51 protein-coding genes and 1 pseudogene (1 of these 52 running past the window's edge) are annotated in these 56,748 nt (G+C 62.6%); 30 read left to right on the forward strand and 22 right to left on the reverse strand.

Going from position 1 to position 56,748, the window contains the following annotated elements:
* Together metK and trmB are read left to right on the forward strand one after the other, a co-directional pair.
* Positions 1 to 1,174, forward strand: partial view of a methionine adenosyltransferase gene (metK, locus tag NMG70_RS10390; protein ID WP_254024393.1) — the 3' portion only. It extends 116 nt beyond the left edge of the window; 1,174 of the gene's 1,290 nt are visible here — the last part of the coding sequence; its start codon lies beyond the left edge, outside the window; the stop codon is at positions 1,172 to 1,174.
* Positions 1,175 to 1,230: 56 nt separating this feature from the next.
* Positions 1,231 to 1,932, forward strand: a complete 702-nt coding sequence (gene trmB / locus NMG70_RS10395; RefSeq protein WP_254024527.1) for a tRNA (guanine(46)-N(7))-methyltransferase TrmB — start codon at positions 1,231 to 1,233, stop codon at positions 1,930 to 1,932.
* Between the two features lie 85 nt (positions 1,933 to 2,017).
* Here the strand turns inward: trmB and NMG70_RS10400 are convergent, their stop codons facing one another.
* A complete protein-coding gene (locus NMG70_RS10400; protein WP_254024394.1) occupies positions 2,018 to 2,182 on the reverse strand; it encodes a hypothetical protein in 165 nt (54 codons plus the stop codon).
* Between the two features lie 297 nt (positions 2,183 to 2,479).
* On the opposite strand from NMG70_RS10400, the gene rimP reads away from it, so the two are divergent.
* The 10 genes from rimP (at position 2,480) to NMG70_RS10450 (ending at position 14,987) form a co-directional block, all read left to right on the forward strand.
* Complete coding sequence (gene rimP / locus NMG70_RS10405; protein WP_254024395.1) at positions 2,480 to 3,136, forward strand: ribosome maturation factor RimP; 657 nt, start codon at positions 2,480 to 2,482, stop codon at positions 3,134 to 3,136.
* Positions 3,137 to 3,184: 48 nt separating this feature from the next.
* Positions 3,185 to 4,780 carry a transcription termination factor NusA gene (nusA, locus tag NMG70_RS10410; RefSeq protein ID WP_254024396.1) on the forward strand — a complete coding sequence of 532 codons (1,596 nt, stop codon included), beginning with the start codon at positions 3,185 to 3,187 and terminating at the stop codon, positions 4,778 to 4,780.
* Positions 4,781 to 4,818: 38 nt separating this feature from the next.
* Entirely contained in the window at positions 4,819 to 5,469 is a 651-nt protein-coding gene (locus NMG70_RS10415; protein WP_254024397.1) for an RNA-binding protein, read from the forward strand.
* The gene (gene infB / locus NMG70_RS10420; RefSeq protein ID WP_254024398.1) at positions 5,466 to 8,033 is read left to right on the forward strand and encodes a translation initiation factor IF-2; all 2,568 of its coding nucleotides are present in this window, start codon (positions 5,466 to 5,468) and stop codon (positions 8,031 to 8,033) included. The genes NMG70_RS10415 and infB overlap by 4 nt, the downstream gene beginning before the upstream one ends.
* 214 nt (positions 8,034 to 8,247) lie before the next feature.
* On the forward strand, positions 8,248 to 8,685 hold the full coding sequence (gene rbfA / locus NMG70_RS10425; RefSeq protein WP_254024399.1) for a 30S ribosome-binding factor RbfA: 438 nt from the start codon (positions 8,248 to 8,250) through the stop codon (positions 8,683 to 8,685).
* On the forward strand, positions 8,685 to 9,653 hold the full coding sequence (gene truB / locus NMG70_RS10430; protein ID WP_254024400.1) for a tRNA pseudouridine(55) synthase TruB: 969 nt from the start codon (positions 8,685 to 8,687) through the stop codon (positions 9,651 to 9,653). The genes rbfA and truB overlap by 1 nt, the downstream gene beginning before the upstream one ends.
* Positions 9,654 to 9,696: 43 nt before the next feature.
* On the forward strand, positions 9,697 to 10,791 hold the full coding sequence (gene corA / locus NMG70_RS10435; RefSeq protein ID WP_254024401.1) for a magnesium/cobalt transporter CorA: 1,095 nt from the start codon (positions 9,697 to 9,699) through the stop codon (positions 10,789 to 10,791).
* 77 nt (positions 10,792 to 10,868) lie between these two features.
* Positions 10,869 to 11,243 carry a 30S ribosomal protein S15 gene (gene rpsO, locus NMG70_RS10440; protein ID WP_292598464.1) on the forward strand — a complete coding sequence of 125 codons (375 nt, stop codon included), beginning with the start codon at positions 10,869 to 10,871 and terminating at the stop codon, positions 11,241 to 11,243.
* 400 nt (positions 11,244 to 11,643) lie between these two features.
* Positions 11,644 to 13,791: a polyribonucleotide nucleotidyltransferase gene (pnp, locus tag NMG70_RS10445; RefSeq protein ID WP_023802123.1), complete on the forward strand. Its 2,148-nt coding sequence runs from the start codon at positions 11,644 to 11,646 to the stop codon at positions 13,789 to 13,791.
* A 182-nt stretch (positions 13,792 to 13,973) separates the two neighbouring features.
* Complete coding sequence (locus NMG70_RS10450) at positions 13,974 to 14,987, forward strand: class I SAM-dependent methyltransferase (protein ID WP_254024402.1); 1,014 nt, start codon at positions 13,974 to 13,976, stop codon at positions 14,985 to 14,987.
* Positions 14,988 to 15,026: 39 nt separating this feature from the next.
* Here the strand turns inward: NMG70_RS10450 and fabI are convergent, their stop codons facing one another.
* The 3 genes from fabI to fabA form a co-directional block, all read right to left on the reverse strand.
* Positions 15,027 to 15,839: an enoyl-ACP reductase FabI gene (gene fabI, locus NMG70_RS10455; RefSeq protein ID WP_254024403.1), complete on the reverse strand. Its 813-nt coding sequence runs from the start codon at positions 15,837 to 15,839 to the stop codon at positions 15,027 to 15,029.
* Positions 15,840 to 15,851: 12 nt separating this feature from the next.
* On the reverse strand, positions 15,852 to 17,072 hold the full coding sequence (gene fabB / locus NMG70_RS10460; RefSeq protein ID WP_254024404.1) for a beta-ketoacyl-ACP synthase I: 1,221 nt from the start codon (positions 17,070 to 17,072) through the stop codon (positions 15,852 to 15,854).
* 113 nt (positions 17,073 to 17,185) lie between these two features.
* Positions 17,186 to 17,704 (reverse strand): 3-hydroxyacyl-[acyl-carrier-protein] dehydratase FabA, encoded by a 519-nt coding sequence (fabA, locus tag NMG70_RS10465; RefSeq protein ID WP_023802127.1) that lies wholly within the window; start codon positions 17,702 to 17,704, stop codon positions 17,186 to 17,188.
* A 240-nt stretch (positions 17,705 to 17,944) separates the two neighbouring features.
* On the opposite strand from fabA, the gene irrA reads away from it, so the two are divergent.
* Complete coding sequence (irrA, locus tag NMG70_RS10470) at positions 17,945 to 18,376, forward strand: iron response transcriptional regulator IrrA (RefSeq protein ID WP_254024405.1); 432 nt, start codon at positions 17,945 to 17,947, stop codon at positions 18,374 to 18,376.
* Between the two features lie 76 nt (positions 18,377 to 18,452).
* Here the strand turns inward: irrA and NMG70_RS10475 are convergent, their stop codons facing one another.
* Complete coding sequence (locus NMG70_RS10475; protein WP_254024406.1) at positions 18,453 to 19,010, reverse strand: SH3 domain-containing protein; 558 nt, start codon at positions 19,008 to 19,010, stop codon at positions 18,453 to 18,455.
* A gap of 157 nt (positions 19,011 to 19,167) precedes the next feature.
* On the opposite strand from NMG70_RS10475, the gene NMG70_RS10480 reads away from it, so the two are divergent.
* Complete coding sequence (locus tag NMG70_RS10480; protein ID WP_254024407.1) at positions 19,168 to 20,169, forward strand: 2-hydroxyacid dehydrogenase; 1,002 nt, start codon at positions 19,168 to 19,170, stop codon at positions 20,167 to 20,169.
* Positions 20,170 to 20,197: 28 nt separating this feature from the next.
* Here the strand turns inward: NMG70_RS10480 and NMG70_RS10485 are convergent, their stop codons facing one another.
* The 12 genes from NMG70_RS10485 to NMG70_RS10540 form a co-directional block, all read right to left on the reverse strand.
* Positions 20,198 to 20,608: a GNAT family N-acetyltransferase gene (locus NMG70_RS10485; RefSeq protein ID WP_254024528.1), complete on the reverse strand. Its 411-nt coding sequence runs from the start codon at positions 20,606 to 20,608 to the stop codon at positions 20,198 to 20,200.
* A gap of 74 nt (positions 20,609 to 20,682) precedes the next feature.
* On the reverse strand, positions 20,683 to 21,438 hold the full coding sequence (locus NMG70_RS10490; protein WP_254024529.1) for a molybdopterin-synthase adenylyltransferase MoeB: 756 nt from the start codon (positions 21,436 to 21,438) through the stop codon (positions 20,683 to 20,685).
* Between the two features lie 304 nt (positions 21,439 to 21,742).
* Complete coding sequence (gene recF / locus NMG70_RS10495) at positions 21,743 to 22,906, reverse strand: DNA replication/repair protein RecF (protein ID WP_254024408.1); 1,164 nt, start codon at positions 22,904 to 22,906, stop codon at positions 21,743 to 21,745.
* 163 nt (positions 22,907 to 23,069) lie between these two features.
* The gene (gene dnaN, locus NMG70_RS10500) at positions 23,070 to 24,188 is read right to left on the reverse strand and encodes a DNA polymerase III subunit beta (protein WP_254024409.1); all 1,119 of its coding nucleotides are present in this window, start codon (positions 24,186 to 24,188) and stop codon (positions 23,070 to 23,072) included.
* Between the two features lie 297 nt (positions 24,189 to 24,485).
* Positions 24,486 to 25,958 carry a chromosomal replication initiator protein DnaA gene (gene dnaA / locus NMG70_RS10505; protein ID WP_254024410.1) on the reverse strand — a complete coding sequence of 491 codons (1,473 nt, stop codon included), beginning with the start codon at positions 25,956 to 25,958 and terminating at the stop codon, positions 24,486 to 24,488.
* A gap of 917 nt (positions 25,959 to 26,875) precedes the next feature.
* A complete protein-coding gene (gene rpsT, locus NMG70_RS10510; protein ID WP_023802137.1) occupies positions 26,876 to 27,142 on the reverse strand; it encodes a 30S ribosomal protein S20 in 267 nt (88 codons plus the stop codon).
* A 183-nt stretch (positions 27,143 to 27,325) separates the two neighbouring features.
* Complete coding sequence (locus NMG70_RS10515; RefSeq protein ID WP_254024411.1) at positions 27,326 to 28,099, reverse strand: enoyl-CoA hydratase; 774 nt, start codon at positions 28,097 to 28,099, stop codon at positions 27,326 to 27,328.
* An 82-nt stretch (positions 28,100 to 28,181) separates the two neighbouring features.
* A complete protein-coding gene (gene mutM, locus NMG70_RS10520) occupies positions 28,182 to 29,090 on the reverse strand; it encodes a bifunctional DNA-formamidopyrimidine glycosylase/DNA-(apurinic or apyrimidinic site) lyase (protein ID WP_254024412.1) in 909 nt (302 codons plus the stop codon).
* Complete coding sequence (locus NMG70_RS10525) at positions 29,083 to 30,321, reverse strand: phosphopentomutase (RefSeq protein WP_254024413.1); 1,239 nt, start codon at positions 30,319 to 30,321, stop codon at positions 29,083 to 29,085. The genes mutM and NMG70_RS10525 overlap by 8 nt, the downstream gene beginning before the upstream one ends.
* Positions 30,322 to 30,540: 219 nt before the next feature.
* Positions 30,541 to 31,161 (reverse strand): TadE/TadG family type IV pilus assembly protein, encoded by a 621-nt coding sequence (locus NMG70_RS10530; protein ID WP_254024414.1) that lies wholly within the window; start codon positions 31,159 to 31,161, stop codon positions 30,541 to 30,543.
* 34 nt (positions 31,162 to 31,195) lie between these two features.
* A complete protein-coding gene (locus tag NMG70_RS10535; protein ID WP_254024415.1) occupies positions 31,196 to 31,756 on the reverse strand; it encodes a TadE/TadG family type IV pilus assembly protein in 561 nt (186 codons plus the stop codon).
* A 151-nt stretch (positions 31,757 to 31,907) separates the two neighbouring features.
* The gene (locus tag NMG70_RS10540; protein ID WP_254024416.1) at positions 31,908 to 32,330 is read right to left on the reverse strand and encodes a pilus assembly protein N-terminal domain-containing protein; all 423 of its coding nucleotides are present in this window, start codon (positions 32,328 to 32,330) and stop codon (positions 31,908 to 31,910) included.
* Between the two features lie 366 nt (positions 32,331 to 32,696).
* Here NMG70_RS10540 and NMG70_RS10545 point away from each other — a divergent pair, with 366 nt between their 5' ends.
* The 10 genes and pseudogenes from NMG70_RS10545 (at position 32,697) to NMG70_RS10590 (ending at position 42,250) form a co-directional block, all read left to right on the forward strand.
* Entirely contained in the window at positions 32,697 to 32,903 is a 207-nt protein-coding gene (locus tag NMG70_RS10545) for a Flp family type IVb pilin (protein ID WP_254024417.1), read from the forward strand.
* 155 nt (positions 32,904 to 33,058) lie between these two features.
* Entirely contained in the window at positions 33,059 to 33,577 is a 519-nt protein-coding gene (locus tag NMG70_RS10550) for an A24 family peptidase (protein WP_254024418.1), read from the forward strand.
* Positions 33,578 to 33,789: 212 nt separating this feature from the next.
* Positions 33,790 to 34,602, forward strand: a complete 813-nt coding sequence (cpaB, locus tag NMG70_RS10555; RefSeq protein ID WP_254024419.1) for a Flp pilus assembly protein CpaB — start codon at positions 33,790 to 33,792, stop codon at positions 34,600 to 34,602.
* Positions 34,599 to 36,116, forward strand: a complete 1,518-nt coding sequence (locus NMG70_RS10560) for a type II and III secretion system protein family protein (protein WP_254024420.1) — start codon at positions 34,599 to 34,601, stop codon at positions 36,114 to 36,116. Before cpaB ends, NMG70_RS10560 begins: the two co-directional genes overlap by 4 nt.
* Positions 36,117 to 36,130: 14 nt before the next feature.
* Complete coding sequence (locus NMG70_RS10565) at positions 36,131 to 36,868, forward strand: CpaD family pilus assembly protein (RefSeq protein ID WP_254024421.1); 738 nt, start codon at positions 36,131 to 36,133, stop codon at positions 36,866 to 36,868.
* A gap of 34 nt (positions 36,869 to 36,902) precedes the next feature.
* A complete protein-coding gene (locus tag NMG70_RS10570; RefSeq protein ID WP_254024422.1) occupies positions 36,903 to 38,186 on the forward strand; it encodes a CpaE/TadZ family protein in 1,284 nt (427 codons plus the stop codon).
* Positions 38,187 to 38,215: 29 nt separating this feature from the next.
* Positions 38,216 to 39,733, forward strand: coding sequence for a TadA family conjugal transfer-associated ATPase (locus NMG70_RS10575; protein ID WP_254024423.1), 1,518 nt, complete (start codon positions 38,216 to 38,218; stop codon positions 39,731 to 39,733).
* 29 nt (positions 39,734 to 39,762) lie between these two features.
* Positions 39,763 to 40,776, forward strand: a complete 1,014-nt coding sequence (locus NMG70_RS10580) for a type II secretion system F family protein (RefSeq protein WP_254024424.1) — start codon at positions 39,763 to 39,765, stop codon at positions 40,774 to 40,776.
* A gap of 12 nt (positions 40,777 to 40,788) precedes the next feature.
* Positions 40,789 to 41,805, forward strand: coding sequence for a type II secretion system F family protein (locus NMG70_RS10585; protein ID WP_254024425.1), 1,017 nt, complete (start codon positions 40,789 to 40,791; stop codon positions 41,803 to 41,805).
* A 176-nt stretch (positions 41,806 to 41,981) separates the two neighbouring features.
* Positions 41,982 to 42,250, forward strand: a pseudogene (locus tag NMG70_RS10590) (GIY-YIG nuclease family protein).
* Positions 42,251 to 42,537: 287 nt separating this feature from the next.
* Here the strand turns inward: NMG70_RS10590 and NMG70_RS10595 are convergent.
* Positions 42,538 to 43,359, reverse strand: a complete 822-nt coding sequence (locus NMG70_RS10595) for a tetratricopeptide repeat protein (RefSeq protein WP_254024530.1) — start codon at positions 43,357 to 43,359, stop codon at positions 42,538 to 42,540.
* Positions 43,360 to 43,479: 120 nt separating this feature from the next.
* Here NMG70_RS10595 and NMG70_RS10600 point away from each other — a divergent pair, with 120 nt between their 5' ends.
* The 5 genes from NMG70_RS10600 (at position 43,480) to pdeM (ending at position 49,602) form a co-directional block, all read left to right on the forward strand.
* On the forward strand, positions 43,480 to 44,844 hold the full coding sequence (locus NMG70_RS10600) for a leucyl aminopeptidase family protein (RefSeq protein ID WP_254024426.1): 1,365 nt from the start codon (positions 43,480 to 43,482) through the stop codon (positions 44,842 to 44,844).
* Between the two features lie 66 nt (positions 44,845 to 44,910).
* A complete protein-coding gene (locus tag NMG70_RS10605; RefSeq protein ID WP_023802155.1) occupies positions 44,911 to 45,261 on the forward strand; it encodes a MarR family winged helix-turn-helix transcriptional regulator in 351 nt (116 codons plus the stop codon).
* A gap of 21 nt (positions 45,262 to 45,282) precedes the next feature.
* Positions 45,283 to 46,143: a C40 family peptidase gene (locus tag NMG70_RS10610; protein ID WP_254024427.1), complete on the forward strand. Its 861-nt coding sequence runs from the start codon at positions 45,283 to 45,285 to the stop codon at positions 46,141 to 46,143.
* A 229-nt stretch (positions 46,144 to 46,372) separates the two neighbouring features.
* On the forward strand, positions 46,373 to 48,895 hold the full coding sequence (locus tag NMG70_RS10615; RefSeq protein ID WP_254024428.1) for a ligase-associated DNA damage response DEXH box helicase: 2,523 nt from the start codon (positions 46,373 to 46,375) through the stop codon (positions 48,893 to 48,895).
* Positions 48,892 to 49,602, forward strand: coding sequence for a ligase-associated DNA damage response endonuclease PdeM (gene pdeM, locus NMG70_RS10620; protein WP_254024429.1), 711 nt, complete (start codon positions 48,892 to 48,894; stop codon positions 49,600 to 49,602). The genes NMG70_RS10615 and pdeM overlap by 4 nt, the downstream gene beginning before the upstream one ends.
* A gap of 6 nt (positions 49,603 to 49,608) precedes the next feature.
* Here pdeM and NMG70_RS10625 read toward each other — a convergent pair whose 3' ends face one another.
* From NMG70_RS10625 to NMG70_RS10635, 3 genes are read right to left on the reverse strand one after another with little or no spacing between them, the layout of a single operon-like run.
* A complete protein-coding gene (locus NMG70_RS10625; protein WP_254024430.1) occupies positions 49,609 to 50,544 on the reverse strand; it encodes a dimethyl sulfoxide reductase anchor subunit family protein in 936 nt (311 codons plus the stop codon).
* A 9-nt stretch (positions 50,545 to 50,553) separates the two neighbouring features.
* Positions 50,554 to 51,288 carry a 4Fe-4S dicluster domain-containing protein gene (locus tag NMG70_RS10630; protein WP_254024431.1) on the reverse strand — a complete coding sequence of 245 codons (735 nt, stop codon included), beginning with the start codon at positions 51,286 to 51,288 and terminating at the stop codon, positions 50,554 to 50,556.
* Positions 51,285 to 54,215 (reverse strand): molybdopterin oxidoreductase family protein, encoded by a 2,931-nt coding sequence (locus NMG70_RS10635; RefSeq protein WP_254024432.1) that lies wholly within the window; start codon positions 54,213 to 54,215, stop codon positions 51,285 to 51,287. Before NMG70_RS10635 ends, NMG70_RS10630 begins: the two co-directional genes overlap by 4 nt.
* A 278-nt stretch (positions 54,216 to 54,493) precedes the next feature.
* Here NMG70_RS10635 and NMG70_RS10640 point away from each other — a divergent pair, with 278 nt between their 5' ends.
* On the forward strand, positions 54,494 to 55,396 hold the full coding sequence (locus NMG70_RS10640) for a LysR substrate-binding domain-containing protein (RefSeq protein WP_254024433.1): 903 nt from the start codon (positions 54,494 to 54,496) through the stop codon (positions 55,394 to 55,396).
* Between the two features lie 6 nt (positions 55,397 to 55,402).
* Here the strand turns inward: NMG70_RS10640 and NMG70_RS10645 are convergent, their stop codons facing one another.
* The gene (locus tag NMG70_RS10645) at positions 55,403 to 56,659 is read right to left on the reverse strand and encodes an Hsp70 family protein (RefSeq protein WP_254024434.1); all 1,257 of its coding nucleotides are present in this window, start codon (positions 56,657 to 56,659) and stop codon (positions 55,403 to 55,405) included.
* Between the last annotated feature and the right edge of the window lie 89 nt (positions 56,660 to 56,748).

Genomic DNA, 56,748 nt, shown 5'->3' on the forward strand with positions numbered 1-56,748 from the left:
GACCGGCATGGACCCTTGGAAGGTCCGCGTCGCCTGCGAAACGCTGGCGACCACGAATCGCGTCGTCATCGCCGGCGAAGTGCGCGTCCCCGAGACCCTGCTCAAGAAGGACAAGGCCGGCAACATCCTGATGGATACCGCCGGTCATCCGCTTGTCAATCCGGCGAAGTTCAAGTCGGCCGCGCGCAAGGCGATCCGCGAAATCGGCTATGAACAGGCCGGGTTCCACTGGAAGACGGCAAAGATCGAGGTTCTGCTGCACGGGCAGTCGCCGGATATCGGCCAGGGCGTCGACAATGCCTCCGACCGGCAAGGCGAGGAAGGGGCCGGCGACCAGGGCATCATGTTCGGCTATGCCTGCCGCGAGACGCCGGATCTGATGCCGGCGCCGATCTACTACAGCCACAAGATCCTCGAATTGCTGGCCGCCGCGCGCCATGAGGGTAATGGCGATGCCGGCCGGCTCGGGCCGGACGCCAAGAGCCAGGTCACCGTCCGCTATGTCGACGGCAAGGCGGCGGAAGTGACGCAAATCGTGCTGTCCACCCAGCACCTCGACGCCAGCTGGGATTCGAAGAAGGTCCGCAACGTCGTCGAACCCTATATTCGCGAGGCGCTAGGCGACCTGAGGATCGCCGACAGCTGCAACTGGTACATCAACCCGACGGGCAAGTTCGTCATCGGCGGGCCCGACGGCGACGCCGGCCTGACCGGGCGCAAGATCATCGTCGACACTTACGGCGGTGCTGCGCCCCATGGCGGCGGTGCTTTTTCCGGCAAGGACACCACCAAGGTCGACCGTTCCGCAGCCTATGCGGCACGCTACCTCGCCAAGAACGTGGTGGCGGCCAAGCTCGCCGATCGCTGCACCATCCAGCTTTCCTATGCCATTGGCGTCGCCCAGCCGCTGTCGGTCTATGTCGACCTGCACGGCACCGGCAAGGTCGATGAGGCAAAGCTCGAGCATGCGCTGCGCACCGTGATGGACCTGTCGCCGTCCGGCATCCGCCGCCATCTCGATCTCAACAAGCCGATTTACGCCAAGACGTCGTCCTACGGCCATTTCGGCCGCAAGGCCGGCCGCGACGGGTCCTTCTCCTGGGAAAAGACCGACCTCGCCAAGGCGCTCAAGGACGCACTCACCGAAGCGCCCGCCGAAGCAGTCGCGGCCTAGCCGCGGCGTCCATAGATCCGGAAGACATGGATCCGAAAGACATGGATCCGAAAGTCATGGATCCGAAAGGCCGGCCAAGCCGTGCGACCGAAGCATTTTTCGGTCGCCGGCGCGGCAAGACCATCCGTCCGCAGCAGGCGGCGGCACTGGAAAGGGGCTTCAGCACCTACCGGCTCGATCTGACGGCTGGACCGCCGGCCGAATTGCGCAGCCTGTTCGAAGCCGATGTCCGCGCCATTCATCTCGAAATTGGTTTTGGTGGCGGCGAACACCTGCTGCATCGGGCGACGGCGGCTCCTGAGACCGGTTTTGTCGGCGTCGAGCCTTTCGTCAACGGCATGGCCAAGATGATGATGGCGGTCAGGGAACAGCCGCTTGCCAATCTTCGGGTCCATGACGACGACGCCACGCGCCTGCTCGACTGGCTCCCGCAAGCCTCGCTCGACGGCATCGACCTTCTCTATCCCGATCCCTGGCCGAAGAAGAAACACTGGAAGCGCCGCTTCGTCAGTCCGGTCAATCTCGACCGTTTCGCTCGCGTCCTGAAGTCAGGCGGAAAATTCCGCTTTACTTCCGATATCGATAGCTATGTGAACTGGACGCTGCTGCATTGCCGCGCACATGATGCGTTTGCGTGGCAGGCTGAAGAGGCAGCCGACTGGCATCGGCCCTATGAGGGTTGGCCGGGTACACGCTACGAGGCGAAAGCCGTTCGCGAAGGCCGTCGGCCGGCCTATCTTACCTTCGTCCGAAGATAGGCATACTTCGTTAAGCATCGCGCATCGCGCATCGCGCTTTGCCGTCGACGAGGACCAAAGATGTCCTCGCCCTGCGTCGCCGGTCTTAGAAGCGGCCGATCTTGTCGAAGGCGACCGGATCCATGCCAAGATTGCGCAGATCGCGCGCGCGCGGCTTGCGGCCGGTTTCGACGGCGTGTGAAGCGGCGACGGCGCTGCCGAACACGGTGAAGAAATCGCCGATGGCCGAGAAAACCTTGCGGTTGGTCATGATTATGCCCTTTCGCCTGCTGCGATGGCTGATTGAATTTGTGCAGCGCAACATAAATAGGCGCGTATTGCCTGATATCACAGGGCCGTTGCCGCATGGCCGCCATGCGCCCTGTGCAACGCTGCCGCCCCCGACACTTTCGCCATACCCTGCATCATACCCTGCATGCGGACTTGAAACGACGGCCGCGATCGTCTATATCAAGCTCAAATTCTTGGTCGGTATGGCGAAGAGTGGGTCCACCCGGTCCCGCTCTTTTTTGTTAGCTTCCGGCCGCCGTGAAGCGACAGGAATAGAATGACGGCAACCGTACCCCACAGCGACGATCGCATCATCCGCGAAAGCGGCATCGATGCGCGCATCGCGCTGATCGTGCAGCCGGTGCTGCGTGCCATCGGCTTCCGACTTGTCAGGGTGCATCTGACGGGCCAGAACGGGCTGACGCTGCAGATCATGGCCGAACGCGAGGATGGCACCATGACCGTCGAGGACTGCGAAGAGGTCAGCCGGGCGGTGTCGCCGGCGCTCGATGTCGATGATCCGATCGAAAAGGCGTATCATCTCGAAGTGTCGTCGCCGGGAATCGACCGGCCACTGGTCCGCAAGTCGGATTTCGCGACCTGGACGGGTCATCTGGTGAAGATGGAAACCTCGGTCCTCGTCGCCGACCGCAAGCGCTTCAAGGGCAAGATCGCCGAGAGCGACGCGGACGGCGTGCTGATCGAGCGCGACAAGGCCGCCTATGGCGAACAGCCGACGGTGCGCGTGCCCTACGATGCGATTGCCGAAGCACGGCTGATCCTGACCGACGACCTTATCCGCGACGCGTTGTCGAAGGACAACAGGGCGCGCAAGGAAGCCAAGAAGCGCCGCGACGAGCCCGAAGACGCGCCAGAGGGCGTAGAAGAGGGTGTAGAAGCGGGCGCGGAAGATGAAACCGAACAGAAAATGTGATTGGGCTGCCGGGCGCAAAGGCTCGGCAACAAGCTCGGGAGAAAAAAGATGGTTGTAAGCGCAAACAGGCTTGAACTGCTGCAGATCGCCGATGCGGTCGCGCGTGAGAAGTCGATCGACAAGTCAATCGTCATCGCGGCTATGGCCGATGCGATCCAGAAGGCGGCGCGCTCGCGCTATGGCCAAGAAACCAACATCCGTGCCGACATCAATCCGAATACCGGCGAGATGAAGCTGCAGCGGCTGATGGAAGTGGTCGAGAAGGTCGACGATTATGCGACGCAGATCGCCATTTCCTCGGCGCGTGAGCGCAATCCCGACGCTCAGCTCGGCGACTTCATTGCCGAACAGCTGCCGCCGATGGATTTCGGCCGCATCGCCGCCCAGTCGGCCAAGCAGGTCATCGTGCAGAAGGTGCGCGAGGCCGAGCGTGACCGCCAGTACGACGAGTACAAGGACCGTATCGGCGAGATCGTCAACGGCACTGTCAAACGTGTCGAATACGGCAACGTCATCGTCGATCTCGGCCGCGGCGAGGCGATCATCCGCCGCGACGAACTGATCCCGCGCGAAAACTACAAATATGGCGATCGCGTCCGCGCCTATGTCTATGATGTGCGCCGCGAGCAGCGCGGTCCGCAGATCTTCCTGTCTCGTACCCATCCGCAGTTCATGGCGAAGCTGTTCACCATGGAAGTGCCGGAAATCTACGACGGGATCATCGAGATCAAGTCGGTCGCCCGCGATCCCGGTTCGCGCGCCAAGATCGCCGTCATCTCGCGTGACAGTTCCATCGATCCGGTCGGCGCCTGCGTCGGCATGCGCGGCAGCCGCGTTCAGGCGGTGGTCGGCGAATTGCAGGGCGAGAAGATCGACATCATTCCGTGGTCGCCTTCGGCCGCTTCCTTCATCGTCAACGCACTGCAGCCGGCGGAAGTCGCCAAGGTCGTGCTCGACGAGGACGCCGAACGCATCGAGGTCGTGGTGCCGGACGACCAGCTGTCGCTGGCCATCGGCCGCCGCGGCCAGAACGTCCGCCTCGCCTCGCAGCTCACCGGCTGGGATATCGACATCCTGACCGAGCAGGAAGAGAGCGAGCGCCGCCAGAAGGAGTTCGTCGAACGCTCGGCGCTGTTCATGGATGCGCTCAACGTCGACGAGATGGTCGGCCAGGTGCTCGCCTCGGAAGGCTTCACCAGCGTCGAGGAAGTCGCCTATGTCGATGCCGACGAGATCGCGTCGATCGACGGCTTCGACGAGGACACCGCGTCGGAAATCCAGGCCCGCGCCCGCGAATATCTGGAGAAGATCGAAGCCGAGCATGACGAGAAACGCAAGGCGTTGGGCGTCAAGGACGAGTTGCGTGATATTCCAGGCGTGACCACCGCCATGATGGTGACGCTCGGCGAAGACGGCGTGAAGACGATCGAGGATTTCGCCGGCTATGCGGCCGATGACCTGACCGGCTGGAAGGAACGCAAGGACGGCGAGACGAAGGTATTCCCGGGTGTGCTCGCCAATCACGGCGTGTCGCGGGCCGATGCCGAGCAGATGGTTCTGGCTGCCCGCCTCAAGGCCGGCTGGATCACCGAAGACGAGCTTGCAGCCGAAGACGTGCCGGCTGACGAAGCCGTTGGTGCGTGAGGTGAAACCGCATCGCACACAAACCGCCCTTGGACGAGATGAACGATCGCACTTGCATCGTCACGCGCAGACAGGCCGAACCGGATGAACTGATCCGTTTCGTCGTCGGCCCGGATTCGGGCGTCGTTCCGGATATTAAGAAAAACCTGCCCGGCCGCGGTTGCTGGGTGACTGCCGACCGCCTACATATCGACAAGGCGGCAGCGAAAAACCTGTTCGCTCGCGCCTTCAAGGCGCAGGTGACCGTGCCGACCGATCTCGGCGGCATGGTCGACGGGCTGCTTTCCAGATACGCTCTGGGCATGCTCGGTCTTGCCCGCAAGGCAGGTGCGATCGCGCTCGGCGCCACTAAGGTCGAGAGCGCGGTGCGTGGTGGGCTGGCGCTTTTCGTGTTGCATGCGACCGAGGCGTCAGATGACGGCGTCCGCAAGATCAGCCAGGCGCGACGGGCAACCGTCCACCTCGGCGGCCCCGCCATCCCTGCCTACAAACTTTTCTCCAAGGCCGAGTTGAGCTTGGCATTGGGGGGTACAAATGTGATACATGCTGCCGTTCTCGCGGGAGACGCGGGCAGGGCGGTCCAGAAGCGCATGGTTGCGCTCGACCGGTATCGGGGCGGTTCCCCGGACGATCTGGCAATGCTTGCGGCCGTTGCTGACGAAGATGATGCCGCAGAGGATGTGGAATGAACGATACGAAATCGGGCGACGACAAGACGCTGAGTGTTACGCCGAAGAAGACCTTGACGCTGAAGCGCCCCGGTACGGAGCAGGGCACCGTGCGCCAGAGCTTCTCGCATGGCCGCACCAAGGCGGTCGTGGTTGAGACCAAGAAGCGCAAGTTCTCGCTGCCCGGCGACAAGCCGGAGCCGGCCGCTGCCCCTGTGTCCGTCTTCACTCCGAAGCCGCAGGTCGCGGCAGCGCCGGTTGTGCAGGAAGCGCCCAAGGCGCCGCCGCCTCCGCCGCCGGTCGAACGCGGCGGCATGGTGCTGAACGAATTGTCGCGCAATGAGATGGAGGCGCGCCGCCGGGCTCTTGAGGGTTCAAAGGTGCGCGATGTCGAAGATCGCCAGCGCGCCATCGAAGAGGCCAAGCGCCGCGCCGAGGATGAAGAGCGCCGCCGTCGCGAGCGCGAGGAATCCGCGCGCCGCCAGGCCGAGGAAGAAGCCCGGCTGCAGGCCGAGGCCGAGTCCCGCCGGCGTGCCGAGGAAGAGGCGCGCCGCCGCGCGCCGCTGGCCGCCGAACTGGCGACAGTCGACGACGAGGACGTCAAGCCGAAGCGGATCGGCGCCGGTGCCCCGGTGCGCCGTCCGGTCACGCCCGAAGTGGCGCGTCCAGCCAAGCCGACCAAGGGCGAGGAAGATCGCCGCCGCGGCAAGCTGACGCTGAATGCCGCACTTTCCGATGAGGATGCGCGTGCGCGTTCGCTGTCGTCGATGCGTCGGCGCCAGGAGAAATTCAAGCGCGCGCTGCATAATGAACCGCGCGAGAAAGTCATGCGCGAAGTGATACTGCCCGAAACCATCACCATCCAGGAACTGGCGCAGCGCATGTCCGAGCGCGCCGTCGATGTGGTCAAGTTCTTCATGAAACAAGGCCAGATCCTGAAGCCGGGCGACGTCATCGACGCCGACACGGCCGAGCTGGTCGCTACCGAATTCGGCCACACAGTTCGCCGCGTCGCCGAGTCCGACATCGAGGAAGGCCTGTTCAACATCGCCGATCGCCCCGAGGATCTCGAGCCGCGTCCGCCGGTGGTGACCATCATGGGCCATGTCGACCACGGCAAGACGTCGCTGCTCGACGCCATCCGCAATGCCAATGTCGTATCCGGCGAAGCCGGCGGCATCACCCAGCATATCGGCGCCTATCAGGTCGAGAAGAACGGTCACAAGATCACCTTCATCGACACGCCCGGCCACGCCGCCTTCACGGCGATGCGCGCCCGTGGCGCTCAGGCGACCGACATCGCCATCCTCGTCGTGGCGGCCGACGACAGCGTGATGCCGCAGACGATCGAATCGATCAGCCATGCCAAGGCGGCTGGCGTTCCGATCATTGTGGCGATCAACAAGATCGACAAGCATGACGCCGATCCGCAGAAGGTACGTTCTGAACTGCTGCGCCATGAAGTCTTCGTCGAATCGATGGGCGGCGAGGTGCTGGACGTCGAAGTCTCGGCGACCAAGGGCATTAATCTCGACAAGCTGCTCGAAGCGATCCTGCTGCAGGCCGAAATCCTCGACCTGAAGGCCAATCCGGACCGCACCGCCGAGGGCGTCGTCATCGAAGCCCAGCTCGACAAGGGCCGCGGCCCCGTCGCCACGGTGCTGGTCCAGACCGGCACGCTGATGCCTGGCGACATCCTCGTTGCCGGCAACGAATGGGGCCGGGTGCGCGCGCTGGTCAACGACCGCGGCGGGCAGATCAAGGAAGCGCCGCCGGCTATGCCGGTGGAAGTGCTCGGTTTGCAGGGAACCCCGCAGGCCGGCGACCGCTTCGCCGTCGTCAACAACGAGGCCCGCGCCCGCGAGATCACCGAATATCGCCAGCGTCTGGCGCGTGAGAAGGCGGTGGCCAAGCATGCCGGCCAGCGCGGCTCGCTCGAACAGATGATGTCGCAACTGCAGACGAGCGGCCTGAAGGAATTCCCGCTGGTCATCAAGGGCGACGTGCAGGGCTCGATCGAGGCAATCAGCGCGGCGCTGGACAAGCTCGGCACCGACGAGGTGCGTGCGCGCATCGTTCATGCCGGCGCCGGCGGCATCACCGAAAGCGATGTGTCGCTGGCGGAAACCTCGGGTGCCGCAATCATCGGCTTCAACGTTCGCGCCAATGTGCAGGCGCGTGCGGCGGCCGCGGCTGCAGGTATCGAGATCCGCTACTACTCGATCATCTACAACCTCGTGGATGACGTGAAGGCGGCGCTGTCCGGCCTGCTGTCGCCGGAGCGTCGCGAGACCTTCATCGGCAATGCCGAGATCCTCGAGATCTTCGACATCACCAAGGTCGGCAAGATCGCCGGCTGCCGTGTCACCGAAGGCAAGGTCGAGCGCGGTGCGGGCGTTCGCCTGATCCGCGACAACGTCGTCATCCACGAAGGCACGCTGAAGACGCTGAAGCGCTTCAAGGACGAAGTTGCGGAGGTTCCGGGTGGCCAGGAATGCGGCATGGCCTTCCAGAACTACGAAGACATGCGCGTCGGCGACGTCATCGAGTGCTTCCGCGTCGAGATGGTGACCAGGACGCTCTGAGTTCGAGTATTCCGGGCCAAACCGGGCGGTGGTCGAAAGGCCGCCGCCTAAACCATGATCCGAAAAGTGGAATCCGGTTTTCGGAGAAGATCATGGTCAATCAAAAAGATAGAGCCTGATCCATCCGATTCATATCGGATGGATCAGGCTCTAAAGCATATGAGACATGCGGCACGGTCCCATCCCGCGCCTCATGATTTCAGGATAGAGAAAAATGCCGCGTTCAACCACGTCAGGTCCATCCCAGCGCATGCTTCGCGTTGGCGAGCAGGTGCGTCATGCGCTGTCGGAAACCTTGCAGCGTGGCGAGATCCTCGATCCGTTGATCGAGAATTCGGTGGTTTCGGTCTCGGAAGTACGCATGTCGCCCGATCTGAAGATCGCCACCGCTTTCGTCTCGCCGCTTGGCGCCAGTGATGCCGATGGGGTGGTCGAGGCGCTCAACAAGCATGCGAAATTCGTGCGCGGCCGCGTTTCCGGCGCGCTCCGGCAGATGAAGTACATGCCGGAATTCCGCTTCCGGCTCGACACCAGCTACGACAATTTCCAGAAGATCAACGAATTGTTGCACTCGCCCGAAGTGGCGCGCGATCTCGGCCCCGACGCCCAGATCGGCGTCCAGAACAAAGACAACGACAAGGACGAAAAATAGTGGCGCGTCGCGGCAAGAAGAAGGGTCGGCCGATCTCCGGCTGGCTGGTGCTGGACAAACCCGTCGGCATGGGTTCGACCGAAGCCGTCTCCAAGATCAAATGGCTGTTCCAGGCGGAAAAGGCCGGCCATGCTGGCACGCTCGATCCGCTCGCTTCCGGCATGCTGCCGATCGCGCTCGGAGAAGCGACCAAGACCGTGCCCTATGTCCAGGATGGCGCCAAGGTCTACCGCTTCACCGTTGCCTGGGGTGAGGAGCGTTCGACCGATGACCTCGAAGGTCCGGTGACGAAAAGCTCCGACCAGCGTCCGGCTGAAGCCGATGTGCTTTTGCTGATGCCGAAATACACCGGCGTCATCATGCAGACGCCGCCGCAATTTTCGGCCATCAAGATCGCAGGCGAGCGCGCCTATGACCTTGCCCGCGACGGCGCGACGGTCGACATTCCGGCGCGGGAAGTCGAGATCGGCCGCATCGACCTGATCGAGCACAATGCTGACAGCAGCATTTTCGAGGTCGAATGCGGCAAGGGCACCTATGTCCGCTCGCTGGCCCGCGACTTGGGCCGCGATCTCGGCTGTTTCGGTCACATCGCCGAACTGCGCCGGATCGAGGTCGAGCCGTTCACGCAGGAAGACTTGGTCACCATCGCCGAGCTGGAAGCCGCCCGCTTCGGCGAACAGGGCGACGAAGGTTCGGATTCAGCGGGCGCGGTGGATTCGCCGGTCGACTTCGATGCCATCGACGCGTTTTTGGTCGACACATCAGCCGCGCTCGACTGCCTGCCGCAGATCGCGATCAGCGACGACGCGGCAACAAAGATCCGCCTCGGCAATCCGGTCATCATCCGTGGCCGCGACGCGCCGGTGGAAGCTGAGGAAGCCTGCGCTACGGCGCGCGGCAAGCTGGTCGCCATCGGCGCCATCGAGCAAGGCATGTTCAAGCCGAAGCGGGTCTTTGCCGGGTGAGTCCCGTCGTCTAATCTCGATCAGAGGTACATTCGAGGGGCACATGGCAAAGGCCGAGACGATCAAGAAGCGGGCGCCGGTGACAGCACGGCGGTCGCCGGTCGGCGCATCACCGGGGACACTGATCGCCGACCCTGCGGCGCGGCGCAGCGAACTGCGACGGACACTGATGTCGCCCGACAAATTCGAGACGATCGAAAATGCCAGCATCGACGACCTGAATGCTCATTGCAACGCATGGCCGGTCATCTGGCTCGATTGCACCGGTCTCGCCAACATCCCACTGATCGAGGAGATCGGCCGGATTTTCAGCCTGCATCCGCTGGCGCTGGAAGACGTCGTCAACACCGGCCAGCGGCCCAAGGTGGATTTCTTCGAGGACCATGCCTTCGTCGTCGTCAGGATGATCGACGACGTCACCGCGCATCGCTACGAGCAGATCGCGGTCTTCTTCGGCAGGAACTTTGTCGTCACCTTCCAGGAGCGCGAAGGCGATCCGTTCGATCCTGTGCGCAAGCGCATCGAAAGCTCGATGCCCAACCGGCTGCGCGCACGCGGCGCCGACTATCTCGCCTATGCGCTGATCGACGCCATTGTCGACAGCTATTTCCCGCCGATCGAGACTGCCGGCGAATTGGTCGACAGCATCGAGGACCAGATGCTGCGCGCGTCGGACAAGCACCAGATGCGGCGGCTTCACGAGTTGCGGCGCGACGCCAATGTGCTGAAGGGGGTGCTTTGGCCGATGCGCGACGCGCTGGCGACGCTGATCCGCAACGACGTGCCCTATGTGAAGCCCGAGACCAAGATCTTCCTGAACGACACGCTCGATCACTCGCTTCGGCTGATCGAGCTGGTCGAAACCCAGCGCGACATGCTGACCGGTCTGATCGAGATGCATCTGTCGCTGAGCCAGGCACGCACCAGCGACGTCATCAGCTATCCGACGATCGTCTCGGTGATCTTCATCCCGCTCACCTTTCTCGCTGGCGTGTGGGGCATGAATTTCGATCCCGAAGCCTCGCCATGGAACATGCCGGAGCTGAAGGCCCAATACGGGTATCCGGCAGCGCTCGTGTTCATGGCGCTTGCCGCGCTCGGGCTTGTCGCTTTCTTCAGATGGAAGAAGTGGCTTTAGCCGAAGCGAAATCTTTGTTTGTGCAGCAAAAAGCCAGCTTGTGAATTGGGCTGGTGTTTTTGCCTGAATTGCACTATATGCGCCGCAGCATCGTGCAATGCCACCTTGCTTGTACCGGCCCCTGCTGGACGACATCCCGGCCGAGGGCGTCCCGTTTCCTCAAACAGATAAGGAAAAACACGATGTCGATTACTGCCGAGCGCAAGAAGGAATTGATGGGTGAATTCGCAACCGCCAAGGGCGATACCGGGTCTCCGGAAGTCCAGGTGGCCATCCTTTCCGAGCGCATCAAGAACCTGACCGACCATTTCAAGGACCACAAGAAGGATAACCATTCCCGCCGTGGTCTGCTTGCGCTCGTCTCCCAACGCCGCAGCCTGCTTGATTATCTCAAGCGCAAGGATGACGCGCGCTACCAGACGCTGATCGAGAAGCTCGGTCTGCGCCGTTGACGAATTGACCGGCGGGTTCTTTCGAGAGCCCGCCGGTCGCGCATTGGAGCAGTCCATTGCTCTAATGAAGGAAGTAGAGCGCCGCGCATCGATCTGGACGCGCACATAGGACGCTCTGAAACTTTGAATTTGCGCAAGGCATTTCCGAGAGCCGCGGTTTTCGGGTCATGCGCAAGGCCAGTCGGATCGATTGGCCAGACCCGGTTTCGAGATAGCACAGGGCCTTTCGAAACCGCCCATGGACGGTCATGGGGCAGGATTGCAGGATGCTCGCGCGGCAAGCGCCGATAACCGAGCTTCCCGTTGTCTTGCCCGTGGCTGCCCGAGAAACGAACCCAAGGGAAAGGGGCATTCGCGCACGGTGAACGGCGCGGCCCTTTCCGCATATGAAGGACAAGACATGTTCAATCACCACAAAGTGGAAATCGAATGGGGCGGCCGTCCGCTCATCCTCGAAACCGGCAAGATCGCGCGCCAGGCTGACGGCGCGGTGCTCGCCACCTACGGCGAAACCAAGGTCCTCGCCACCGTCGTTTCGATGAAGGAACCGAAGCCCGGCCTTGATTTCTTCCCGCTGACCGTCAACTACCAGGAAAAGACCTATGCCGCCGGCAAGATCCCGGGCGGCTATTTCAAGCGCGAAGGTCGTCCGAGCGAAAAGGAAACGCTGGTTTCCCGCCTTATCGACCGTCCGATCCGCCCGCTCTTCGCTGACGGTTACAAGAACGACACGCAGATCGTTGTCACCGTCGTCCAGCATGATCTCGAAAACGACCCGGACATCCTGTCGATCGTCGCCACCTCGGCGGCTTTGACGCTGTCCGGCGTCCCTTTCATGGGCCCGATCGGCGGCGCCCGCGTCGGCTACATCAACGGCGAATATGTGCTCAATCCGCATGTCGACGAGATGCAGGAATCCAAGCTTGACCTGATCGTCGCCGGCACCTCTGACGCCGTGCTGATGGTCGAGTCCGAAGCCAAGGAACTCGGCGAGGATCTGATGCTCGGCGCCGTCATGTTCGGCCATCGCGGCTTCCAGCCGGTGATCGACGCCATCATCAAGCTGGCAGAAGTCGCCGCCAAGGACCCGCGTGACTTCACCGCGCCGGACTATTCGGCGCTTGAAGCCGAGATGCTGAAGATCGTTGAAGGCGAGCTTCGCGATGCCTACAAGATCACCGACAAGCAGAAGCGCTATGCCGCCGTCGACGCGGTCAAGGCGAAGGTCAAGGCTGCGTTCGCGCCCGCAGAAGGCGAGGAAGCCAAGTATACGTCCGAGCAGATCGGCACCGTGTTCAAGGAGCTCCAGGCCAAGGTCGTGCGCTGGAACATCCTCGACACCGGTTCGCGCATCGACGGCCGCGATCTGAAGACGGTCCGCAAGATCGTCTCCGAAGTCGGCGTCCTGCCGCGCACCCACGGCTCGGCGCTGTTCACCCGCGGCGAGACCCAGGCGCTGGTCGTTGCCACGCTCGGCACCGGCGAGGACGAGCAGTATGTCGATTCGCTGACCGGCATGTACAAGGAGAAGTTCCTCCTGCACTACAACTTCCCTCCCTATTCGGTCGGTGAAACCGGTCGCATGGGGTCGCCCGGCCGCCGCGAAATCGGCCACGGCAAGCTCGCGTGGCGCGCCATCCGCCCGATGCTGCCGACATCGGACCAGTTCCCCTACACGCTGCGCGTCGTTTCGGAGATCACCGAGTCCAACGGCTCGTCGTCGATGGCCACCGTCTGCGGCACCTCGCTGGCTTTGATGGATGCCGGTGTGCCGCTGGCCAAGCCGGTCGCCGGCATCGCCATGGGTCTGATCAAGGAAGGCGAGCGCTTCGCCGTACTCTCCGACATCCTCGGCGACGAGGATCATCTCGGCGATATGGACTTCAAGGTTGCCGGCACCGCCAACGGCATCACCTCGCTGCAGATGGACATCAAGATCGAGGGCATCACCGAGGAGATCATGAAGATCGCGCTGGACCAGGCCAAGGACGGCCGCCAGCATATCCTCGGCGAAATGGGCCATGCGCTGTCCGGCGCGCGCTCCGAACTCGGCGAATTCGCGCCGCGCATCGAGGTCATGCACATCCCGACCGACAAGATCCGCGACGTGATCGGCTCGGGCGGCAAGGTCATCCGCGAGATCGTCGAAAAGACCGGCGCCAAGATCAACATCGAGGACGACGGCACGGTCAAGATCGCTTCGTCCAACGCCAAGGAGATCGAAGCGGCGAAGAAGTGGATCCACACAATCGTCGCCGAGCCGGAAGTCGGCGAAATCTACGAGGGCACGGTCGTCAAGACCGCCGACTTCGGCGCTTTCGTCAACTTCTTCGGTCCGCGTGACGGCCTCGTCCACATCTCGCAGCTCGCCAATGATCGCGTCGCCAAGACCTCCGACGTCGTCAAGGAAGGCGACAAGGTCTGGGTCAAGCTGATGGGCTTCGATGAGCGCGGCAAAGTCCGCCTGTCGATGAAGGTCGTTGACCAGGCCACCGGCAAGGAAATCGCCCGCGACAAGAAGGCCGACGGCGAAGAAGACGCCGCCTGAGCGATTTAGAGCGACGTGCGTCCAATTGGACGCACGTCGAAGGCTTTGAATGTTCGCATCGTGCTTTCCGAAATCGATTGCTATTCGGGCCGATGCGAAGCGGTACAATCGGAACGGGCGCGCCTACAGGTCGCGCCCGTTTCAATTTTCAAAGCAATCCAGCTGCACTTCGAGATCGAAAAATGTCCGCCGAGCCGCTGAAGACACTGTTCCATCCGTTCGAGGCTGAGGCTGTTTCCTTGCCGCGTAAGGGCGAGCGTGTCCTCTTTCTGGGCGCTGAACCGGGCTTCCGCCTGCCCGAAGGCTTCGATGCAGCACTGCATCTGGTGCAAGGCTTCCGGCCGCATTTCCGCGCGCTGCAGGGTGCCGGTTTCACCGTCACGCCGCGCCTGGAGAGCGAAGGTTTCGATGTGGCACTAGTGCTTGCCGGCCGCCATCGCGGGCAAAACGAATTGCGCATCGCTGAGGCGATCGAGTGTGTGAGGCCGGGCGGATCGATTATCGTTGCCGGCGCCAAGGACGACGGCATTGCCAGCCTGCGCAAGCGCATCGACGAGCTTGTGCCGCTCGACGGCCATTTGCCGAAACATCACGGCATCGCCTTCTGGTTTCATCGACCGGCCGATGCCGCGGCCGCAGCGGCACTTCGCGCGGCCAATCCGGCCCTTCTGGTCGAGAACAAGTTCCGTACCGCGCCAGGCATGTTCTCTTTCGACAAGATCGATGCAGGTTCGAGATTGCTGGTCGACAATCTGCCCGGCGATCTGCGTGGCAGCGTTGCCGATTTCTGCGCCGGCTGGGGCTATGTGGCGGCCGAGGTCGCCGCCCGCTCACCTGGCATATCGGCGCTCGATCTCTACGAGGCCGAGTTCGATGCGCTGGAGGCGGCGAAAGGCAATATCGGCAACACAGCGGCGGAACCAGGTTTCTTCTGGATCGATCTTTTGGGCGAGCCGGTCGAGCGCCGCTATGACGCAATCGTCATGAACCCGCCCTTCCATCGCAGCCGGGCGACCGAACCGGAGATCGGCGCCGGCATGATCCGCACAGCAGTGAAGGCGCTGAAGCCGGGTGGACGGCTGTTCATGGTGGCGAACCGCCAGCTTCCCTACGAGCCGGTGCTGGCGGCCGCCTTCTCCAGCCATGCCGAGATCGCCCGCGATGGCATGTTCAAGATTTTCGCGGCGCGCCGCTGAGAGCGGGTTCATCGGGCCAAGGCATCTTCTGCGGCCGAACTAATCCCGTCCGCTGTCGGTCCGCTTCAGCTCGTCGAGCGCCGGCATCGAGACGATGTGGTAGCCGGAATCGACATAGTGGATTTCGCCGGTGACGCCCGACGAGAGATCGGACAGGAGATAGAGCGCGGAACCACCGACTTCATCGATGGTCACAGTGCGGCGCAGCGGCGAGTTGCGCTGCTGGTATGAAAACATGTGGCGTGCGTCGGAAATCCCGGCGCCGGCCAGTGTCCGCACCGGTCCGGCGGATATGCCGTTCACCCTGATGCCGCGCGGGCCGTAGTCGTTGGCGAGATAGCGGACGCTGGCTTCCAGCCCGGCCTTGGCGACGCCCATGACGTTGTAGTTCGGCATGACGCGGACCGAACCGGCATAGGTCAGCGTGATCATCGAGCCGCTGTCCTTCATCAACGCGGCCGCATGGCGGGCGACCTCGGTGAAGGAGTAGCAGGAGATGACCATGGTGCGGACGAAATTGTCGCGGCTGGTGTCGGCGTAAAGGCCTTTCAGCTCGTTCTTGTCGGAAAAGCCGATAGCGTGGACGACGAAGTCCAGCCCGCCCCAGGCCTCGCCCAAGGTCTCGAAGGTAGCGGCAACCGATGCGCTGTCCTCGACGTCGCACGGGATGACCAGCGACGAGCCGAGCTTGTCGGCGAGCGGCTTGACCCGGCGCCCGAAGGCTTCGCCCTGATAGGTGAAGGCGAGTTCCGCCCCATGCTCGGACAGTTTCCGGGCGATGCCCCAGGCGATCGAATGGTCGTTGGCCACACCCATGACAAGCCCGCGCTTGCCCTTCATCAATCCGTCCATGGTCGGCAGTCCTTATGCGGAATAGCGCTGGAAAATCAGCGTTGCGTTGGTGCCGCCGAAACCGAACGAGTTGGACAAGACGGTGTCGATCCTGGCATCGTCGATGCGCTCTCGCACGATGGGCATACCCTCGAATTCCGGATCGAGCTGCTCGATATGGGCGCTCTCGCCGATGAAGCCGCCTTGCATCATCAGGATCGAGTAGATCGATTCCTGCACGCCGGCTGCACCCAGCGAATGGCCGGTCAGTGATTTCGTTGAGGTGATGAACGGCATGTTTTCGCCGAACACCTCGCGGATCGCGCCCATTTCCCTGGAGTCGCCGACCGGCGTCGAGGTGCCGTGCGTGTTGATGTAGTCGACCGGCGAAGAGACGGTCGCCAGCGCCTGCCGCATGCAGCGCACCGCGCCTTCGCCCGAGGGCGCCACCATGTCGTAGCCGTCGGAGGTCGCGCCATAGCCGACGACCTCGGCGTAGATCTTTGCGCCGCGCGCCTTGGCGTGCTCGAGCTCTTCCAGGACCAGCACGCCGGCGCCGCCGGCAATGACGAAGCCGTCGCGATCGACGTCATAGGCGCGCGAGGCAGCCGACGCCCGGTCGTTGAACTTGGAGGACATGGCGCCCATCGCGTCGAACAGGTCCGACATCGTCCAGTCGAGATCCTCATGGCCGCCGGCGAAGACCATGTCCTGCTTGCCCCATTGGATCAGTTCATAGCCATTGCCGATGCAATGCGCCGAGGTCGAGCAGGCCGAAGAGATCGAATAATTGACGCCGTGGATCTTGAACCAGGTGGCGAGCGTCGCCGAAGCGGTCGACGACATCGCCTTCGGCACGGCGAACGGGCCGATGCGCTTGGGGCTGCCGTTCTTGAGCGTGGTTTCAGCGGCTTCGACGATGGTTCTGGTCGATGGTCCGCCCGATCCCATGACGATGCCGGTGCGCTCATTGGTGATGTCGTTCTCGTCAAGTCCAGCGTCGACGATCGCCTGGTCCATGGCGACATGGTTCCAGGCCGCACCTTGCGACAGGAAGCGCATGGCGCGACGATCGATCAGCGCCGAGGGGTCGAGGGTCGGCGCTCCCCAGACCTGGCAGCGGAAGCCGTGTTCGGCGAAGGAATCGGAGTGGCTGATGCCTGATCTGGCATCATGGAGCGAGGCCTGCACCTCGTTGGCATTGTTGCCGATCGACGACACGATGCCAAGGCCTGTCACTACGACCCGTCTCATTCGCAACTCCTTCCAGCGCATGAACCCGAAACCTGCCGGACAAGGATGCGCAAATTAAGTTCTACAGCTTCCTTTGCGCCTCCCGCGGACTCGCGGCGCTGCGCAAGCGCCGGTCAGGCGGCGGCAGATTGCTTGGACAGACCCACCTTGAGGTCCGTTGCTGCGTATATGGGTTCGCCATCCGCCTTCAGCCAGCCATCGGCGATACCAAGCACCAGCCGGCCGCGCATCACACGCTTGAAATCCACGCCATATTCTACCTTCTTGACCGACGGCGTCACCATGCCTTTGAATTTCACTTCGCCGGTCGAGAGCGCCATGCCCTTGCCCGGCTCGCCGAGCCAGCCGAGGTAGAATCCCGTCAATTGCCACATGGCGTCGAGGCCCAGGCACCCCGGCATGATCGGGTTGCCGATGAAGTGGCAGGCGAAAAACCACAGGTCCGGCTTGATGTCGAATTCTGCGCGGATGAAGCCCTTGTCGAAGGCACCGCCCGTCTCGCTGATTTCGGTGATGCGGTCGAACATCAGCATCGGCGGATAGGGGAGCTGGGCGTTTCCAGGTCCGAACAGCTCGCCGCGGGCGCAGGCAAGCAGTTCCTCGTAATCGTAGCTGGATTTCGAAACCGCCATCAATCTCGTCCCCGTAATCGTCCGGGCGGTAGCGCGCCCTTGTCGTTGGTTTCCTAACACAATCCATTTCCGGCCGGAAACCGGCGTTTGCGCTTAACCCGCCCGCCTGCCGGGGTCAATGCGCGCTATTGATCGTATTCGGCCGACAGAATATATGTCGGGGGATGTCCAGTTTCGGTCAAAGTTCGTTTTTGCCATTCTGGGCAGATATTGAGGCGAAACTTGAGCTTGGGCGGATAGATGGATCTGGGCTGCCGGAAGGAAAATGTCGCTGTGGACAAGCGGGTTCGCGAAGCTGGTCTGAGGCCGACGCGTCAGCGCATCGCGCTGGCCGATCTGCTTTTCGCCAAAGGCGACCGCCATCTGTCGGCCGAGGAACTGCACGAGGAGGCGGTCGCCGCCGGCGTGCCGGTATCGCTCGCCACCGTCTACAACGCCCTTCATCAATTCACCCAGGCGGGCCTTCTGCGCATCCTGGCCGTCGAGGGGTCGAAGACCTACTTCGACACCAACACCTCCGATCACCATCATTTCTACATTGAGGGCGAAAACAGGATCTTCGACATCGCCAGCGGTCCTGTCACGGTTTCCAACCTGCCGGAGCCGCCGGAGGGCATGGAGATCGCCAATGTCGATATCGTGGTGAGGCTGCGCCCCAAACGCTGCGAGTGATCGGCACTTCATGAGGCGGCGAGATACCGCCTCGCCTGATCGGCCTGGACCATTATCCCGAACCGGCAAGAAGAGGTCAGTTCTTGACCCGTTCGCCCGGATACGCGCCCCAGACCACCGATTGGGCGAGCCAGCCGGTGTGGCCATTGAAGGTCATTTCGCACCACTGGCCGTCACAGGACTTGATCGTGCCCATGGCGCCCGGCTCGATGATCGCGACGATGCTGGCGTCCTTTTCCGGGTCGTCGAGTAGGTTGATTCGGGCATCTTTGCCGCGCTGCCAGGGTGCTACGATCGCCGTGCGGCGACCCGAAAGCAGCGACTGGTTGATCCAGCCTTCCGAGCCGTCGGCATCGCGCACACGACGCCAGGTGTCGAATTCCTGGATGATCTCCATCGGCAGGCCGGGTTTCATATACATCCAGTCGACGGAATAGTTGACGCCTGGTCCGACGCGGGAGTTGACGCGGCCGGCTTTCAGGCTGACGAAGCGCGGCAGCGGCAGGCCGCTCGGCCCGAGCGTGACGCTCTGGGTTGGTGCTGCCGCATTCTGTGCCGCCACCTGCGGGGAATAAAGGAGAGCGCCGAGAAATGCTGCGCTGAGGGCCAGGCGGAGCGACGCGAAACCAGACACTTTCGTTCCTTTCGGCGCCGGCTCATCGGCCTCGGCGCCCCTTTTTCTTTGTCTTCGGCGGAACCTCTTGTTACATGGAGAACTGGCACCGCGACCGGCCTCCAGTTTCGCCTGTCTTGGTTAAAGAGGTCTCAACGAGGTCGGGTTCGAGGAAACAATGGTAGGCAGAAAAAGGCCCCTCGTCGTCATCACGCGCAAGCTGCCCGACCCGGTCGAGACCCGCATGCGTGAGCTGTTCGACGCCCGGCTGAATGTCGAAGACAGGCCGATGACGCAGCCGGAATTGGTCGCGGCGGTCAAGGAAGCCGACGTGCTGGTGCCGACCATAACCGATCATGTCGACGCAGCGCTGATCGCTCAGGCCGGCGACAACCTCAAGCTGATTGCCAATTTCGGCAACGGCGTCGATAAGATCGACGTGGCGGCAGCAGCGAAGAAGGGCATTACCGTCACCAACACGCCGAACGTGCTGACCGAAGATACGGCCGACATGACCATGGCGCTCATGCTGGCGGTGCCGCGGCGGCTGGCGGAAGGCGCCAATGTGCTGACCGGCGACAAGAAATGGGCCGGCTGGTCGCCGACCTGGATGCTTGGCCGGCGTATCTGGGGCAAACGCCTCGGCATTGTCGGCATGGGCCGCATCGGCACCGCCGTTGCCAGGCGGGCCAAGGCCTTTGGCCTGTCGATCCACTATCACAACCGCCATCGCGTGCTGCCGGCGGTCGAGGATGAACTGGAGGCGACCTACTGGGAAAGCCTCGACCAGATGCTTGCCCGCATGGACATCATCTCGGTCAATTGTCCATCGACGCCGGCGACCTTCCATCTGCTTTCGGCACGGCGGCTGGCGCTTCTGCAACCGTCCGCTTACATCGTCAACACGGCGCGCGGCGACATCATCGACGAGGACTCTCTGGTCAAGCTGATCCAGGACGGCAAGATCGCCGGCGCCGGCCTCGACGTCTACGAGCATGAGCCGGCGCTGAACAGCAAATTGCTGAAGCTCGCCGCCAAGGGCAAGGTCGTGCTGTTGCCGCATATGGGGTCGGCGACGCTCGAAGGCCGGATCGACATGGGCGAGAAGGTGATCATCAACATACGCGCCTTCTTCGATGGCCATCGGCCGCCGGATCGCGTGCTGCCACTGCGGACGTGACCGGCTGCCATTTTAAGTTAGCGCAGGCTTACGAAAGCACCTTGCGCATGGTGATCGAGGTCGGTCGGTCATAGCCACTGTGCGCCGTCCGTTCCGTTTCGCGTAAGCCAAGGCGGGCAAAGGCCGCGTGGTTCCCGGTCAGTTCGATCCGCGTCTGAAGCTCGATCGCAGGCTTGCCGCGGCTGCGGGCAAGGTCCTCGACAGCTTGCATCAGCCGCCTGGCAATGCCTTGTCCCTGAAAGTCCGGTTCGACCGCGAGCTTTCCGACATAGAAATCGTTGGCCCGCTCCAGGACAAAAACGCAGCCGACAATCCTGCCGTCCTTCAGCGCCGCAAAGCCCGTTTCTTGCCGGGCCTTGTCCCGGAGATTTTCGACCGTCAGCCGATGTGCCGAGGATGGCGGATCGATGACGCCGTCCATGGCAGCGAAGGCGCGCATGATCAGCGCCAGCACCTCGTCCCAACCGTCGAAATCGGCCGGAAGCTGCGCGACGGACACCAGGCTGCCCAAATCTAGCTGCTCTTGTAGCGGATCGTGTCGAAGCGCGCGGCCAACGCATCGTAAAGCAGCAGCCGGCCGACCAGCGGCTCGCCGATGCCGGCGATCAGCTTGATCGCCTCCATGGCCTGCAGCGTGCCGACGACGCCGGTCAGCACGCCGAGCACGCCGGCCACGGCGCAGGATGGCACCAGGCCCGCCGGCGGTGGTTCCGGAAAAAGATCGCGATAACTCGGATTCGGCCTGCCGTCGGTGCCGGTCTCGAACGGTTTCAGCACGGTCACCGAGCCGTCGAAGCGGCCCACGGCGGCATGGACCAACGGCCGCTTCTCCGCGGCGCAGGCGTCGGCCACCGCATAACGGGTTTCGAAATTGTCGGAGCCGTCGACGACGATGTCATAACGGGCGACAAGGGCAGGGGCGTTGTCCGCCGTCAGCCTGAGGTTGTGCAGTTCCACGGCGACGTTGGGGTTGATGCGGGCGATCGCCGCTTTGGCACTGTCGGTCTTGGCCATGCCGACAGCGCCGGTGCCGTGGATCACCTGTCTTTGCAGGTTCGACAGCGAGACGCTGTCGTCATCGACGATGCCGAGTGTGCCAACGCCGGCTGCGGCAAGATATTCAAGCACCGGCGCACCCAGCCCGCCGGCGCCGATGACCAGGACCCGAGCCCGCTTCAGTCGCTGCTGGCCGGCGCCACCGATCTCGGGCAGCACGATGTGGCGGGCGTAGCGTTCGAGTTCTTCGTCGGTGAGCGCGGTGGTGATCATCGCCCGACCATATAGCGGGATAAGAACCTTGTCAGGCGCCAATGCATGTGCCAAAGCCTGCCATCGAGCTTGGCCATCGGGTGCGCAGCAGTTGAATAGTGAATAGTGAATAGTAAATATTGAATAGTGAAATAAGGGTGCTCTCACTACTTTTCACTTTTCACTTTTCACTTTTCACTATTCACTACTCACTACTCACTACTCACTACTCACTACTCACTACTCACTACTCACTACTCACTACTCACTACTCACTACTCACTACTCACTACTCACTACTACTTTTGGGATGATATCCAGGAAGTCAAATGGTTGGCCCGACCGTGCCGTGGTCGACGGTCAGGAACTGCGCGCGTCCCTTGAGACTGGAAAACAGCGCCACATCGGTTCCGGTCATGAAAGCCTGGCAGTTCAGCTCTTCGAGGATCGAGAACAGCGCGGCGCGTCTGCCCGCGTCGAGATGGGCGGCGATCTCGTCGAGCAGCAGGATCGGCGTCATGCACGACATCTCGCCGGTCAGCCGGGCGTGCGACAGGACCATGCCGACCAGCAGCGCCTTCTGCTCGCCCGTCGAGCAGAGTTCGGCCGGCATCGCCTTTGGCCGGTGCCGCACCACGAGATCCGACCGGTGCGGGCCGTCGAGCGTGCGCCCGGCGGCGCGGTCGCGATCGCGAGCTTCGGCGAGAGCGCGGCGGAACCGCTCCTCGACATCGACAGCCGCGCTGGTTCCGATCTCGCTTTCCAGCCCGCCGGACAGGCCGATGTCGGCTTGCGGAAACGGACCGGAGCTTGGCAGCCTGTCGATCATGGCGGCGAGCAGGCGCACCAGTTCGGCACGCGCCGCGGCAATCGCCACACCGGTTTCGGCCATTTGCGTCTCGATCGCGTCGAACCAGGCGCCGTCGCGCGAGCCTTCGGCGAGCAGTCGATTGCGGCCCCGCATCGCTTTTTCGTAGTCGAGCGCGCGCTGGCCGTGGCCCGGATCGATCGCCAGCACCTGCCGGTCGAGAAAGCGCCGGCGATCTGCGGCCGGCCCAGTGAACAATGCATCCATCGCCGGTGTCAGCCAGACGACGCGCAGCCATTCCAGCATGTCCTCCGCCGAGCGCGCCGCCGCGCCGTTGATCCGCACCCGCCGGCCGCCTTCGGCGGCGTCGCCGCCTGTGATGCCGGTGCCGATCTCGACCGCGCCGTCCGGCCCATCGAGCCGGGCATGGATGGAAAAGCCGCCGTCGCCGCCTTCGCGCGCCACGTCGGCATAAGGCGCACGGCGCAGGCCGCGCCCCGGCGTCAGCAGGGAAATCGCCTCCAGCAGATTGGTTTTGCCGGCCCCGTTGTCACCGGAAAAAACCACCGCGCCGGGATCGAGGTCGATCGACAGTGTTGCGTAATTGCGGAAATTGGTAAGCGACAGCTTACTTATATGAGTCTGCTGGTCGCGCTCAGGCTGCTTCGCAACTCGGGTCATGACAGCAAGATGGCCTCGTTCGGGCCTAAAGCGCGCCGCGTTTGACCAGCCTCATGCGACGCGCTTTAGCCCGGGTTAGGTTGTTGTTTTATGCATGTCGTTATCGCAAATCCGCTGCACACCCTCGGTTCAAGCCCGAGGGCATGCTTTTGCGCGACATGCATCAGACCCGCATCGGCATCAGCACGTAGAGCGTGGTTTCGTCGGCCATGTCGTGGATCAGCGTTGGCGAGCCGGCATCCGCCAGCATGAATTTTGCCTCGGTGCCGGTCAACTGGGCGGCGACGTCGAGCAGATATTTGGCGTTGAAGCCGATTTCGATCGCGTCGGACGAATAATCCGCCGCCAATTCCTCGGTGGCGCTGCCCGAATCCGGATTGTTGACTGCAAGCGTGACCTGGCCTTCTCCAATCGAAAGCTTCACCGCCCGGCCGCGTTCGGACGAAATGGTCGAGACGCGGTCGACGGCGGCGGCGAAACTCTGGCGGTCGATGATCAGCTTCTTGTCGTTGCCGGTCGGGATCACCCGCTGATAGTCCGGGAAGGTGCCGTCGATCAGCTTCGAGGTCAAAACGACACTGCCGATAGTGAAGCGGATCTTGGTGTCGGACAATTCGGTGGTCACGGCGATATCAGGATCGTCGACAAGCTTTTGCAATTCGCTGACCGTCTTGCGCGGAATGATGATGCCCGGCATGCCTTCGGATCCTGCCGGCGCGTCGATCTCGGCGCGCGCCAGCCGATGGCCGTCGGTCGCTACCGAGCGCAGCTTCAGCTTGCCGTCGGCATCATGCGTGTGCAGGTAGATGCCGTTCAGGTAATAGCGCGTCTCTTCGGTGGAGATGGCGAATTGGGTCTTCTCGATCAGGCCCTTGAGCGCGACCGAATCGAGCCGGAAGATATGCGAGAACGATCCGGCCGAAAGTTCCGGGAAATCGGATTGTGGCAGGCATTGGAGGCGGAAGCTCGAGCGGCCCGAGGTCACTGCCATGGCGTTGCCGTCCTCGTCGGTCTTCAGCATGACCTCCGCGCCGTCGGCGAGCTTGCGCACGATGTCATAGAGCAGATGCGCCGGGACCGTCGTCGCGCCGCCGCGCTCGACCTTGGCGGGCGTGGCTTCGGTCACCTCCAGATCGAGGTCGGTCGCCTTCATTTCAAGGGTCGCGCCTTCGGCGCTCAGCAGCACGTTCGACAGGATCGGTATGGTGTTGCGACGCTCGACCACGCGATGAACATGGTTGAGCGACTTCAGGAGATTTGACCGTTCCAGGATAACACGCATGACGAAACAGGCTCACTTGAATGAATGAGCGGGTCTCCGGCAAGCGGCAACCCGCGAAAGGTCTGAACAGGCTCAGAATCTGCACAAACTGACAGGAAAAAACCCGTAAACGCAAGCCCGCGCTGCGGGTTCGGGCCGGTTACGCGAGCTTTCTTGGGATAAACCGGCGAAGCCCGCAAGCCAATGCTTGTCGCCCAAAAGCATGCCCTCGGGCCTGACCCGAGGTGCGCAGCGGTTTTGCGGCAACGACATGCATAAAAACAACAATTTCAAGCGCGTCGCAGCCGTCCGGGCCGGTCAGGCCTGATCGTTGATCAGTCTTCTCAGCAATTCGAGCTCCTGCGCCAGCGTGTTGTCAACGCCTGAAAGATCCTCGATCTTGCGCACGGCATGCAGCACCGTCGTGTGATCGCGGCCACCGAAACGCCGCCCGATTTCCGGCAAGGAGCGCGGTGTCATCACCTTCGACAGGTACATCGCGACCTGCCGCGGCTTGACGATGGTGCGGGTGCGCCGGTTGGACAGAAGTTCCGTCTTCGACACATTGTAGTGGCGCGCGACGATGCGCTGGATGTCCTCGATGCGCACCCGCTTCGGCTCGCCCGAACGATAGATGTGGCCGAGGATCTCGTCGATGCGGTCGATGGTGATCTGCGGTTCGAACGACTGGCGGAACAGAAGCTGGTTGAACGCACCTTCGAGTTCGCGCCCGCTGCCGGTCACCGTGCGAGCGACATGGTTGAGGATCTCCTCCGAGATGTCGAGCGATGCATCGTCGGCCATGGCGGTGGCAAGGCGCAGCTTGAGCATGCCGATCCGCATGGCGAAATCCGGTGCCGACATTTCGAGCGCGACGCCGCCGTTGAGGCGCGAGCGGACGCGGGGCTCCAGCGATTCCAGTTCCGACGGCGGCCGGTCGGCGGCGACCACCACCTGCTTGGCGCTGTCGAGCAGCATGTTGATCAGATGGCAGAATTCATGCTGGATCGACTTGCCTTGCAGGAACTGCATGTCGTCGATGATGAGGAGGTCGATGTCGCGCAATTGTTCCTTCAGCGTCAGCGCGTTGTTGTCGCGGATAGCGGTGGCAAACCGCCACATGAAATATTCGGCCGTGAGATAGACGACGCGGGACTTCGGATTCTGCTTCAGCGATTCCGCCGCGATCGCCTGCAGCAGGTGCGTCTTGCCCAGCCCCACCGTCGCGTGCAGAAACAGCGGATTGAAGCGCACAGCGCTCGACTGCGATTCCGCCACCGCCTTGGCGGCGGCGAAGGCCACCCGGTTCGACGGCCCCTCGATGAAGGAGCCGAACGTGTAGCGCGGGTCAAGCGGCGAACCAAGCACATTGTGCCGGAACTCGGTCTCGGCAGGCATTCCCGGGCGAGGTGCCGGTACTCGCTCCACCCTGCCGGGCCCCGCTGTTCCCGCGGCCAGCGCCGTTTGCGCTTGCCTGGTCATCTTGCGCGCCGGGGCCACTTCGGGTTCGACGCCGTTGCGCCCAGGACGGGTAGCGGTGCGCACGACGATCTCGATCTTGAGGATTTCAGGATCCTCGTGTTTCCACAGCTCGGCGATGAGGTCGAGGTAGTGGCCATTGATCCACGAGCGCAGGAAGGCGGTGGGCACCGAGATGCGGACAATGCCCCGGGACGCCTCGGCGACCTTCATGCGCCCGAACCAGCTCGAATAGACTTCGGTTCCCAGACGCGCCTTCAACTGGGCCTTGACCCGGTCGAACTTTTGTTCCGCGTCGATGGAAGCCGACATAGCGTCCCCTCCGGTTAAGGTCCCAGGGAATGGGAGGTCGCCCGTAAGCTCCCTTTCGATGCCGCTCTGCATGATCGAGTTCCTTGTCCTTTTGTACCTTTTTCCGCCGGGAATGCGCCTCCTGCATCCATGTTTCCGGCGACCGTGTCCTCGCAGCGACACCATCGCCGCCGCCGGCAGATGATGTCGTCCCATTGTCGGGGAACCGGCGCCGGCTCCTCGGAGCCAGCCCGCTTTGGTCATGTCAGGGCAATACAATTCCGCCCGGCGAAACGCCGGCGCGTCATTGATCTGCCATGTACAATTACGCCATTCCCCTACCGTATCGAAAAGGCAAACCAAACCCGTACGCGGAGATGATCCGCGTCATGAATTCTGCCACTTTTGTGCTGGCCGATTCAGGCTGGGTTAAGGGCCAACGGCCCGTCCCTCTCGATAGACAGAGCTTAGCGAAATCACTGTGGATAGGGCAAGGCCACGACTAACGGATTTTTAAGGAATGTGGTTAGCGCAAACGGGTTCGGAGCCTGCGTTGCACTGGCTGGTTTTGACAAACCCATTGTGATTCAAACCCTTTTCCGGCGAATGTGAAAAAGGCCGCGTCTCGCGAAATTTTATGAAATAATTTTCTTGACAGGCAATTGTCCCCCATCCCTCGCACCCGATGTGAACAAGCTGTGGATGACCGTCCGCAACCTTTTGAAAAATCAAGCTGATTTTCGACAGTCGATATTTTCGCCGTGAACGCTTTCAGCGGCTGCGCCTGTCAGCCGGCATGTATATGCCGGCAAAGCATTTCGAACTTCGAAATCGTGCGGAGTGTTGCTTGCGGGCTTTCTTTTTAAGTACTTGCCGGCAAACGAAAAAACCCGGCACGAGCGGCCGGGTCTGAAAACGACAAGTTTAATAAAGGTATATTAGGCCGACAACACCTTGAGTCGCTGGGCCAGGCGCGACACCTTGCGGGATGCCGTATTCTTGTGCACCACGCCCTTGCTCGCGGCGCGCATCAATTCCGGCTCAGCCACCTTGAAAGCAGCCTGCGCGGCAGCCTTGTCGCCCGAGGCGAGCGCCTCTTCGACCTGGCGGATGTAGGTCCGCACGCGCGAGCGGCGGTTCTTGTTGATCGCCGTGCGGCGGGCGATCTTGCGCGTTGCCTTTTTGGCCGAGGAGGTATTGGCCATGATGCCTCTCTTCTGATCTGGTGGGCGCACGCGGAATGCCGCAAGGCGCAAAAAACAAACGGGCAGCCACAGGGCCGCCTCGGTTGGTGCGGCTTATAGTTCAGCTTTTCCGGCGCGTCAACGCTGCTTCGCCTTCTTTTTGGCCGCTGCCGTGGCTCGCTTCCGGCCCGATGTCGTCACGACCTACCGGTTCGAGAAATTTGGCTTCCGCTTCTCGACAAAGGCCGCCATGCCTTCCTTCTGGTCATCGAGCGCAAACAGTGAGTGAAACAGCCGGCGCTCGAACCGCAGCCCCTCGGCCAGTGTCGTTTCATAGGCGCGGTTGACGGCCTCTTTCGCCATCATCACCGACGGCAGCGAAAAATCGGCTATCTTGGCCGCCGCCTTCAACGCCTCCTCGAGCAGCTCGCCGGCGGGCACGACACGCGACACCAGGCCGCAACGCTCGGCTTCCGCCGCATCCATCATCCGTCCGGTCAGGCACATGTCCATCGCCTTCGACTTGCCGACGAAACGCGTCAGGCGCTGCGATCCGCCCATGCCCGGCATGACGCCGAGCGTGATCTCGGGCTGGCCGAACTTGGCGTTGTCGGCGGCGATGATGAAATCGCACATCATCGCCAGTTCGCAGCCGCCGCCGAGCGCATAGCCGGCCACCGCCGCGATGACAGGCTTGCGCGCCCGGGTGAGTTCTTCCCAGCCGATAAAGAAATCCTGCACATAGGCGTCGACAAAGGAGATCGCCTGCATTTCCTTGATGTCCGCACCTGCCGCGAAGGCTTTTTCGGAGCCGGTGATGACCATCGCGCCGATGTCGGCATTCGCGCAGAAGCCGTTCACGGCCGCCACCAATTCCGCCAGGACCTGCGAGTTCAGCGCATTGAGCGCCTTCGGCCGGTTCAGCGTGATCAGCCCGACCTTGCCGCGGGTTTCGACGATAATCGTTTCATAGGCCATGACTGTATCTCCTCACTCGGTCATCTGACTTACATCAGGCGTCCAACTCACACCCGGCACCTGGCTCACACCCGCACCTAGGTCACAATTGACAGGTCCGGCAATAGAAGGTGGAACGCCCGCTTTGCACGATGCGCTCTATATGGCCGCCGCAGCCGTGTTTGGAGCAGGCGTCTCCCTCGCGATCATAGACCGCGAACGAATGCTGGAAATAGCCCAGAGACCCGTCGGTCTGCACATAGTCGCGCAACGACGATCCGCCGGCGGCGATCGCATCGGCGATCACCGCGCGGATTGCTTCGGCCAGGGCGTCGCGCTGCTGTTTGGCCTTCTTTCCAGGCTTTGCGATGGTGCCCGCCTCGCGTAACGGCGATAGGCCGGCGCGCCACAGCGCCTCCGACACATAGATATTGCCGAGCCCGGCGATCAGCCGCTGATCGACAAGTGCTGCCTTTAGCGGCGACTTCCGGCCTTTCAGCAGCGAGGCGAGCAACTCGCCGTCCAGCGCATTGCCTGTCGGCTCGACGCCAAGCCCCGCCAGCATCGGATGCGTGTCAGGCGTCCCTTCGGAAAACAGCATGAAGCCGAAACGGCGCGGATCGTTGAAGGTCACCCGGGACCGGGCGCCTTGGGGAGAGACGATATGGAAGACGACATGGTCGTGCACCGCGCTCTTCGGGCGCTCATGATAAAACGCGCCCAGCATTTCGCTGCTATCGGGTATTTCGCCGCCATCGGAGGTTTCGATGCGGAACGAGCCCGACATGCCGAGATGGCAGATCAGCACCGGACCGCCTTCGAGATGCATCGTCAGGTATTTGGCCCGGCGGCCGAGCGCCGTAATCGTCTTGCCGGTCAGCCTCTCCAAAAATTTCTCGGGAAACGGAAAGCGCAAATCGGGCCGGCGCGCCTCGACGCGGGCGATGCGGGCGCCTTCCAGAAGCGGCTGCAGGCCGCGCCGCACCGTTTCGACCTCAGGCAACTCAGGCATGGCCGCCTATCGCTGCGTAGAAGGAGGTGCCGTGACGGCCGCGTGCCAACCCAAGATGCTCAGCGACGGTTTCACCGATGTCGGCGAATGTCGTTCTAAGCCCGATGTCGCCGCCAAAGCCTGGTCCGGTGCCGATCACCGGAATGCGTTCGCGCGTATGATCGGTGCCGTGCCAGGTCGGATCGTTGCCGTGGTCAGCCGTGAAGATGAGAAGGTCGCCTGCCTTGAGCCGTGCAAGCGCCTCCGGCAGCCGCCGGTCGAAGGCCTCGAGCGCGGCGGCATAGCCGGCAACGTCGCGCCGATGACCGAACTCGGTGTCGAAATCGACGAAATTGGCGAAGACGAGATCGCCGTCGCCCGCGTCGTCCATCGCGCCGAGCGCTTTGTCGAGCATCGCCATATTGCCGGCGGCTTTGCGCACTTCCGAAATGCCGCGATGGGCGAAGATGTCGCCGATCTTGCCGACCGCGATGACCCGGCTGCCGCGCGCCGTCAGCCGGTCGAGCAGGGTCGGTTCGGGCGGCGGCACCGAATAGTCCCGACGGTTGTGCGTCCGTTCGAAGCTGGCGGCGGTTTCCCCAATGAAAGGCCGCGCGATCACCCGTCCGATGTTCAGCGGATCGACCAGCCTGCGCACCACCTTGCAGAATTCGTAGAGCCGTCCCAGGCCGAAGTGAACTTCATGCGCGGCGATCTGCAGGACGGAGTCGACCGAAGTGTAGCAGATCGGCTTGCCGGTGCGGACATGCTCCTCGCCGTAGCGCTCGATGATCTCGGTGCCCGGAGCATGGCAATTGCCGAGAATGCCCGGCACCTCTCCTTCGCGAATGATCGCTTCGGTCAGTTCGGCTGGAAAGGCGGGAACCGTGTCCGGGAAATAGCCCCAGTCGAAGCGGACCGGCAATGCGGCGATTTCCCAATGGCCTGACGGCGTGTCCTTGCCGCTCGAAACCTCCTGCGCCGCGCCGTGGAAGGCGGAGGCAAGCAGGGCCTTGCCGCCGCTGTCGAAGCAGAATCCTGTCGCGGTTTTCGCCGCCTGCGCCAGGCCGAGCGAGAGCATGTTGGGTACGAAAAGCGGGCCTTTGCGCAGCCCCTCGCGATCCGCCCGGCCTTCCGCGCAGGCTCCAGCGATGTGTCCGAACGTGTTGGAACCGGTGTCGCCATAGCGCTCCGCGTCGGCCGCGCCGCCGATGCCGAAGGAATCGAGAACAAAAAGGAAGGCGCGCGCCATTGCAGGGATTCATTTTTATCGTTTGTCTGTCTGCCCAGACATAGGGGCCCGCGCTACCATTGGCAATTCGGAACCAGACGGCTGTGTGCACGACCGGGCGCGATAGTTGGGCCGGCATCGTGGATCGACGAAAAACGAGCGGGAACTCATATGCGACATGCGTTGACGGCGTCCGCGGCCATCGTGCGGTGTCAGGCAAAGACAGAGGATCGGAGTCTTTCAGCAGGTGTCGCAGGTAATCGTCGGGCTCCTGCGGGGCCTGAGATAATAGATTTCGCCCATCGATATCGAGTTGAAAGCCGAACTGAAGCCAAGCCGCTTTTCACTGTCCGCCGACCAGGTGATGATCGGCTGGTATGCGAGATTGCTTTCGACGCGAATGAGAAACGTGCCCTTGACCCTAAGCTGCGGTGCAACCGTGGTGATGGATTTCTTGGCGGCGCCGGCGCTGAAGGCGCCGCCGACCATCTTGCGTGACCAAACCACCAGCACCTTCGGCGTCGTTTCGTTTGTGACCTCTATTGCGGTGATGATGATTTCCGGGGTCGATCGGTTGTACGGCTGAAGGGTGGAGTTGCCGATCTGCATGATCGCATCGAGTTCGGCTGGCGTGACGGTCTGCAACTGGGTGACGAGATCCGCCACCATGCTGCCGGTGCGACTGACCTTCTTGCTGGTCTCGATGGCTTGCGAGGCTTCCATGGTCAGGAAGTACATGATCAGCAGGACGGGTACGATGAAGGCAAACTCAACGGCCGCGACACCGCGACGGTCACGGCAGAACCGGATGGCTTTCGTGCAGATTCCAGCGATACCCATATGTGCCCCCGCACGCCCCATGCTATCGTCCTTTTCCCACGCAGCGGTTTGGTTTTCAGTCGTCGAACGGCTCGTTCTGCCAGGTGATCGATGCGAAATGCAGCGTGTTGCCGTCTTTCAGATTGGCCGTCGACTTGGCCATGAAATTGGTCATGATGGGCCATTTGTAAAAAACCCGCAGCATGTTTATCGATTCAGCCGGGCCCGGGGATACCGTAAAAGTCGCGGGATCCGTGCCGGTCAGCTCGATTTCGCCGTCCTGATTTATCTTGAAGCCGGCCTGCGCTGCGACGGCGAAGCTCGGATAGGCGCGCAGATCCACTTCCAATCCGGGGCAGTCCTTGGCGACCATGATCTCCAGCCGGCCGCAGATCATGGTCTTCAGCGTCGCCTCGGTTACGTTCGCCTGTCTTTCCTGGCCCGTCCGTAGCCGGCGCGCGACATCGGCGGTGATATTGGCCATCACCTCTTGCCCGCCAAATGAAATCAAGCTCTCCAGTATGGCAAAGACCAGGAGCGCAAACGGCACCGCAAGCATCGCGAACTCCAGAGCGGTGCTGCCGCGCCGGTCGCCAAGGAAGCGCGCGAAAAAGCCTGATCGTCCTGCTTTGCTCATGTCTCGTGCCTGCCAATCCCTTAGGGGTGTCGGGCAACATTAGCGCAAACCCATTGAAGTGCGGTTTGGATGATCGTTAAATTCGACGGGAAGGGTTTAACAGGCCGATAACCGAAGCGGCATTCTCGTCGAGACGAAACGGCCGGGTCGCTTACTGGCCGGCGCTCATCTCGGCTTCCGAGGCTTTCTCCGCCTCGCTTTTATACGAGCTTTCGCAATACGGCGTGCACGACATGGTCTGTATTTCGGCACGTCGATAGATGCGCACCGACGACGCGTCCTGTCGCACGACGGTGATCTGCTCGTCGACGATCGGACGGCCCTCCTGATCGAGGACGACGAGATTGGTGACGCCGAAGCCCTTGCCCGTCAGCACGATCGTCGAAGCATCCTGCACCGAGGCGTCGGCGATCGCCGGATTGCCGACGACGATCGTATCGGCGGCGCGCGACAGTTTGACGATCTTCGCCTGGTTCATCGTGACCTCGATGCCGGCGCCGGCCTTGGCCGGCACGACAAGAGCCGTGGCGGCAAGCAGCGCGGCAATCGGAAAGGACGATCTCGGCCCGGTCATTGAAGCGCTCCACGGCGGCAAATTGGTCAACGGAACATGAACGACATTGGTGAACCAACGGTTAAGCGGAGGGGAGCCGTGATGATGTCGGGCTCGGCACTTTGATCGCCTGGAGCGGGGATCGCCAGGAGCGGCCGCCCCTTTCCCAGGTCGCTAAATTGCGCCTTTCGCAGCCTGCCGTGCCTGTCGGGTCCATGGGCGTCGCTTAGTCTACGGTTAACCACGCAATGTCATCGAAGCCGGAAAGGAATCGGTAAGGCTGTTTATTAAGCCGATCGAAAGAGCTTCTCCATAGATTGGCAGTATCCGATCAGCCAACAGAGAAGTTGACGGAATTGCTGTAACACCTGGAGTAGGAGCTCTCGAATGTCTAATCTCATTGCACGTTTTGTGAAGGACGAATCCGGCGCGACCGCCATCGAATACGGTCTTATCGCCGCTCTCATCGCGCTCGCCATCATGGTCGGTGCCGGCCAGCTCGGCACCGCGCTGGACGAGAAGTTCAGCGATATTGCCGATACGCTCGATGGCGCCGGCGCCCCGCCGGCCGCCCCCCCCGCCGCTAACCCGTAATAGACAACGAGGTTCAGTTGTTTTCCAGATGAGGGCCGCCGCACTGGCGGCCCTTATCTGATCCTATCGGACGATTTGAATTTCGGCCTCATCAATCGTTAATCGAACATGCCTAGGCTAAGACCGGGCACAGTTCGACCACAGGCGCCACGCCCATGCTTGAAGCCCTGATCTTCGTTGTCTTTCCGTTCTGCATGCTTTTCGCCGCGATCTCCGACATGCTGTCGATGACGATCGCCAATCGCGTGCCGGTGCTGCTTGTGGCCGTTTTCGCCCTGGTCGCGCCGCTGACCGGCATGGACTGGGCAACCTATGGCTGGCATTTTGCCGCCGGCGGCCTGGTTCTCGCCGTGACCTTTGGGCTGTTCGCGCTCGGCGGCATGGGAGGCGGCGACGCCAAGCTGCTGGCCGCCAGCGCTGTCTGGATGGGGCTGAACATCCATCTCGTCGAATATCTCGTGACCTCGACATTCATCGGTGGCCTGCTGACGCTCGCCATCCTGGTCTATCGAAAATCGCCGCTTGCGGCCGTTACAAGCCATAGCCGGTTTTTACGCCATTTCGCCGACGAGACATCAGGCGTTCCCTACGGCATCGCGCTTGGCATTGGCGGCCTGCTCACCTTTCCGGGTTCGCCGTTGATGGCGTGGGCACTTGCCAGGCTGGCGGCCTAATTCTTCTTGTCGTCAGGCCAGCCTTCCACATTCGATCTGGCGTCGAAACAGGCGGCTTTGGCCGCCTTTTTTGCGGTCCGGACCAGATACCTCAAATTTATGTAAACCTTAAATTAATCACGATCGTAAGTATTAAATTAACCTTGTTTTGACGATTGCCGCTGCAAGGTCCGGCTTGGCCACGTGGTTTTGCCAAGGCGAGGTTCGGACAGATGCCAGCATCCCGACTGATCATTCTAGGCGTGGCGGTCGCCGCGGCGGGTGGCGCAGGATATGTCGCAAAAAACATGGTGGCGGTGCCGCCGCCTCAGATCGTCGATTCCGGCCCCGAGGCGCCGGCAATCGCGCTGCAGGACGTGCTTGTCCTTTCCGGCGACGTTCCGATGGGCAGTCCGCTCGACAACAACATCAGCTGGCAGTCCTGGCCGGCCAACGGCATCAACGCGAATTTCATCACCCGCGCCGCGGAGCCCGATGCGTTGGAGAAGCTGAAAGGCGGCGTCGCCCGTGTGGCGATGTATGCCGGTGAGCCGCTGCGGCGCTCCAAGCTGATCGGCGAGGGACAGAGCTTCATGTCGTCGATCCTGCCCTCCGGCATGCGGGCCGTAGCCACAGCCGTATCGGCCGACACGTCGGCCGGCGGCTTCATTCTTCCCAACGATTTCGTCGATGTCATCATGACCCGCAGAGCCGACGCGGCAGGCGGCGGCAGCGGCTTTACGACCGAGACCATCCTCAAGAACATTCGCGTCCTGGCAATCGACCAGACCATCCAGGAGGACGAGGAAGGCAAGCGCACCAGGGTCGGCCAGACCGCCACCCTGGAACTGACACCGCAGCAGGCGGAAATCATCACCGTCGCCCAGCAGATGGCGGATCGGCTGACGTTGGCGCTGCGGTCGATCACCGACACCCAGGAGAAGAACCTGGGTGAGGCCGACTATCTCGTTTCCGGCAATGGCCGGCGCGGAACAGTGCGCCTGATCAAGTCGGGCGAAGTGTCCGAAGTGGGAGCAAGGCAATGAGGTTAAACGCTCCGGTCACACTGGCTGCGGCAATCGGCCTGTTCCTCCTTGGATCGAGTGCACATGGCCCCATCGAGGCGAATGCGGCAGGCGCCGAGGTGTCGGCTTCGACCGCCACCCAGCGCGTCAAGCTCGGTCTCAACAAATCCGTTGTCATCGACCTGCCGAGCGATGCCTATGACATTCTCGTCGCTAACCCGGCGGTCGCCGATGCAGTGACCCGCACCGCAAGGCGCATCTATCTGTTCGGAAAGGCGGTCGGCGACACCAACATCTTCGTCTTCGGCCCCAATGGCGAACAGATCGCCAGCCTGGATCTGGCGGTCGAACGCGATGTTGCCGGACTGGAAGACTATATCAGGCGCTTCATACCGTCATCGAGCATCACGGTCGAATTGCTGAATGACAACGTCGTCCTGACCGGAACCGTGGACACTCCCCTGGATGCCAAGCGCGCGGAGGAGCTGGCTACCATCTTCGTGTCCGGCGGTGAAGCGACCACGGGACAGTATTCGCAGACCGCCTCAGGCGGCTCGGCCGAAGCCGGTGTCGACATCGACAATCCGGATTCCGAGCGTCGCGTCAGCCAGATCGTCAACCTGCTGCAGATCATCGGCGACGACCAGGTGACGCTGAAAGTGACGGTGGCCGAAGTCAGCCGCTCGGTGATGAAGCAGCTCGGCGTCAACCTGATCGGCAGCGGCAGCAGCAATGGCATCAGTTGGAGCGCGTTAAGCGACAATTTCACCGGCTTGGGCAAGTCGCTGTCGAACTCTGGCCTGGCTATCGGCACCTCGACGCTGGACGCTTACATCAACGCCATGGAGCAGTCGGGCGTCATGAAAACCCTGGCCGAGCCGACGTTGACCGCTGTATCCGGCGAGAAGGCGACTTTCAAAGTCGGCGGCGAATTTAATTTGGTGACCGGCGTTTCCCAAGCCGTATCCGACGACAATCAGACCGGTGTGAAGACGTATGAGGTCGAGAAGATCGAATACGGCATTGGCCTGGAATTCCAGCCGGTGGTGCTGTCTCCCGGCCGCATCAGCCTGAAGGTCAGGACGTCGGTTTCCGAGCCGACGACGGAGGGATCGGTATCCTTGTCCGAGGGTGTAACAAGCCCCGGCACGAACGTCCTGTCGCTCCGCAAACGCTTGGCCGACACGACGGTGGAGCTTCCTTCCGGCGGCTCGATGATGATCGCCGGCCTGGTACGGGATGACATCAGGCAGGCCGTCAACGGCCTGCCTGGGCTGACCAAGATTCCGGTGCTCGGCACGCTGTTCCGCAGCCGGGATTTCGTCCGCAACGAGACGGAGCTGGTCATCATCATCACGCCCTATTTGGTCAAGCCGGTGACGCGCAACGCCCTTGCCAAGCCGGACGACAATTTCAACGCTGCCAGCGACGGCGCCGGCATGTTCCTTGGCCGCGTCAATCGCGTCTACGGCACCATGCAGACCGACAAGCCCAACGGCCGTTATCACGGCGTTGTCGGCTTCATCTACAAGTAAGCGGGGAAGCGGACATGTCTCAGTCAGCGTTGAAGGCAAGGACGATCACCGCGGCGATGCGGTCCGCCCGTTCGCGGATCTGCCGGCCGGTCCTTCCGGTACTGGCGGTTGCGGTCGCGGCATTGTTGGCGGGCTGCGCCAACCGGGACAGCATCACGGTCGGTGCTGTTCCGGACGACTATCGCACCAACCATCCGATCGTCATTGCCGAGACAAACCAGAAGATCGACCTTCCGGTCGGCGCCGGCGATCGCGGCATGACCGGGTCGCAGCGCGACACGCTTCTCGGCTTCCTGGATGGCTATGACAAGAGCGCCGCTCCGACCCTGACGATCTCGATCCCGAGTGGTTCGGCCAACGAGATCGCCGCGACCGCGGCCGGTCGCGATTTCGCCAGGCTTGCGATTGCCAGCGGCATCAGCCGGAACCGGATCGTCATCACCACCTACCAGTCGGCTTCGGCTGAAGCGTCCGCGCCGATCCGCGTCGCCTATGTTTCGGTGAAGGCGCAGACCGACAGATGCGGACGCTGGCCCGAAGACCTGCTGCAGACCTCGGAAAACAAGCACCATGCCGATTTCGGCTGCTCGTATCAGAACAATCTTGCCGCCCAGATCGCAAATCCGACCGATCTGCTCGGGCCGCGCAAGCAATCCGATATCGACGCAAAAAATCGTAGCGGGGTGATCGACGTCTACCGCGAGCGAGGCATTTCGGACGAGTTCCTCGGCAATTCGGAAGTTGAGTATTGAGCTCGAGCCGCGCAAGTCACGGAAAGAAATGACGATGAGCAACCTTGCCTACGACACGGGGATAGATGGCGGCGACACCTCGCAGCAGGACATCGCCGCCATGCAGGCGTTGCGGCCTATCCCGCGCATCTCGATCCAGGCATTTTGCGAGACCGAGGGCGTTGCCAATCCGGTCGAGCGCGCCGGCGAAGATCGCCGGATGGCGAAGGCCCATCTGAAGGTCCATATGGGCGGCGTCGCCACTGCCATCGAATTCTATCAATCGGCGCCGACACCGAATCTGATCCTGCTGGAATCGCGCAGCGAGCCGAAGCAATTGCTCGAGCAACTCACGCAGCTCTCCGAATATTGCGATCCGACCTCAAAGGTCGTGGTCATCGGCCACTACAATGATGTCGGGCTCTATCGCGAGCTCATCCGCTCCGGCATTTCCGAATATGTCATCGCGCCGGTGTCGATGGCCGATATCGTCAGCGTGATATCGACGATTTTCGTCGATCCGGAGGCCGAGCCGATCGGCCGCTCGATCGCCTTCATCGGCGCCAAGGGTGGCGTCGGCTCCTCGACCATTGCCCACAATGTGGCCTGGGCGATGTCGTCGCTGTTCAAGTCCGAAGTGGTTGTCGCCGATCTCGACCTGGCTTTCGGAACCGCCAACATCAATTTCGATCAGGATCCGGCGCAAGGCATTGCCGAAGCCGTTTTCTCACCGGAGCGCCTCGACGAGGTCTATCTCGATCGGCTGCTTGCCCAGTGCGCCGAGCACCTGTCGCTGCTTGCAGCGCCTTCAACGCTCGATCGGGTCTACGATTTCGATCCAGAGGCTTTCACGCAGCTTATCGACACGGCCCAGCGCAGCGTGCCGCTTCTGGTGCTCGATGTTCCGCACGTCTGGACAGGCTGGACCAAGAACATACTGGTCAAAGCCGACGAGATCGTGATCACGGCGACGCCGGAGCTGGCCAATCTGCGCAACACCAAGAATCTGGCCGACATGTTCAAACGGCTTCGCCCGAACGATCCGCCGCCGAAGCTGATCATCAACCAGGCCGGCGTGCCGAAGCGCCCGGAGATTTCGTCATCCGACTTCGCCGACTCGCTCGGCCTGTCGCCGATGTCGGTCATTGCTTTCGAGCCGCTGTTGTTCGGAAACGCCGCCAACAACGGGCGCATGCTCGGCGAAATGGATGCCAGGAACCCGGTTGTCGGCACGATCAACGAGATTGCGCATGTGCTGACCGGGCGCAGCGAAATCAAGGCAAGAAAGAAAGCGGGCCTCGGCAATCTCCTTGGCAAGCTCTCGCGCGGCAAGAAGTGATGCTTCCGGAGCGGAATTGGTAATCGATCATGTTTGGTAAAAGAGGCAGCGACGACGGCAGCCGGTTCACCCCTGAATTACGTCAGCCGGCACCTGCGCCTGCCGCGCCGGCGGCAAACCCTGCGGAAACGGCAGTTCTTGCGAAACCCGCACCGCCGCCGCCATCCGGCACACCTGGCGCGTCTGCTGCGCCGCCGCCCGCACGCCGTGCTGTCGAGGCGCCGCCATTGGCGCCGGAGCCGAAAAAGCTCCAGCGCCAAAAGAGCGAAACCTATTATGACACCAAGAGCCAGGTCTTTGCCGCGCTCATCGACACCATCGACCTGTCGCAACTCGCCAAGCTCGATCCCGAAAGCGCACGCGAGGAAATCCGCGACATCGTCAACGATATCATCGCGATCAAGAATTTCGCGATGTCGATCGCCGAGCAGGAAGAGCTGCTTGAGGATATCTGTAATGACGTGCTCGGTTACGGCCCGCTTGAGCCGTTGCTCGCCCGCGACGACATCGCCGACATCATGGTCAACGGCTCCAAGGACGTCTATATCGAGGTCAACGGCAAGGTCGAGCAGACCGGCATTCGTTTCCGCGACAACCAGCAGCTCCTCAACATCTGTCAGCGCATCGTCAGCCAGGTTGGCCGCCGCGTCGATGAATCGAGCCCGATCTGCGACGCGCGCCTTCCCGATGGCTCCCGCGTCAACGTCATCGCGCCGCCGCTCGCCATCGACGGCGCCGCGCTCACCATCCGCAAGTTCAAGAAGGACAAGCTGACACTCGACCAGCTGGTCAAGTTCGGCGCCATTTCGCCGCACGGCGCCGAGATTCTCAAGATCATTGGCCGCGTCCGCTGCAACATCGTCATTTCGGGCGGTACCGGTTCGGGCAAGACGACGCTGCTCAATTGCCTGACCAACTATATCGACCGCGATGAGCGCGTCATCACCTGCGAGGACTCGGCCGAGCTGCAACTGCAGCAGCCGCATGTCGTGCGTCTGGAAACCCGCCCGCCCAACCTCGAGGGCGAGGGCGAGGTGACCATGCGCGATCTGGTCAAGAATTGCCTGCGCATGCGGCCCGAGCGCATCATCGTCGGCGAAGTGCGCGGACCAGAAGTGTTCGATCTTCTGCAGGCGATGAACACCGGCCATGACGGCTCGATGGGCACGATCCACTCGAACAGCCCGCGCGAATGCCTGAACCGTATCGAATCGATGATCGCGATGGGCGGTTACACGCTGCCGCAGAAAACCGTGCGTGAAATCGTGGTCGGTTCCGTGGACGTGATCATCCAGGCCGCACGCCTGCGCGACGGATCGCGGCGCATCACCCACATCACCGAGGTGATCGGAATGGAGGGCGACGTCATCATCACGCAGGACATCGTTCTCTACAACATCAAAGGCGAGGACGCGAACGGCAGACTGCTGGGCGAGCATGTTTCAACAGGCATCGGTCGTCCGCATTTCTGGGAGCGCGCCCGCTACTATGGCGAGGAACAGCGCCTCGCCAATGCGCTCGAGGCAATGGAGAAACGCGCTGACTGATGCATTTGGAGGCGTAGGAGCCAAGGCCGATGTTTGGAATTGACGGCACTGTGTTGGCATTCATCGTGCTCGCCGGCTTCAGCGCCGGCGCCGTCGCCTATGCTTTCCTGTTCAACCGGATCAGCGCCGAGAAGCAAGTCGGCAGGCGGCTTGAAACGATCAAGACCGCCGAGACGGATGGTGCCGTCGTCAAGGCTTCGCGCGATCGCGTGGCGGAAGCCGCCAAGCGGCGCAAATCGGTTCAGGATTCACTGAAGGACCTGGAACAGAAGCAAAAAACCAACCAGGGCAACGTCAAGAAGCCGCCACTGAAGGCCCAGATCCGTCAGGCGGGCATGAAGGTCTCGCTAGAGCGCTTCTACCTCTACTCGGCGGCTTGCGGCGCCGTCCTAACGTTTCTTGCCTATTTCTTCGGCGCGCCGTTGTTTGTCTTGCCGGGTGCGCTGCTGGTCGGTGGCCTCGGCCTGCCACGCTGGTTCGTCTCGTTTTGCCGCGCCCGCCGGGTCAAGGCGTTCCTCAACGAATTTCCGAACGCGCTCGACATCATCGTGCGTGCGGTCAAATCCGGCCTGCCGCTGAACGACGCCGTCCGCCTGATCGCCAATGAATCCCCCGAACCGGTCAAGACCGAGTTCCGCCGTATCATCGATTCGCAGCAGATGGGCCTGTCGATCCCCGACGCCAGCATGCGCATGGCCGAGACAATGCCGTGCACCGAGGCGAGCTTCTTCGGCATCGTCATCCAGATCCAGTCCCAGGCCGGCGGCAATCTTTCCGAGGCTCTGGGCAATCTTTCGCGCGTGCTTCGCGACCGCAAGAAGATGAAGGCCAAGGTCCAGGCGCTGTCCATGGAAGCGAAGGCTTCCGCGGTGATCATCGGCTCCTTGCCTTTCGTCGTCGCCTTTCTCGTCTACCTGACAAGCCCGAACTACATCATGCCATTGTTCACCACCAGCGTCGGCAATCTGATCCTCGGCTGCTCCGCGGTCTGGATGTCGATCGGCATCCTGGTGATGCGCAAGATGATGAACTTCGAGGTTTAGGATTGAGAGCGCATGACTGAAAACGTCGTCAAAACCCTTACCGATCCGGCATTTCTGATTGCCCTGCTGGTCGGCATTGCGGTGTTTGCGACCGTGTTCACGCTGCTGCCTGCCTTTGGCGGAAACCAACTCAAGGCGCGCATGAAATCGGTGGCGCTCGAGCGCGACGAACTGCGCGCCAAGCAGCGTGCGCGGCTTGCCCTCGATGCCGATCGCCGCCGCAAGGGCCTGCGCGAGGAACAGTCGATCGGCATGCGCAATATTGTCGACCGGCTGGACCTGAGGCGCGCCCTGGCCGATGAAGGCACCTTGCAGAAACTCAAGGTGGCTGGCTTCCGCGGGCAGAATCCGTTGACGCGTTTCCTCTTCTTCCGTCTGATCCTGCCCTTTGTCGGCTTTGCCCTGGCTGCGATCTATCTGTTCGTGCTCGGCGGGTTGCCGGAGCAGCCGCCTGTCATCAAATTGTTCGTCTGTGTCGTCGTCGCCTATGCGGGTTTTTACGCGCCGGTGCTCTATGTCAACAACCGCGCCACCAAGCGCAAGCAGTCGATCCAGATGGCGTGGCCAGACGCGCTCGATCTGATGCTTATCTGCGTCGAATCCGGCATGTCGGTGGAGGCGGCGTTTCGTAAGGTCGCCGACGAGATCGGCGCGCAGTCGGTGGCGCTTGCCGAAGAGTTCATCCTGACCAATGCCGAACTTTCCTACTTGCAGGAACGCAAGCAGGCTTACGAGAACCTTGCAAGCCGCACCGGCCTGGAATCGGTCAAGTCGGTGTCGCAGGCGCTGGTCCAGGCCGAGCGCTACGGCACGCCGGTGGCGCACGCGCTGCGCGTGCTTGCCGGCGAAAGCCGCGACATGCGCATGAACGCCGCCGAGAAGAAGGCCGCGGCCTTGCCGCCGAAGCTTACTGTGCCGATGATCCTGTTCTTCCTGCCGGTGCTGTTCGCCATCATTCTAGGCCCTGCCGGCATCCAGGTGAGCGAGCGCGGCATTTTCGGCGACCAGCCGACATCGAGCAGCCAATAGCCAGGCGGCAATGCAATAGGCCACCATGTCTTCGTCATCCTAGGGCGGAGCAAGGAGCGAAGCGACGTCGCGGAGACCCTGGGATCCATTCCGTGACGTCAGCCGAAGAATGCAGCGGCCAAGAATGGCGCTTGTATCCGCAACGGAGCCAGCTATCCCCCCACCATGATGCCTACATGACCGCGAGCCAGAAGCGGGGAACTATCTACATCGGCGTCACCAATGATCTCGGCCGCCGCATGCCAGAGCACAAATCCGGCCTGGGTTCTCGCTTCACCAGCCGCTACGGCGTGCAGCGTCTGTCTGGTACGAAGAACATTTCGACATTCGTGACGCCATCCAGCGCGAGAAGTCGCTGAAGCGCTGGCCGCGCCAATGGACGATCGCGTTGATCGAGAAGACCAATCCAGAATGGTTCGAGCTTTTTCGCGGGACCGGGTGGTAGGCGTTCGGTTCTGGGCCGCAGCATTGTTCGGCTGATGTCACGGAATGGATCCCAGGGTCTGCGCCGCGTCGCTTCGCTCCTTGCTTCGCCCTAGGATGACGAAGTGGAGGGGTGTCTCAGCGAATCTCCAAGGTTTGCGATTTGCCACTGACGCGAATTATCGACCTTCGCTGCCGATCGCCGATCTGTCAAAATCAATCTGTCGATGACCTAGTGCATGTCCGCGAAACCGCTGCGCAATTTTGCGCGCATCAGGACTGGCCGGTTCGGCGCCGGACGACGCGCGGTCAGTTGGTGGCGGGCTTTGTCTTGTCCTGATCCTTGAGCTGGCTCCAGGCGTTCTGCTGGGCGAGCATCTGGCGAAGGTAAGTCACGTTCGCCTGCGCCTGTTCGGGCGAGAGCTCCTGCGAGGCGATTTTCTCGGCCTCGTCGAAGCGGCCCTGCAGGCCGACGACCAGCGCCAGGTTCTGGCGGACGCGGCTGTCGGCATTCGGCTGCTGGGCGGCCGAGCGCATATAGGTTTCAGCGGTGCGTAGATCACCTTCCAGCACATAGGACATGCCGAGATTGGAAAGGATCGAAGGTTCGTTCGGCTTGAGGTCAAGCGCTTTGCGGTAATTCTGGCGCGCCTCGTCTCTCTGGCCAAGCTGGTCGAGAATAGCGGCTTCCGCCGACACCAGCTTCCAGTCGGGATATTCCGGTGTCTGCGCGCGGCGCACCGCGTCGAGCGCCGGCTCGAACTGCCCGTTGGCGGCAAGTGCCTTGCCATAGGCGGCGAGCACGTCGCGGTCTTTCGGCAGGACGATCGCCAGTTTGCGCATCACCGCGAGCGACTGGTCGGCGTCGCCATCCATTTGCAGCGCCGCGGCATAATTCGTCGCGATCCGCTTGTCGTTGGGGTTCTTGGCGTAGGATTGACCCAGCGCGATCGTCGCCTTGTGCAACTCGCCGGCCGACATGGTTTCCAAGGGTTTGCCGCTGGGGCGTCCGACCGAGCCGGTCGTCAACTTGCTGGTTCCACAGCCTGCAACGCTGGCCGCGAGCGCTATTATGAACGCCGTGGTGATCAGCCGCTTTCCCGTGGCGTTCGTCATGCGGTTGGTCGGCATCTGCACCAGACCTCCTTTCGTCAAATTGGTTTTACGTGGCCATCTTCCCTCCCGCAGAAATATTCTGTTAACCCTAACGGATAGTTAAAACGCGCCGACTCGCAAGCCGGAGACCATCGAATGCCAGTCGAATTCATCGAGGGAAAACTGAAGACCACACTGCCGGTTCATCTGGTGGCGAAGAACAGACTGGATGCAGCGGCGCTTGCCTCGTCTTCGCTCGCCTGGGCCATGGCCAACGGCTTTTCCGGTCAGGCCGGCAGGACGCTGATCCTGCCCGGCGAAAACGGCGCGCTTGCCGGAGCACTGTTCGGCACGGGCGACGGCGAAGGCGCGCTTGCCATCGGCGCGCTGGCGAGAGCCTTGCCCGAAGGCGACTGGCATTTCGCCTCCACACTGGCCGAGCCGGAAATCGCGGCCATCGCATTGGCGCTCGGCGGCTATGTCTTCACCCGCTACGGCAAAAAGCCTGGCAAGGCGCTGCGTTTTTCGCTGCCGCTCGGCGCTGAAGGGGCTTACGTTCGCCGCATCGTCGATGGCGTTTTCCTGACGCGCGACCTGGTCAACACGCCGACCAGCGACATGGGACCTGACGAGCTGGAGAAGGCAGTTCGGGCGCTGGCCGGGACGTACGACGCCGAAGTGTCGGTGACCAAGGGCGACGACCTGCTCAAGAAGAATTTCCCGATGATCCACGCGGTCGGCCGCGCTTCCGTCGGTGCACCGCGGCTGATCGACATGATTTGGGGACCGGAGAGCGCCCCGAAGGTGACGCTGGTCGGCAAGGGCGTCTGCTTCGACACCGGTGGTCTCGACATCAAGCCGTCCTCGGGCATGCTCTTGATGAAGAAGGACATGGGCGGCGCGGCCAACGTATTGGGCCTCGCCTCGATGATCATGGCCGCCGGACTGAAGGTCCGGCTACGTGTGCTGATCCCGGCGGTCGAAAATTCGATTGCCGGCAACGCCTTCCGGCCCGGCGACGTGCTGGTGAGCCGCAAGGGCATCACCGTCGAGATCGGCAACACCGACGCCGAAGGACGGCTGGTGCTGGCGGACGCCTTGGCACTGGCAGACGACGACGAGCCGCAGCTGCTGATCGACATGGCGACCTTGACCGGGGCTGCTCGCGTCGCGCTCGGTCCCGATCTGCCGCCGTTCTACACCGGCGATGAAGCGCTGGCCTCCGACCTCGCTGCGGCCTCCGTCGCAGTCGAGGATCCTCTGTGGCGCATGCCGCTGTGGAAACCCTATGCCGCAAAGTTGTCGTCGAAGATCGCCGACATCAACAATGTCACATCAGACAGTTTCGCCGGCTCGATTACCGCGGCGCTTTTCCTCAAGCGTTTCGTCGAGAAGACCGCCGCCTGGGCGCATTTCGACATCTTCGCCTGGAACCCGTCCGATCGTCCGCAGGGTCTGGCCGGCGGTGAGGCGCAAGGCATCCGAGCGCTGGAAAGGGTCATCTCGAAGCGCTACGCCTGACGCTGCGGTGCAGGAAATTCTCGTGACTGAAACGGAACCGAAACAATTTGCCGTCATTCTGGCCGGATGTCGATTTCGATGCGCCCGAGTCAGGCCTTGCGACTGTGGCAGCAGGTGATGCTGTACCAGGTGCGCGACGACGCCCCGGACCTCACCATGCGCCAGACGGCGATCCTGTTCACGATCTATCTCGATCCACCGCCGCATACGGTGCGCGGGCTCGCCGCTCGGCTCAATGTCACCAAGCCGGTGATCACCCGGGCGCTCGACACAATGGGCGCAATGAAGCTGGTTTCGCGCCATCGCGACGAACTCGACAAGCGCAACGTGCTGGTCAAGCGAACCGTAGAAGGTGCTCTCTTTGTCGAGCGCTTCGGCGATGTTATCATCGCCAGAGCCCAGGAACTGCCCATCTGACCGAACCGCCGAGTTGCCGATTTGACCGCCAGGGATGCCCGCCTTCACGCCTTCCGTTCCGATCTCGCCGATGCCAGGCTGGAGGGCGAGGTCGCCGCCGATCGCTTCGTCGCCGGGCGGCCAGCGCGGATTTCAGCCGCAGTGGCCGATATCCGCAAGGCGCCGCAGCCGGATGCCGGCGTCAACACGCAAGCCCTGTTCGGCGACGACGTCCTCGTCTTCGAAGACGTTGAGGGCTGGGCCTGGATCCAGTTGGAGCGCGACGGCTATGTCGGCTATGTCGCCGACACCGTGCTGGGCGGACGGGACCATATGCCAACCCATGTCGTCTCGGTGCCGCGAACCTTCCTCTATCCGGGACCTGATTTGCGGCTTCCGCTCAGCGGGCAACTGTCGATGGGATCGGCGGTGACGGTGGCGGGCGCGGCAGAAACGCGCGGCACGCATTACGCGCTGCTGCCGTCCGGCGACGCCGTCATATCAGGCCATCTCAGGCCTCTAGGAGAGACGGCTACAGATTATGTCGCGGTCGCGGAGGCTTTTCTCGGCACGCCCTATCTGTGGGGCGGCGCCTCCGGCTTCGGCATCGATTGCTCCGGCCTCGTGCAACTGGCGATGCACATGGCCGGCAGGCAAGTGCTGCGCGATTCCGACATGCAGGCGGCGACCATCGGCGAGCCGCTCGACCCAGGTCCGGACTTTGCCGGGTTGCGGCGCGGCGACCTGGTGTTCTGGAAAGGCCATGTCGCTGTTATGACCGACCCGGAAACGATGATCCACGCCAACGGCCACACCATGCTGGTCTCGCGTGAAGGGTTCAGAGAAGCCGTCGCCCGCATCGGCTATCTCTACGGCGGTCCGACAGGGTTCCGGCGGCCGTGATGTATGCGCTTGTCCTTCTCCCCTTGTGCGAGAAGGTGGCCGAGCGAAGCTCGGTCGGATGAGGGGTTTTCCAGCTTGGCATTGCCGCACTCCGTCCAGCACCCCTCATCCGTCTTGGCGCTAACGCGCCAATCCACCTTCCCCCCTTAGGGGGGGAAGGAAAAGCGCTCGATCACCTTTTGTTCCGATTCTTCTTGGCGATTGCGCGCCGCCGCGCTACCTCTGGCGGGTGACAGAGCAGCCACGCCTCGCCGAACAGAATGCCGCCGTGCACCTGCCCGAGCCATTCCTCAAATGGTTCGCGCAAAGAGGCTGGTCGCCGCGCGCCCATCAGATAGAATTGCTGGCGACTGCCCAGGCCGGGCAGTCGGTTCTGCTGATCGCGCCGACCGGCGCCGGCAAGACGCTGGCCGGGTTTCTGCCTTCACTGACCGAGCTGGCCGGGCGGCCAGGGAGAAGACCGGGGCAGGCGCGTCGCGGCATCCACACGCTCTACATCTCGCCGCTGAAAGCGCTGGCCGTCGACATCGAGCGCAATCTCGGCAAGCCGGTGGAAGAGATCGGTCTATCTGTCACCATCGAGACGCGCACCGGCGACACGCCCGCGCACAAGCGCCAGCGACAGAAGCTGGCGCCGCCCGACATCCTCCTGACCACGCCCGAGCAGCTGGCGCTGCTGATTGCTGCGCCCGATGCCAGGCGCTTGTTCGAGGATCTGCGCTATGTCGTGCTCGACGAACTGCATTCTTTGGTGACGTCGAAGCGCGGGCATCTCCTGTCGCTCGGGCTGGCCCGGCTGCGATCCTTTGTTCCCGGCTTGCAGACGATCGGCCTGTCGGCGACGGTCGCCGAGCCGGACGAATTGCGGCGCTGGCTGGTCAGCCAGAATCCACCCGGCGGCATGGCCGAATTGATCGTCGTCACCGGCGGCGCCAAGCCCGAGATCTCCATTCTCGATTCGGAGGAGCACGTGCCGTGGGCTGGACATTCGGCCCGCTACGCCACGCCGGAGATCTACAACGAGATCAAGCGACACAAGACGACCCTGCTGTTCGTCAACACGCGCAGCCAGGCCGAACTGCTGTTCCAGGAATTGTGGCGGGTCAATGACGACACCTTGCCGATCGCGCTGCACCACGGCTCGCTCGATGTCGCGCAGCGCCGGCGCGTCGAAAAAGCCATGGGTGAGAATGCCTTGCGCGCCATCGTCGCCACCTCGACGCTCGACCTCGGCATCGACTGGGGCGATGTCGACCTGGTCGTGCATGTCGGCGCTCCCAAGGGTGCGAGCCGGCTGGCGCAGCGCATCGGCCGCGCCAACCACCGCATGGATGAGCCATCGAAGGCGATCCTGATTCCGGCCAACCGCTTCGAGGTGCTGGAATGCCGGGCGGCGCTCGACGCCAATTATCTCGGCGCCCAGGACACGCCGCCGCTGGTCAATGGCGGGCTCGATGTGCTGGCGCAGCATGTGCTTGGCTGCGCCTGCGGCGCGCCGTTCCATGCCGATGCGCTGTTCGAGGAGGTGCGAACCGCCGCGCCCTATGCCGAACTCGACCGGCCGACGTTCGATCGTGTCGTCGACTTCGTCGCCACCGGCGGATATGCGCTGAAGAACTATGAGCGCTACGCCCGCATCCGCCTGAACAAGGACGGGCTGTGGCGCGTGTCCAATCCTCGGATCGCCCAGCAGTACCGGCTGAATGTCGGCACCATCATCGAGGTGCCGGCGCTCAACGTGCGTTATATCAAGGCCGGCAGCAAAGGCTCTGCCTCCCGCGGTGGGCGGGTTCTCGGCAAGATCGAGGAGGCGTTCCTCGAAACGCTGACGCATGGCGATACCTTCATGTTCGCCGGCAAGGTGCTGCGCTTCGAGGGCATCCGCGAGAATGAATGCTTCGTGTCGAATGCGCCCGGCAGTGACGCCAAGGTGCCTTATTATGGCGGCGGCAAATTCCCGCTTTCGACTTACCTCGCCGAACAGGTCCGCATCATGCTGGACGACCCGCAGCGCTGGAAGAAGCTGCCGGAGCAGGTCGCCGACTGGCTGCGCTTCCAGGCCGACAAATCGGTGCTCCCGAAACGCGACGACCTGCTGATCGAGACCTTTCCGCGCGGCAACCGCTACTATCTGGTGGCCTACCCGTTCGAGGGCAGGCTGGCGCACCAGACGCTTGGCATGCTGCTTACCCGCCGCCTCGACAGGGCGGGAGCCAGGCCGCTCGGCTTCGTCGCCACCGACTATGCACTTGCCATATGGTCGCTGGCCGATATGGGCAGGATGTTCCGGGCGAAGAAACCGTCGCTGGCCGCGCTTTTCGACCAGGACATGCTGGGCGACGATCTCGAAGCCTGGCTGGCCGACAGCTGGCTGTTGAAGCGTACCTTTCGCAATTGCGCGCTCATCTCAGGACTGATCGAAAAACGCCATCCGGGCCAGGAGAAGAGCGGCCGTCAGGTCACCGTCTCGACCGACCTCGTCTACGACGTTCTGCGCAGCCATGAGCCCGACCACATCCTGCTGCAGGCGACGCGTGCCGACGCTGCCACAGGCCTGCTGGATGTCAGCAGACTTGCCGAGATGCTCTCGCGCATCCAGGGCCGAATCGTGCATAAGCACCTCGGGCAGATTTCGCCGCTCGCTGTGCCGATCATGCTCGAGATCGGCAAGATGCCGGTGCATGGCGAGGCCGATGATACGCTGCTGATGGATGCGGCAACGCTGGTCGAGGAGGCCATGGGGACGAAATGACATTCGCACTCGCCATGACTGCGCTCCTGGCCGATCCTATCGACATCGCCGGCGAGCGTGCGATCTGCGACCGGCGCGGCGTGCTTTATTTTCCCGAGCTTCGGCTTGTGACCGTGTCCGACCTGCATCTGGAAAAGGGTTCGTCGCTGGCACGGCGCGGTACATTGATCCCACCTTATGATACCGGTGCGACGCTGCTGCGATTGCAGGCGGTGATTGCCGATTATCAGCCGGCGATCGTCATCAGCCTCGGCGACAGCTTTCATGACGGCGGCGGCGCCGCGCGCATGCATTCAAGCTTTCGCGAACGCCTGGAAGCGCTGATGGCCGGCCGCGACTGGTTCTGGGTTGCCGGCAATCATGACCCGGATGCGCCGGCCGACCTGCCCGGTGAGACGGTGCGCGAACTGGCCATAGGCTCTCTCGTATTCCGGCACGAGCCTTCGGCGGTGAGAGTGGAAGGCGAGATATCAGGTCATCTGCACCCTTGCGCCCGCATCGTGCAGCAGGGCCGCTCGGTGCGACGGCGCTGCTTTGCCGGCGACGGCGGCCGCATGATCATGCCGGCCTTTGGCGCCTATACCGGCTCCCTCAATGTGCTCGACCGCGCCTATGCCGGGCTGTTCCGTCGCGAAACGCTGATGGCCTATATGCTCGGCACGGAGCGCATTTTTGCGATTTCCCACGCAATGCTGCGACCAGGCTGAGCTGCTCTACCTGCCGTAGTAGAGGGTGACGGTGTGTTTCGCTTCGGCGAAGAACAGCCAGCGTTCGACCAGCATGCCGGCGAATTGGGCGATTGTGGCGAATGCCGAGAGCACCGCCGCATAGGGCCATGGCAAGGCGAGCGCGGCAATCAGCAGCGAGACGGGCAGAGCGAAGGCCAGCACTTGCGTGATCTGGCGCAGCCGCGCCTTGTGCTTGCGCGCGATGCGAAAGCCCATCTCCTTGAGCAGGTAGTTTTCTTCGGTGTGCGGCCATTCCAGCGACCGCACCGTACCGCCGGCAAGTCCGGTCGCGGTGTTGGCGTTGGTCGGGATTTCCAGCCTGTCATTGTATCGCCAGGTTGCCAGCTTCCAGCCCCAGCCGAAAAAGGTGAGGAGCAGCGAGAACGCCACCATAGTCTTCGAGCCAACGGCAAAGCCCTGCAGCAGCGCGTTCAAAATCACGCTGCCGCTCATCGCCGAAAAGATGAGATAGCCGGGCAAGGTGAAGCGGCTGTGCCACTGGGCGATCGGCTTCAGCGAGGCGTAGATCATGCCGGTGGTGCAGACGGTGGCGATCGCGCCGACGGCAGCCAGCAGCCCGGCGACGGCCACCCAGCCGTTTGTGCGGCCGAGGAACACCCAGCCGACGGCGAACAATCCCGCCGGCACGAAGGTCGCGACTGACGCAACGCCTTCGCGCGACAGCCACGAGCTGCGCCATTGCGAGAATGCTCTCCAGGCGCGTTCTGGTCGGCCGAGATGGCCTGCCGACGACAACAGGCCGGCCGAGATCAGGCCGAGCGCCAGCCCCATGCCGACGAGGCCGAACCAGAAGTCAGGCGGGACAAATCCTTGTCCGGCCAGCACGCCGAGCAGCGCGAGCAGGCCGTAACCGGCGCCCGTGGCGGTGGTGAAGAAGACGACGGAGAAGGCTGGATGCATGGATGCTGATCAATGCGAAAGCATGCGGTCGACCCAGCCAAGGAAACCGCCTTCGGCTCGCACTGGTTCGAGCGCCGGTGCCGGGACCGATGCGGCGCGCGGCGTCTGGGCGCGCGGCGGCAAATATTTGTTGGTTGGCTGATAGCCGAGTTCGGGCATCAGGTCGACACCGCCGCGCTCGGCCACCAGCTGCGAGATCGCCGACGCTGGATCGCCGAGGTCGCCGAAATGCCGCGCGCTGGTCGGGCAAGCGGCGACGCAGGCCGGCACGCGGTCTTCTTCGGCCAGATTGTCGTTGTAGATGCGGTCGACGCACAGCGTGCACTTCTTCATCACGCCGACATCGGTATCGAACTCACGCGCGCCATAGGGGCAGGCCCAGCTGCATAATTTGCAGCCGATGCACTTGTCTTCGTCGACCAGCACGATGCCGTCCGAGGCCCGCTTGTAGGAGGCGCCGGTCGGGCAAACAGTGACGCAGGCCGGTGTTTCGCAATGCAGGCAGGAGCGTGGGAAATTGACCGTGCGCCCACCCATCTCCGTCATGTGCTCATAGCTGTGCACGCGGTTGAACCAGACCCCGTCGACATCGCCGCCATAGGGATCGATGTCGGTCAGCGGCGCCATGTGACCGCCGGTGTTCCATTCCTTGCAGGCGGTAACGCAGGCCTGGCAGCCGACGCAGGTGTCGAGGTCGATGACCAGTCCGAGTTTTTTGTCGGTATGGGCGGGAAGGCAGGTCATTCGGCAGCTTCTCTTGCCCGACGGAACTCGGCGCCGAAATTGAGCTTGTCGGGCGAGGGTTCGAAGTGCGGCGGCTGCCGGAAGCGCTCGAACTGCGGCTCGGTGAAGCCGGCTTCTCCAGCCGCGCATTTGACGATGCGGACGCGCAAATCGAACCATGCCGCCTGGCCGGTGACCGGATCGGAATTCGAATAGCGCCTGCCATTGGCATCGGCGGAGGTCTGGTCGCCGATGATATGGTTGAGCAGGAAGCCGCGGTTGGATTCGGCCGCGTCGTCCTTTAGCCCCCAGCTGCCGCGCCGCTTGCCGATCGCGTTCCAGGTCCATACCGTGTCCACGTTGACGCCGTCGACCAGCTTGATCTGTCCCTTGACCTTGCCGTTGATGCTCTCGATCCACACCCAGTCGTCATCGACAAGCCCGAGGCCGGCGGCCGTCCGGTTATGCACGAACAGCCGGTTCTGGCTGGTGATCTGCCTGAGCCAGGCGTTTTGCGAGCCCCAGGAATGATACATGTGCATCGGCCGCTGCGTCAGCGCATGCAGCTTGTATTTCTCGAGGTCGACAGCCGCCTCCTCGAAGGGAGCGTACCAGAACGGCAATGGGTCCATATAGGTCTCGATGCGGCTGCGCTCCGCCTCCGGCGGCAGCACCCGCCCATGGCCGCGCGCCGCGAGGCGAAACCGCTGCATTGGCTCGGAATAGAGCTGGAACACGATTGGCTCGGCCTTCGGGATGAAGCCCATATACTCGGCAAACTCGAGATAGGAGCGGTTGGCCATCTTGTAATAGCGCTGGTCGCCCGCAAAATCGTGATGCCAGAAGCCGCCATTGTCGATGTAGCGCTGAAGCTGGTCGGGATTGGCCTCGCCCCTGCCGATCGAAGTTCCGTCCTTGCCGCGCCAGCCGGCGAGCGGGCCGACGCCCGGCGTGCGCTCATGATTGACGATGTAATCGGCATAGTCGCGGTATTTGGCCGAGCCGTCGTCGTCGACGAAGCCGGGCAGGCGGAGCCGCGCGCCGAGCTCTATCAGCACCGTCTGGAACGGCCTGACGTCGCGATCCGGCTCGACGACCGGATGACGGATGGCGTCGCCCGGTCCATCGGCATGGCTGATCGGCCGGTCGAGCAGGCTGATGCAGTCATGACGCTCGAGATAGGTGGTGTCCGGAAGCACGAGATCGGCGAACGGCACGGTCTCGGAATAATAGGCGTCGGAATAGATGATGAACGGGATCTTGTACTCGCCCGACGCATCCATATCGGTGAGCATCGCCATCGTCTCGACGGTGTTCATCGACGAGTTCCAGGCCATGTTGGACATATACATGAACAGCGTATCGATCCTGTAGGGATCGCCGGCCCAGGCGTTACGGATGACCGTGTGCATGAGCCCGTGTGCTGCCAGCGGCGCATCCCAGGAATAGGCCTTGTCGATACGGATCGGCGTGCCGGCGTCGTCGACCAGCAGATCGTCCGGCCCACAGACGAATCCAAGCGGCATGGCTTCGAGCGGCGTCATCGGCCTGACGTCCTTGCCCGCCGGCGTCGGCCCCGGCGGCGCCGACCGCGGATAGGGCGGCTTGAAGCGAAATCCGCCGGGCACGTCCACCGTACCCAGGAGTACTTGGAGCAGGTGGATGGCACGGCAGGTGTGAAAACCGTTCGAATGGGCCGAGATGCCGCGCATTGCGTGCATCGACACCGGCCGGCCCTTGATCGTCTCGTGCCGGCGGCCGGCCCAGTCGGTCCACGCCACCGGCAGTTCGATCGCCTGTTCGAAAGCGACATGCGCCAGTTCGGCGGCAATCCGGCGGATGGTGTCGGCGGCAATGCCACAGCGTTCGGCGACCGCATCGGGAGAATAGCTCTCCCGCAGATAGCGGTCGGCAACGAGCTGGAAGACCGGAACGCAGCGGCGGCCATCGACCTCGAAGTTGCCGGTCAGCGCCGGCTTTGTACCATTATCAGTGGCGCTGACGGAGACTTTAGCCAGCCTGTCCCAGGCCAGCGGATTGCCGCCACTGTCGCGCGCGAACAGTCCGTCATCGGCTGCACCCGGCTCCTGGATGACGAGGACATGGGCGTTGGTGTAGCGCAGCAGATAATCGAGATCGACGCGGCCGGCCTTCAGCAGTTCGTGGATGAGGGCAAACACGAATAGGCCGTCGGTGCCGGGTCGGATGCCGATCCAGTCATCGGCAATGGCGTTGTAGCCGGTGCGGCACGGATTGATCGAGACCACCTTGGCGCCGCGCGCCTTGAGCTTGCCGAGGCCGATCTTGATCGGATTAGAATCATGGTCTTCGGCGACGCCGAACAGCATGAAGTACTTGGTGTTGTCCCAGTCGGGCTCGCCGAACTCCCAGAACGAGCCGCCGATCGTATAAAGCCCGCCGGCCGCCATGTTGACCGAGCAGAAGCCGCCATGGGCGGCGAAATTCGGCGTGCCGAACTGGCTCGCCCACCAGCCGGTCAACGATTGCGACTGATCGCGCCCGGTGAAGAAGGCGAGTTTCTTCGGGTCGGTGCGGCGTATCCTTGAAAGCCGTTCCGTCGCGATGGAAAATGCTTCCTCCCACGCGATCTCGCGAAACTCTCCCGAGCCGCGCGGACCTGTGCGCAGCAATGGTTTCTTCAGCCGGGCCGGACTGTAGTGCTGCATGATGCCGGCGCTGCCTTTGCCGCACAGCACGCCGCGATTGACCGGATGGTCCTTGTTGCCGTTGATGTAGCGGACCTTGCCGTCCTTGATGTGGACGTCGATACCGCAGCGGCAGGCGCACATGTAGCAGGTGGTCTTGGCGATGCTGTCGGAGACATCAGGCGACGTATCGACGCCATCACCCTCGTCGGGCGCGCGCGTGTCGGCAAGCGACCGTTGGGACGGTGCGGAATTGGCGCCGCGCAACGGTCCGTGGTTCATGATCCGGCGCTTTTGCGGTCTACGAATTTGGCTCTCGTCTTCGGCCCGGGGCCGCGCATGTAGTGTTCTTCCGGATGATAGCGGTTGCCGGCAAGCCGACGCCGCAGACCGCGGTCTAATGGGCAAACAAGGATTTGAACCGCCCGATCACTTTTCTACCCCTTGCAGGTTAGCCGCGATTTTTTTTCCAACTCCGCCCGGAAAATTAGAACAAAGCCATCGATCCGTCTAACAAGTTGCTCTTGTAATTCCAATCGAATTTGTTTCTTAATACTCTCATGACCCTGGACCAACTGCGGATATTCGTTGCCGTCGCCGAACGGGGCCACATGACCAAGGCGGCCGAACTGCTGGGCATTTCCCAGTCGGCCGCCTCGGCCGCCATCCGCTCGCTCGAGCAGCAGCATGGCGTCCAGCTGTTCAACCGGGTCGGTCGCAACATCGAGCTGGCGCAGACCGGGCGCAGGTTTCTGCCCGAGGCCAAGGCCGTGCTCGAACGGGCGGCTGCCGCCCACGACGTGCTGGAGCACGTCTCGCAGACGATCACCGGCAGCCTTTCCATCGCCGCCAGCCAAACCATCGCCAGCTACTGGCTGCCGCGCCGGCTGGCCTCCTTCCACGAGGCCTATCCCGCGGTCAGGCTGAGCGTGACCATCGGCAACACCAGGCAGGTTGAGACCACTGTACTGGACGGTACGGCTGATTTTGGCCTGGTCGAGGGCCGCACTGAATCCGACATATTGCGGCGCGCCAAGGTCGATGTGGATCGCCTGATGCTGGTCGTGGCGCATTCGCATCCCGAGATCGCCGAAGTCTCGCGCGGGCATCCCGATATCAGGGAGCTCCGCTGGATCATCAGGGAAGGCGGATCAGGCACGCGCGAGGTGCTGGAAGATCTTGCCCGCCGCGAAGGGATCTCGTTCGCGGACCTGCGGATATTCCTGGTGCTGCCGAGCAACGAGGCGGTCCGTCAGGCGGTCGAGGCCGGCGCCGGCGCCACCATCATTTCGGAGCTCGTCGTCGAACGCGCGGTTGCCGAAGGCAGCTTGCGGCCCGTGTCGATCGATCTGCCGAAGCGCGATTTCGCCATGATCACGCATCGTGACCGGCAGGCAAGCCTGGCCCAGATGGCTCTCAAGGCACATCTCGGCGCGAAGGCCGGCGAGACCGCCCGCCGGTAAGCCGGGTCAACCGAATTTCCGCTGCGCATCGAGCGCCAGACCAAGCCCGACCGAGCCGAACATGTCACCTTCGATGACCGACGCCTGCGGCACCAAAGCCAATATCTGCTGCCTTGCCAGCGGGATGGCGGTCGATCCGCCGGTCAGGAACACCGCGGTTATGGCGGACGGTTTCACCTGCGCGTCGCGGATCGTCTCACCAACCGTCGCGGCCACCCGTTCGATATCCCTGGCGATCGTGTCGTCGAGCCCGGCGCGCGTAATTTCGGTCGCAAACTTCGCTCCCGTCAGCGCCACCATCACCTCGGCGGACGATTGCTCCGTCAGCGCGATTTTGGCGCTCTCGACCAAAGCCGCCAGCGCGTGCCCGTATCGATGCTCGACGATGTGAATGAAACGGTCGACCAGGTCGGCGCGTTCCGCCTCGTAGCGGATCTGGCGCAGATGCGTCATTGCGCGGGCGGTGTAGACCAGATTGATGCGCTGCCATGTCGCCAGGTCGATGAAGTAGCTGGCCGGCAAGTTGCGCTTGCCGTCCTTGGTCGGCGAGAGGTAGCCAAGTTGCGGCATCACATGGGCGATGCTCAACAGCCGGTCGAAGTCGGTGCCGCCAATGTGGATGCCTCGGCTGGCCAGGATGTCGTCCTTGCGATCGAGGGAGCGGGCGCGCTGCGGGGAGACCCGCACGACCGAGAAGTCGCACGTGCCGCCGCCCATGTCGACGATCAGCGCCAGTTCTTCGCGCGTCACCTTTTGCTCGTAGTCGAGCGCCGCCGCGATCGGCTCGAACTGGAAGGCGATATGCTTGAAGCCTTGGGTGCGGGCCGCGTTTTCGAGTTCACCTTCGGCCTTGGCGTCGGCCTCGGCATCGTCGTCGACGAACTGCACGGGACGACCGAGCACCACGCTCGCGACCACTTCGCCGGCATCCTCTTCCAGCCTTCCCTTGAGGTGACCTACGAACAGACCGATGATCTCGGTGAAGGCGATCGATCGGGCTTTGATGCGCGTCTTTTCATGGACCATCGTACCGCCGAGTACGCTCTTCAGCGAGCGCATCAGGCGACCTTCGATACCGTCGGTATAATTGGCGATTGCGCGGCGCCCGAAATAGGTGCGGTTGTCCTCGAAATTGAAGAACACTGCGCTCGGCAGCGTCACCTCGCCGTCTTCCAGCGCCACCAATCGCGGCCGCCAGTTCCTGATCACGCCGACGGTGGAATTCGAAGTGCCGAAGTCGATACCGCCGAATGCTGGTCGCATCGCAAAGTCCTGTATTTTTGATTTGGGGAGCGACAGCCGGTGTTCGGCCCGGGGTCGCGGTCTAACCCACGGGCGTAAAAAGGGGAACT

This window comes from Mesorhizobium ventifaucium (assembly GCF_935822925.1).
Lineage (GTDB): Bacteria > Pseudomonadota > Alphaproteobacteria > Rhizobiales > Rhizobiaceae > Mesorhizobium > Mesorhizobium ventifaucium.

What these genes read in the sequence shown, in the direction of transcription:
- trmB (WP_254024527.1), top strand. Translation starts at nt 1,231, where the DNA reads ATGGATCCGAAAGGCCGGCCAAGCCGTGCGACCGAAGCATTTTTCGGT.
- NMG70_RS10565 (WP_254024421.1), top strand. Translation starts at nt 36,131, where the DNA reads ATGTCTCAGTCAGCGTTGAAGGCAAGGACGATCACCGCGGCGATGCGG.
- recF (WP_254024408.1), bottom strand. Translation starts at nt 22,906, where the DNA reads ATGACCCGAGTTGCGAAGCAGCCTGAGCGCGACCAGCAGACTCATATA.
- NMG70_RS10580 (WP_254024424.1), top strand. Translation starts at nt 39,763, where the DNA reads ATGTTTGGAATTGACGGCACTGTGTTGGCATTCATCGTGCTCGCCGGC.
- infB (WP_254024398.1), top strand. Translation starts at nt 5,466, where the DNA reads ATGAACGATACGAAATCGGGCGACGACAAGACGCTGAGTGTTACGCCG.
- NMG70_RS10545 (WP_254024417.1), top strand. Translation starts at nt 32,697, where the DNA reads ATGTCTAATCTCATTGCACGTTTTGTGAAGGACGAATCCGGCGCGACC.
- pdeM (WP_254024429.1), top strand. Translation starts at nt 48,892, where the DNA reads ATGACATTCGCACTCGCCATGACTGCGCTCCTGGCCGATCCTATCGAC.
- mutM (WP_254024412.1), bottom strand. Translation starts at nt 29,090, where the DNA reads ATGCCTGAGTTGCCTGAGGTCGAAACGGTGCGGCGCGGCCTGCAGCCG.
- NMG70_RS10515 (WP_254024411.1), bottom strand. Translation starts at nt 28,099, where the DNA reads ATGGCCTATGAAACGATTATCGTCGAAACCCGCGGCAAGGTCGGGCTG.
- NMG70_RS10630 (WP_254024431.1), bottom strand. Translation starts at nt 51,288, where the DNA reads ATGACCTGCCTTCCCGCCCATACCGACAAAAAACTCGGACTGGTCATC.
- NMG70_RS10605 (WP_023802155.1), top strand. Translation starts at nt 44,911, where the DNA reads ATGTCGATTTCGATGCGCCCGAGTCAGGCCTTGCGACTGTGGCAGCAG.
- NMG70_RS10570 (WP_254024422.1), top strand. Translation starts at nt 36,903, where the DNA reads ATGAGCAACCTTGCCTACGACACGGGGATAGATGGCGGCGACACCTCG.
- NMG70_RS10560 (WP_254024420.1), top strand. Translation starts at nt 34,599, where the DNA reads ATGAGGTTAAACGCTCCGGTCACACTGGCTGCGGCAATCGGCCTGTTC.
- NMG70_RS10485 (WP_254024528.1), bottom strand. Translation starts at nt 20,608, where the DNA reads ATGCGCGCCTTCGCTGCCATGGACGGCGTCATCGATCCGCCATCCTCG.
- pnp (WP_023802123.1), top strand. Translation starts at nt 11,644, where the DNA reads ATGTTCAATCACCACAAAGTGGAAATCGAATGGGGCGGCCGTCCGCTC.
- rimP (WP_254024395.1), top strand. Translation starts at nt 2,480, where the DNA reads ATGACGGCAACCGTACCCCACAGCGACGATCGCATCATCCGCGAAAGC.
- NMG70_RS10635 (WP_254024432.1), bottom strand. Translation starts at nt 54,215, where the DNA reads ATGAACCACGGACCGTTGCGCGGCGCCAATTCCGCACCGTCCCAACGG.
- NMG70_RS10625 (WP_254024430.1), bottom strand. Translation starts at nt 50,544, where the DNA reads ATGCATCCAGCCTTCTCCGTCGTCTTCTTCACCACCGCCACGGGCGCC.
- dnaN (WP_254024409.1), bottom strand. Translation starts at nt 24,188, where the DNA reads ATGCGTGTTATCCTGGAACGGTCAAATCTCCTGAAGTCGCTCAACCAT.
- fabA (WP_023802127.1), bottom strand. Translation starts at nt 17,704, where the DNA reads ATGGCGGTTTCGAAATCCAGCTACGATTACGAGGAACTGCTTGCCTGC.
- fabI (WP_254024403.1), bottom strand. Translation starts at nt 15,839, where the DNA reads ATGGACGGATTGATGAAGGGCAAGCGCGGGCTTGTCATGGGTGTGGCC.
- NMG70_RS10400 (WP_254024394.1), bottom strand. Translation starts at nt 2,182, where the DNA reads ATGACCAACCGCAAGGTTTTCTCGGCCATCGGCGATTTCTTCACCGTG.
- nusA (WP_254024396.1), top strand. Translation starts at nt 3,185, where the DNA reads ATGGTTGTAAGCGCAAACAGGCTTGAACTGCTGCAGATCGCCGATGCG.
- NMG70_RS10540 (WP_254024416.1), bottom strand. Translation starts at nt 32,330, where the DNA reads ATGACCGGGCCGAGATCGTCCTTTCCGATTGCCGCGCTGCTTGCCGCC.
- rbfA (WP_254024399.1), top strand. Translation starts at nt 8,248, where the DNA reads ATGCCGCGTTCAACCACGTCAGGTCCATCCCAGCGCATGCTTCGCGTT.
- NMG70_RS10530 (WP_254024414.1), bottom strand. Translation starts at nt 31,161, where the DNA reads ATGGGGCGTGCGGGGGCACATATGGGTATCGCTGGAATCTGCACGAAA.
- NMG70_RS10640 (WP_254024433.1), top strand. Translation starts at nt 54,494, where the DNA reads ATGACCCTGGACCAACTGCGGATATTCGTTGCCGTCGCCGAACGGGGC.
- NMG70_RS10595 (WP_254024530.1), bottom strand. Translation starts at nt 43,359, where the DNA reads ATGCCGACCAACCGCATGACGAACGCCACGGGAAAGCGGCTGATCACC.
- NMG70_RS10525 (WP_254024413.1), bottom strand. Translation starts at nt 30,321, where the DNA reads ATGGCGCGCGCCTTCCTTTTTGTTCTCGATTCCTTCGGCATCGGCGGC.
- NMG70_RS10450 (WP_254024402.1), top strand. Translation starts at nt 13,974, where the DNA reads ATGTCCGCCGAGCCGCTGAAGACACTGTTCCATCCGTTCGAGGCTGAG.
- rpsO (WP_292598464.1), top strand. Translation starts at nt 10,869, where the DNA reads ATGCGCCGCAGCATCGTGCAATGCCACCTTGCTTGTACCGGCCCCTGC.
- cpaB (WP_254024419.1), top strand. Translation starts at nt 33,790, where the DNA reads ATGCCAGCATCCCGACTGATCATTCTAGGCGTGGCGGTCGCCGCGGCG.
- NMG70_RS10585 (WP_254024425.1), top strand. Translation starts at nt 40,789, where the DNA reads ATGACTGAAAACGTCGTCAAAACCCTTACCGATCCGGCATTTCTGATT.
- fabB (WP_254024404.1), bottom strand. Translation starts at nt 17,072, where the DNA reads ATGAGACGGGTCGTAGTGACAGGCCTTGGCATCGTGTCGTCGATCGGC.
- NMG70_RS10575 (WP_254024423.1), top strand. Translation starts at nt 38,216, where the DNA reads ATGTTTGGTAAAAGAGGCAGCGACGACGGCAGCCGGTTCACCCCTGAA.
- NMG70_RS10490 (WP_254024529.1), bottom strand. Translation starts at nt 21,438, where the DNA reads ATGATCACCACCGCGCTCACCGACGAAGAACTCGAACGCTACGCCCGC.
- NMG70_RS10645 (WP_254024434.1), bottom strand. Translation starts at nt 56,659, where the DNA reads ATGCGACCAGCATTCGGCGGTATCGACTTCGGCACTTCGAATTCCACC.
- corA (WP_254024401.1), top strand. Translation starts at nt 9,697, where the DNA reads ATGGCAAAGGCCGAGACGATCAAGAAGCGGGCGCCGGTGACAGCACGG.
- irrA (WP_254024405.1), top strand. Translation starts at nt 17,945, where the DNA reads ATGGATCTGGGCTGCCGGAAGGAAAATGTCGCTGTGGACAAGCGGGTT.
- dnaA (WP_254024410.1), bottom strand. Translation starts at nt 25,958, where the DNA reads ATGTCGGCTTCCATCGACGCGGAACAAAAGTTCGACCGGGTCAAGGCC.
- NMG70_RS10415 (WP_254024397.1), top strand. Translation starts at nt 4,819, where the DNA reads ATGAACGATCGCACTTGCATCGTCACGCGCAGACAGGCCGAACCGGAT.
- NMG70_RS10535 (WP_254024415.1), bottom strand. Translation starts at nt 31,756, where the DNA reads ATGAGCAAAGCAGGACGATCAGGCTTTTTCGCGCGCTTCCTTGGCGAC.
- NMG70_RS10480 (WP_254024407.1), top strand. Translation starts at nt 19,168, where the DNA reads ATGGTAGGCAGAAAAAGGCCCCTCGTCGTCATCACGCGCAAGCTGCCC.
- NMG70_RS10600 (WP_254024426.1), top strand. Translation starts at nt 43,480, where the DNA reads ATGCCAGTCGAATTCATCGAGGGAAAACTGAAGACCACACTGCCGGTT.
- NMG70_RS10550 (WP_254024418.1), top strand. Translation starts at nt 33,059, where the DNA reads ATGCTTGAAGCCCTGATCTTCGTTGTCTTTCCGTTCTGCATGCTTTTC.
- rpsT (WP_023802137.1), bottom strand. Translation starts at nt 27,142, where the DNA reads ATGGCCAATACCTCCTCGGCCAAAAAGGCAACGCGCAAGATCGCCCGC.